Annotated in this window: 53 protein-coding genes and 1 tRNA gene (2 of these 54 cut by a window edge); 23 read left to right on the top strand and 31 right to left on the bottom strand. The window is 64.5% G+C overall.

Going from position 1 to position 55,808, the window contains the following annotated elements; genetic code table 11:
- On the top strand, positions 1-545 hold the 3' portion of the coding sequence (locus tag ACJ70B_RS13350) for a polysaccharide deacetylase family protein (RefSeq protein WP_408957483.1). It extends 661 nt beyond the left edge of the window; only the last 545 of its 1,206 coding nucleotides appear in the window; its start codon lies beyond the left edge, outside the window; the stop codon is at positions 543-545.
- A gap of 56 nt (positions 546-601) precedes the next feature.
- On the opposite strand, the gene ACJ70B_RS13345 is transcribed toward ACJ70B_RS13350, so the two are convergent.
- The 6 genes from ACJ70B_RS13345 to ACJ70B_RS13320 form a co-directional block, all read right to left on the bottom strand.
- A complete protein-coding gene (locus tag ACJ70B_RS13345; RefSeq protein ID WP_408957482.1) occupies positions 602-2,635 on the bottom strand; it encodes a PAS domain S-box protein in 2,034 nt (677 codons plus the stop codon).
- A 133-nt stretch (positions 2,636-2,768) separates the two neighbouring features.
- On the bottom strand, positions 2,769-5,609 hold the full coding sequence (locus ACJ70B_RS13340) for a DEAD/DEAH box helicase (RefSeq protein ID WP_408957481.1): 2,841 nt from the start codon (positions 5,607-5,609) through the stop codon (positions 2,769-2,771).
- A gap of 63 nt (positions 5,610-5,672) precedes the next feature.
- The gene (locus ACJ70B_RS13335) at positions 5,673-6,221 is read right to left on the bottom strand and encodes a hypothetical protein (protein ID WP_408957480.1); all 549 of its coding nucleotides are present in this window, start codon (positions 6,219-6,221) and stop codon (positions 5,673-5,675) included.
- A 79-nt stretch (positions 6,222-6,300) separates the two neighbouring features.
- Complete coding sequence (locus ACJ70B_RS13330) at positions 6,301-7,533, bottom strand: ABC transporter permease (RefSeq protein ID WP_408957479.1); 1,233 nt, start codon at positions 7,531-7,533, stop codon at positions 6,301-6,303.
- Positions 7,530-8,777 carry an ABC transporter permease gene (locus ACJ70B_RS13325; protein WP_408957478.1) on the bottom strand — a complete coding sequence of 416 codons (1,248 nt, stop codon included), beginning with the start codon at positions 8,775-8,777 and terminating at the stop codon, positions 7,530-7,532. The genes ACJ70B_RS13330 and ACJ70B_RS13325 overlap by 4 nt, the downstream gene beginning before the upstream one ends.
- Entirely contained in the window at positions 8,770-9,534 is a 765-nt protein-coding gene (locus ACJ70B_RS13320) for an ABC transporter ATP-binding protein (RefSeq protein WP_408957477.1), read from the bottom strand. Before ACJ70B_RS13320 ends, ACJ70B_RS13325 begins: the two co-directional genes overlap by 8 nt.
- A gap of 694 nt (positions 9,535-10,228) precedes the next feature.
- Between ACJ70B_RS13320 and ACJ70B_RS13315 the strand changes: the two genes are divergently transcribed.
- A complete protein-coding gene (locus tag ACJ70B_RS13315; RefSeq protein ID WP_408957476.1) occupies positions 10,229-11,785 on the top strand; it encodes a sensor histidine kinase in 1,557 nt (518 codons plus the stop codon).
- Between the two features lie 265 nt (positions 11,786-12,050).
- The gene (locus tag ACJ70B_RS13310) at positions 12,051-12,431 is read left to right on the top strand and encodes a hypothetical protein (RefSeq protein WP_408957475.1); all 381 of its coding nucleotides are present in this window, start codon (positions 12,051-12,053) and stop codon (positions 12,429-12,431) included.
- 152 nt (positions 12,432-12,583) lie between these two features.
- On the opposite strand, the gene ACJ70B_RS13305 is transcribed toward ACJ70B_RS13310, so the two are convergent.
- Entirely contained in the window at positions 12,584-12,859 is a 276-nt protein-coding gene (locus ACJ70B_RS13305; RefSeq protein ID WP_408957474.1) for a HalOD1 output domain-containing protein, read from the bottom strand.
- Positions 12,860-13,129: 270 nt separating this feature from the next.
- Between ACJ70B_RS13305 and ACJ70B_RS13300 the strand changes: the two genes are divergently transcribed.
- Positions 13,130-13,654, top strand: a complete 525-nt coding sequence (locus ACJ70B_RS13300) for an SCO family protein (RefSeq protein WP_408957473.1) — start codon at positions 13,130-13,132, stop codon at positions 13,652-13,654.
- Positions 13,655-13,692: 38 nt separating this feature from the next.
- Positions 13,693-13,848, top strand: coding sequence for a hypothetical protein (locus tag ACJ70B_RS13295; RefSeq protein WP_408957472.1), 156 nt, complete (start codon positions 13,693-13,695; stop codon positions 13,846-13,848).
- Positions 13,849-15,448: 1,600 nt separating this feature from the next.
- On the opposite strand, the gene ACJ70B_RS13290 is transcribed toward ACJ70B_RS13295, so the two are convergent.
- Positions 15,449-15,522: transfer RNA gene (locus ACJ70B_RS13290), tRNA-Tyr, on the bottom strand.
- A gap of 125 nt (positions 15,523-15,647) precedes the next feature.
- Here ACJ70B_RS13290 and ACJ70B_RS13285 point away from each other — a divergent pair.
- From ACJ70B_RS13285 to ftsZ, 3 genes are all read left to right on the top strand, one after another.
- A complete protein-coding gene (locus tag ACJ70B_RS13285) occupies positions 15,648-16,301 on the top strand; it encodes a ribbon-helix-helix protein, CopG family (RefSeq protein ID WP_408957471.1) in 654 nt (217 codons plus the stop codon).
- Between the two features lie 196 nt (positions 16,302-16,497).
- The gene (locus ACJ70B_RS13280) at positions 16,498-16,677 is read left to right on the top strand and encodes a ribbon-helix-helix domain-containing protein (RefSeq protein ID WP_408957470.1); all 180 of its coding nucleotides are present in this window, start codon (positions 16,498-16,500) and stop codon (positions 16,675-16,677) included.
- A gap of 2 nt (positions 16,678-16,679) precedes the next feature.
- Entirely contained in the window at positions 16,680-17,864 is a 1,185-nt protein-coding gene (gene ftsZ, locus ACJ70B_RS13275; protein WP_408957469.1) for a cell division protein FtsZ, read from the top strand.
- Positions 17,865-18,204: 340 nt separating this feature from the next.
- Here the strand turns inward: ftsZ and ncsA are convergent, their stop codons facing one another.
- Positions 18,205-19,164, bottom strand: coding sequence for a tRNA 2-thiolation protein NcsA (ncsA, locus tag ACJ70B_RS13270; protein WP_408957468.1), 960 nt, complete (start codon positions 19,162-19,164; stop codon positions 18,205-18,207).
- A 168-nt stretch (positions 19,165-19,332) separates the two neighbouring features.
- Between ncsA and ACJ70B_RS13265 the strand changes: the two genes are divergently transcribed.
- Positions 19,333-20,031 (top strand): hypothetical protein, encoded by a 699-nt coding sequence (locus ACJ70B_RS13265; protein ID WP_408957467.1) that lies wholly within the window; start codon positions 19,333-19,335, stop codon positions 20,029-20,031.
- Between the two features lie 9 nt (positions 20,032-20,040).
- Here the strand turns inward: ACJ70B_RS13265 and ACJ70B_RS13260 are convergent, their stop codons facing one another.
- A complete protein-coding gene (locus tag ACJ70B_RS13260) occupies positions 20,041-20,760 on the bottom strand; it encodes an alpha/beta fold hydrolase (protein ID WP_408957466.1) in 720 nt (239 codons plus the stop codon).
- Between the two features lie 145 nt (positions 20,761-20,905).
- On the opposite strand from ACJ70B_RS13260, the gene ACJ70B_RS13255 reads away from it, so the two are divergent.
- A complete protein-coding gene (locus tag ACJ70B_RS13255; protein WP_408957465.1) occupies positions 20,906-21,583 on the top strand; it encodes a hypothetical protein in 678 nt (225 codons plus the stop codon).
- A 7-nt stretch (positions 21,584-21,590) separates the two neighbouring features.
- Here the strand turns inward: ACJ70B_RS13255 and ACJ70B_RS13250 are convergent, their stop codons facing one another.
- Positions 21,591-21,971, bottom strand: coding sequence for a hypothetical protein (locus ACJ70B_RS13250; protein ID WP_408957464.1), 381 nt, complete (start codon positions 21,969-21,971; stop codon positions 21,591-21,593).
- A 141-nt stretch (positions 21,972-22,112) separates the two neighbouring features.
- Here ACJ70B_RS13250 and ACJ70B_RS13245 point away from each other — a divergent pair, with 141 nt between their 5' ends.
- Complete coding sequence (locus ACJ70B_RS13245; protein WP_408960114.1) at positions 22,113-22,772, top strand: helix-turn-helix domain-containing protein; 660 nt, start codon at positions 22,113-22,115, stop codon at positions 22,770-22,772.
- A gap of 173 nt (positions 22,773-22,945) precedes the next feature.
- Here the strand turns inward: ACJ70B_RS13245 and ACJ70B_RS13240 are convergent, their stop codons facing one another.
- From ACJ70B_RS13240 to ACJ70B_RS13230, 3 genes are all read right to left on the bottom strand, one after another.
- On the bottom strand, positions 22,946-23,557 hold the full coding sequence (locus ACJ70B_RS13240) for a PAS domain-containing sensor histidine kinase (protein WP_408960113.1): 612 nt from the start codon (positions 23,555-23,557) through the stop codon (positions 22,946-22,948).
- Positions 23,558-23,646: 89 nt separating this feature from the next.
- The gene (locus ACJ70B_RS13235; protein ID WP_408960112.1) at positions 23,647-24,432 is read right to left on the bottom strand and encodes an ABC transporter permease subunit; all 786 of its coding nucleotides are present in this window, start codon (positions 24,430-24,432) and stop codon (positions 23,647-23,649) included.
- Positions 24,425-25,411 carry an ABC transporter ATP-binding protein gene (locus tag ACJ70B_RS13230; RefSeq protein WP_408957463.1) on the bottom strand — a complete coding sequence of 329 codons (987 nt, stop codon included), beginning with the start codon at positions 25,409-25,411 and terminating at the stop codon, positions 24,425-24,427. Before ACJ70B_RS13230 ends, ACJ70B_RS13235 begins: the two co-directional genes overlap by 8 nt.
- Before the next feature lie 116 nt (positions 25,412-25,527).
- Here ACJ70B_RS13230 and ACJ70B_RS13225 point away from each other — a divergent pair, with 116 nt between their 5' ends.
- Positions 25,528-25,773, top strand: a complete 246-nt coding sequence (locus ACJ70B_RS13225) for a PRC-barrel domain-containing protein (protein ID WP_408957462.1) — start codon at positions 25,528-25,530, stop codon at positions 25,771-25,773.
- 53 nt (positions 25,774-25,826) lie between these two features.
- Here the strand turns inward: ACJ70B_RS13225 and ACJ70B_RS13220 are convergent, their stop codons facing one another.
- From ACJ70B_RS13220 to ACJ70B_RS13200, 5 genes are all read right to left on the bottom strand, one after another.
- Positions 25,827-26,639, bottom strand: a complete 813-nt coding sequence (locus tag ACJ70B_RS13220) for a class I SAM-dependent methyltransferase (protein WP_408957461.1) — start codon at positions 26,637-26,639, stop codon at positions 25,827-25,829.
- Positions 26,640-26,779: 140 nt separating this feature from the next.
- The gene (locus tag ACJ70B_RS13215; RefSeq protein ID WP_408957460.1) at positions 26,780-27,319 is read right to left on the bottom strand and encodes a twin-arginine translocation signal domain-containing protein; all 540 of its coding nucleotides are present in this window, start codon (positions 27,317-27,319) and stop codon (positions 26,780-26,782) included.
- A gap of 308 nt (positions 27,320-27,627) precedes the next feature.
- On the bottom strand, positions 27,628-28,497 hold the full coding sequence (locus ACJ70B_RS13210; protein WP_408960111.1) for a deoxyribonuclease IV: 870 nt from the start codon (positions 28,495-28,497) through the stop codon (positions 27,628-27,630).
- Positions 28,498-28,612: 115 nt separating this feature from the next.
- Positions 28,613-29,446 carry a biotin/lipoate A/B protein ligase family protein gene (locus tag ACJ70B_RS13205; protein WP_408957459.1) on the bottom strand — a complete coding sequence of 278 codons (834 nt, stop codon included), beginning with the start codon at positions 29,444-29,446 and terminating at the stop codon, positions 28,613-28,615.
- Positions 29,447-29,567: 121 nt separating this feature from the next.
- Positions 29,568-30,275, bottom strand: coding sequence for a hypothetical protein (locus ACJ70B_RS13200; protein WP_408957458.1), 708 nt, complete (start codon positions 30,273-30,275; stop codon positions 29,568-29,570).
- A gap of 312 nt (positions 30,276-30,587) precedes the next feature.
- Between ACJ70B_RS13200 and ACJ70B_RS13195 the strand changes: the two genes are divergently transcribed.
- The 4 genes from ACJ70B_RS13195 to ACJ70B_RS13180 all read left to right on the top strand — a co-directional run bounded on the left by ACJ70B_RS13195 (position 30,588) and on the right by ACJ70B_RS13180 (position 33,794).
- On the top strand, positions 30,588-31,496 hold the full coding sequence (locus tag ACJ70B_RS13195; protein WP_408957457.1) for a serine/threonine-protein kinase RIO2: 909 nt from the start codon (positions 30,588-30,590) through the stop codon (positions 31,494-31,496).
- Positions 31,497-31,868: 372 nt separating this feature from the next.
- On the top strand, positions 31,869-32,402 hold the full coding sequence (locus tag ACJ70B_RS13190) for a hypothetical protein (protein ID WP_408957456.1): 534 nt from the start codon (positions 31,869-31,871) through the stop codon (positions 32,400-32,402).
- A gap of 205 nt (positions 32,403-32,607) precedes the next feature.
- Positions 32,608-33,198 carry a 50S ribosomal protein L15e gene (locus ACJ70B_RS13185; RefSeq protein WP_408957455.1) on the top strand — a complete coding sequence of 197 codons (591 nt, stop codon included), beginning with the start codon at positions 32,608-32,610 and terminating at the stop codon, positions 33,196-33,198.
- A 164-nt stretch (positions 33,199-33,362) separates the two neighbouring features.
- Positions 33,363-33,794: a universal stress protein gene (locus ACJ70B_RS13180; protein ID WP_408957454.1), complete on the top strand. Its 432-nt coding sequence runs from the start codon at positions 33,363-33,365 to the stop codon at positions 33,792-33,794.
- A 160-nt stretch (positions 33,795-33,954) separates the two neighbouring features.
- Here ACJ70B_RS13180 and glmS read toward each other — a convergent pair whose 3' ends face one another.
- The 3 genes from glmS to thrS form a co-directional block, all read right to left on the bottom strand.
- Entirely contained in the window at positions 33,955-34,395 is a 441-nt protein-coding gene (gene glmS, locus ACJ70B_RS13175; protein ID WP_408957453.1) for a methylaspartate mutase subunit S, read from the bottom strand.
- Between the two features lie 188 nt (positions 34,396-34,583).
- The gene (locus tag ACJ70B_RS13170; RefSeq protein ID WP_408957452.1) at positions 34,584-35,324 is read right to left on the bottom strand and encodes a phosphoribosyltransferase family protein; all 741 of its coding nucleotides are present in this window, start codon (positions 35,322-35,324) and stop codon (positions 34,584-34,586) included.
- Positions 35,325-35,482: 158 nt separating this feature from the next.
- A complete protein-coding gene (thrS, locus tag ACJ70B_RS13165; protein WP_408957451.1) occupies positions 35,483-37,423 on the bottom strand; it encodes a threonine--tRNA ligase in 1,941 nt (646 codons plus the stop codon).
- Positions 37,424-37,770: 347 nt separating this feature from the next.
- Between thrS and ACJ70B_RS13160 the strand changes: the two genes are divergently transcribed.
- Positions 37,771-38,808: a sodium:calcium antiporter gene (locus ACJ70B_RS13160; RefSeq protein WP_408957450.1), complete on the top strand. Its 1,038-nt coding sequence runs from the start codon at positions 37,771-37,773 to the stop codon at positions 38,806-38,808.
- Between the two features lie 36 nt (positions 38,809-38,844).
- Here ACJ70B_RS13160 and pyrE read toward each other — a convergent pair whose 3' ends face one another.
- Entirely contained in the window at positions 38,845-39,369 is a 525-nt protein-coding gene (gene pyrE, locus ACJ70B_RS13155) for an orotate phosphoribosyltransferase (protein ID WP_408957449.1), read from the bottom strand.
- Positions 39,370-39,529: 160 nt separating this feature from the next.
- Here pyrE and ACJ70B_RS13150 point away from each other — a divergent pair, with 160 nt between their 5' ends.
- Positions 39,530-40,489 carry an alpha/beta hydrolase gene (locus ACJ70B_RS13150; RefSeq protein WP_408957448.1) on the top strand — a complete coding sequence of 320 codons (960 nt, stop codon included), beginning with the start codon at positions 39,530-39,532 and terminating at the stop codon, positions 40,487-40,489.
- A 30-nt stretch (positions 40,490-40,519) separates the two neighbouring features.
- On the opposite strand, the gene ACJ70B_RS13145 is transcribed toward ACJ70B_RS13150, so the two are convergent.
- Positions 40,520-41,065, bottom strand: coding sequence for a CDP-2,3-bis-(O-geranylgeranyl)-sn-glycerol synthase (locus ACJ70B_RS13145; protein ID WP_408957447.1), 546 nt, complete (start codon positions 41,063-41,065; stop codon positions 40,520-40,522).
- A gap of 155 nt (positions 41,066-41,220) precedes the next feature.
- Here ACJ70B_RS13145 and ACJ70B_RS13140 point away from each other — a divergent pair, with 155 nt between their 5' ends.
- From ACJ70B_RS13140 to ACJ70B_RS13130, 3 genes are all read left to right on the top strand, one after another.
- Positions 41,221-42,402 (top strand): M24 family metallopeptidase, encoded by a 1,182-nt coding sequence (locus tag ACJ70B_RS13140; protein WP_408957446.1) that lies wholly within the window; start codon positions 41,221-41,223, stop codon positions 42,400-42,402.
- Positions 42,403-42,445: 43 nt separating this feature from the next.
- Positions 42,446-43,732: a glutamate dehydrogenase GdhB gene (gene gdhB, locus ACJ70B_RS13135; protein WP_408957445.1), complete on the top strand. Its 1,287-nt coding sequence runs from the start codon at positions 42,446-42,448 to the stop codon at positions 43,730-43,732.
- A gap of 112 nt (positions 43,733-43,844) precedes the next feature.
- A complete protein-coding gene (locus tag ACJ70B_RS13130) occupies positions 43,845-44,507 on the top strand; it encodes a DUF502 domain-containing protein (protein ID WP_408957444.1) in 663 nt (220 codons plus the stop codon).
- Between the two features lie 109 nt (positions 44,508-44,616).
- Here the strand turns inward: ACJ70B_RS13130 and ACJ70B_RS13125 are convergent, their stop codons facing one another.
- Positions 44,617-45,585, bottom strand: coding sequence for a D-2-hydroxyacid dehydrogenase (locus ACJ70B_RS13125; RefSeq protein WP_408957443.1), 969 nt, complete (start codon positions 45,583-45,585; stop codon positions 44,617-44,619).
- 136 nt (positions 45,586-45,721) lie between these two features.
- Between ACJ70B_RS13125 and ACJ70B_RS13120 the strand changes: the two genes are divergently transcribed.
- Both ACJ70B_RS13120 and ilvA read left to right on the top strand, forming a co-directional pair.
- On the top strand, positions 45,722-47,029 hold the full coding sequence (locus ACJ70B_RS13120) for an amidohydrolase (RefSeq protein ID WP_408957442.1): 1,308 nt from the start codon (positions 45,722-45,724) through the stop codon (positions 47,027-47,029).
- Positions 47,026-48,276, top strand: coding sequence for a threonine ammonia-lyase (gene ilvA, locus ACJ70B_RS13115; RefSeq protein WP_408957441.1), 1,251 nt, complete (start codon positions 47,026-47,028; stop codon positions 48,274-48,276). The genes ACJ70B_RS13120 and ilvA overlap by 4 nt, the downstream gene beginning before the upstream one ends.
- Positions 48,277-48,504: 228 nt before the next feature.
- Here the strand turns inward: ilvA and ACJ70B_RS13110 are convergent, their stop codons facing one another.
- The 6 genes from ACJ70B_RS13110 to ACJ70B_RS13085 all read right to left on the bottom strand — a co-directional run.
- Positions 48,505-49,869, bottom strand: coding sequence for an aminotransferase class III-fold pyridoxal phosphate-dependent enzyme (locus tag ACJ70B_RS13110; protein ID WP_408957440.1), 1,365 nt, complete (start codon positions 49,867-49,869; stop codon positions 48,505-48,507).
- Positions 49,870-50,014: 145 nt separating this feature from the next.
- Complete coding sequence (locus ACJ70B_RS13105; protein WP_408957439.1) at positions 50,015-51,676, bottom strand: BCCT family transporter; 1,662 nt, start codon at positions 51,674-51,676, stop codon at positions 50,015-50,017.
- A 485-nt stretch (positions 51,677-52,161) separates the two neighbouring features.
- Complete coding sequence (locus ACJ70B_RS13100) at positions 52,162-52,809, bottom strand: hypothetical protein (protein ID WP_408957438.1); 648 nt, start codon at positions 52,807-52,809, stop codon at positions 52,162-52,164.
- Between the two features lie 87 nt (positions 52,810-52,896).
- Entirely contained in the window at positions 52,897-54,177 is a 1,281-nt protein-coding gene (locus tag ACJ70B_RS13095; RefSeq protein WP_408957437.1) for an amidohydrolase, read from the bottom strand.
- A 206-nt stretch (positions 54,178-54,383) separates the two neighbouring features.
- Positions 54,384-54,773, bottom strand: coding sequence for a Rid family detoxifying hydrolase (locus ACJ70B_RS13090; protein ID WP_408957436.1), 390 nt, complete (start codon positions 54,771-54,773; stop codon positions 54,384-54,386).
- A 38-nt stretch (positions 54,774-54,811) separates the two neighbouring features.
- Positions 54,812-55,808: the 3' portion of an aspartate aminotransferase family protein gene (locus tag ACJ70B_RS13085; protein WP_408957435.1), read on the bottom strand. The gene runs 386 nt beyond the window's last position; only the last 997 of its 1,383 coding nucleotides appear in the window; its start codon lies beyond the right edge, outside the window; the stop codon is at positions 54,812-54,814.

Below are 55,808 nucleotides of genomic sequence, written 5' to 3'. Positions count from 1 at the left end.
CGAGTCGGATCCGCGAGGGCGAACGCGCCGAAGGCGACCACCTCATCCGCGGCCACCTCGACGAACTCGCCGACGCCGGCTGGACGATCGGGAGCTACTCGATGCACGGGCTCGACCTCACCGGTTCGTCGGATCGCAACCCCGAAGCGGAGATCAGCGACGCCAAAGCGTGGCTCGAGGACGAGGGCTTCGAGGAGGGCGCGCGGTACTTCGCCTACCCGCAGGGGCGATACGACGGGGACGTGCTCGAGACCGTCACGACCAACCACGACCTCGCCTTCGCCGGCCGGTATCCGTCGCAGGGAATCGCCACGAACCCACACCTCTGTACGCGGATCACCGGCCCAGACGCCGCCACGGCGCGGTCGGCACTCGAGATCACCACACAGATGGGTGGCATCACGTCGCTGGCGTTTGGCCGGCTCGACGAGGCGTCGCTGTCGGTCCTCGAGGAGACGGTCGGACGCGTCAGCGACCTCGAGTCTGCCGGCGACCTCGAGGTCATCGGTCCGGGGGACGTGGCGGACTCGTTCGTTCAGGATTGATCGGTCGCGGTTCTCGCACAACGGCCACAGAAGCGCACCCCACCCCCTCGACGCCGCTATCGGGGGCCGCTGGCCGGGATCGTGAACGAAAACGTCGACCCCACCTCCGGTTCGGAGTCGACCCAGATGTCGCCGCCGTGGCGTTCGACGATGCGGCGACAGAGCGCGAGGCCGATGCCCGTGCCGTCAGACTCCTCGCGGCTGTGGAGCCGCTGGAAGACCCGAAAGACCCGGTCTCGGTCGCCGGGATCGATCCCGATCCCCTCGTCTTCGACCGAGAGTTGCCAGTGCCGGCCTGCGCGCTCGGCGCTGACGAACACTCGCGGCGGCTCGTCGCCGCTGTACTCGATCGCGTTCGACAACAGGTTCTGGAACACCTGCCGGAGCTGGCTCGCATCACCCAGCACCGTCGGCAGTGTGCCCTCGATCGTGATCTCGGCGTCTCGCCGCTCGATCATCACGTGCAGGTCGGTCAGCACGTCCTCGAGCACGCTCTCGAGGTCGACGGGCTCGAACGGATCACCGCGCGTTTCGACGCGAGAGTACGCGAGGAGGCCGTCGATCATCTCCCGCATGCGGTCGGCCCCGTCGACGGCGAACGCGATGAACTCCCGGCCGTCGGAATCGAGGTCGTCGGCGTACCGGTCTTCGAGCAGCCGGAGGTAACTCGAGACCATCCGCAAGGGCTCCTGGAGGTCGTGCGAGGCCGCGTACGCGAACTGCTCTAACCGCTCGTTCGACGCCTCGAGCTCCGTGACCGTCTCGTTGAGCCGGCGTTCGTACTCCTGGCGCTCGATCGCGGTCGCGATGATCGTCGCGACGCTCTCGAGGAAGTCGACGTCGTGGTCCGCGAACTCCCGCCGGTCGGTATCGTAGACGTCGATGACGCCCCACGGATCGGCCGCCGGCCCGATAGCGACGGTGAGCCCGCTTTCGGCGTCGCGATTCACCAGCGACGGCCCGTCGAATCGATCGTCGGCCGCGACGTCTTCGATCACGACGGGACCGTCGCCCGCCAGCGCGGCCGCAGCGATCGACCCCGTCGCAGACGCGGTCACGTCCTCGCCGGCGTCGAAGCCGGTGGCGGCCCGACACCGCAGTTCCTCGCCGGCGGGTGCCGCCGGGTCGTGTTCGAAGACGGAACAATACGCCGCGTCGAGCGCGGCCGTGACGAGATCCGTCACCTTCCCCAGCAGGTCGTCGATATCGGGGTTCTCGAGGGCGTGGCGGCCGAGAGAGGAGACCGACTCGAGTTGCACGACCTTCTCCGTCAGCGTCCGTTCGGCCGCCTTGCGCGGCGAGATGTCCCGAAAGAGGCCGACGAAGTAGCGATCCCCGTCGTACGTGAAATCGTTCAGTGAGACGCCGAGCGGGACTTCGTGGCCGTCGACGTGTTGTCCCGGGAGCTCGACGTAGGTCCAGTTGATGTGGCGCTCGCCGGTCTCGAGGTAGCGCTGGAGCGCAGAGAGGTGGGTCTGGCGCAGCCGCGGCGGGATGATGGTGACTTGGCTCGAGCCGACGAGGTCGTTCGGCTCGTGTCCGAGGATGCGCTCGACCGCGGGATTGGCGTAACGGATGTCGCTGTTCGTATCGAGAACGATGATCCCGTCGGGGAGCGCGTCCGCCAGCGCCTCGAACGTCCGGCCATACGTGAGACCGGACTCGGACGTCGCCGTCGAGGCCGCGCTCACGTCCCGTCGACGGACGATGCCGGTAAACTCCGCCTCCCCGGTCTCGGCCGGCGGCGCTCGCTCGAGGTGGATCGTACAGGGAACGGCGTCCGTCGTCGTCCGCAGTGAGACCGGCATCGACACCGGCGACGCATCCCGCTCGTCGAGGGCCGCGACGAGCGACGCGAGGCTCGCCTCGTCGGCCAGCAGCGTCTCGAGGTTCCGGCCACGCAGGTCGCCGCGCTCGTGGCCCGTCAGTCGTGTAAACGCGTTATTGACCGCCACGATCGACCCGGACGGCGTCGCTCGGACACACGCGATGTCGGCCGCCTCGAGCAACCCGCCGACCCGGTCGGAGATCGAACCGGTATCGGGCTCGTCCGGAGCGGACGACGAGTCGTTTGGCGGGCCAGATTCCATGTCAGTGTTTCGGCAGTAGCGTAAATAAGGACTGTGGACGGCGTCGTCTCGAATCTCTTCTGTGGTGTGACAAAAACAGAGTGTGGACCAGTTGCTCGGCATCGTCGCGACGGCGACGGACGGTCGGAGATCGTCAGTCCCAGAAGGCCTGGGTCCGCGCGTATTCGCGCTCCTTCGAGAGGATGTCCCGGTAGAACTCGGACTCGTCCTCGCGGAGCTTGTTGATGATCTGGGCGGCGTTGTGTGGGCCGACGCCGCGGGCGGCCATCGCGATCACGGCCTGCTTGCCGTGGCTCTGGACGAGACTCGCCGCCCGAAACGCGCGTTCGGTCATCTCCCGTTGCTCGTCGTCTTTCTCCTCGGCGCGGACTGCCTGCACCACCTCGTCGGCCCACGGGTTCAACGAGGCGATCCGGGTCGAGCCACACTCCGGACACTCGGGCTGGTCCGGCACCCGCTTGACCTTCGTCTTCACCTTCCACTCCTCGCAGTGGGTACACAGCAGGATGACGCGATCATCCTGAATGCGCTCTTTGACCGTCTCGATGACGCTCGCGTCGGCATTTTCCGGTGCGAGCAGTTCCTTCCCGCCCGATGACCGGCCGCCCTGCCCGACCGGCGTCCGGCCGCGGTGGGTCACAAGCTCGAGCTCGCCCGACTGGATCTCCTCGAGGACGGCACTCGCGCGGTCGACGTCGAGATCCTCGTGGAATACCTCTCGGATTGCCTCCTCGTACATCGGCGTGTCCTCGAGCGCCGAGAGCAGGCGGTCGTTCGAGAGACGGCCCGACCCGTTCCCCTGCCAGCGCTTGAGCGCGCCAAACTTCGCCGAGACCTGCGCGAGCCGAAAGGCGAGCGCGTCGGAGTTTTTGAGCCCGAGTTCGACGATGGCCTCGACGTGGTCGGGGTCGGTCTCCTTTAGGACCGCGAGCACGTCGCTGGTCGCGATCGAAGTGGGAACCTCGAGTTCGATCCGATAGGGATCGGTCTCGAGGCCGACCGAGGAGCCCGCGCGTTGGCCCAACAGCGCCGAGAGGATCCGGCCGAGGGTCTCGTTTACCATGTGGCCGAACGGCGCGTTGAGAACGATCGTCCGGCCCTGTCGCTCGAGGACGAGCCGGTCGGCCGTCGGCATCGGCGACTCGCTCTCGACCTGACGCTCGAGTTGCGCGCAGGCCCCGGTCAGCGTGTACTCGTCGGATGGATAGCGGCCGGCAAGTTCGCGGCCGACAGCCGCGGCGTCGGCCCCCGCCTCGAGCTGGGGCTCCGCAACGGCGCGGATCTCGCCCACCTCGCCGGCGACCGCGGCGGGAACGGGGATCTCCTGACCGATCCACGATGGCACCTCGCCGGCGGGGTCCTCGATCGGACTGACCTTCACGGTCCCGTCCTCGTCGTCGATCTCGGCGATCCGCCACATCTCGCCGCGCTGGATGAACACCTCGCCCGGTTGGGCGAAGTTGACGACGAACCGCTCGTCCAAAGTGCCGATCTGGCCCCCGGAGGCGATGTCGTGGACCTCGTAGGTCTCCTCGTCGGGGATCATCGAGAGGTTCGAATAGACGTACTGCCAGGTGCCGCCCGTCGTTTCGATGCGGTCTTCGCCCTCGTCGAACCAGCAGATCCGGTTGCGGTCGAGTTCGGTGACGATCTCGCGAACCGTCTCCTCGGGAACGGTCCGGAACGGGTAGGCCCTCGTGATCGTTTCGACGGCCTCGTCGACGTACGTGTCCCCGCGGCTCTGGACGAGCGCCGGCAACTGGTTCGCGACCACGTCCAGACTGCCCTCGTGGATCGCCGCCGGCTCGACCTCCCCGTCGCAGGCCCGCCGAGCGATCGACAGCGCTTCGAGGGTGTCGTCGGGTCGCGTCGTGACGACCGTCCCGCTCGAGACCGCGTTCTGGCGGTGGCCTGCGCGGCCGATCCGCTGGAGGAGCCGCGTGACCTGCCGCGGGCTCTTGTACTGGATCACGTGGTCGACCTGTCCCACGTCGATCCCGAGTTCCATCGACGAGGTACAGAGCAGCCCATCGATCTTGCCGGCCTTGAACCGGTCCTCGACGTCGATCCGAGCCTCCTTCGAGAGCGAGCCGTGATGGACCCCGATCGGGAGCTCGAGCTCCTTGAACCGCGACCCCAGCGCCTCGGCCGTCTGGCGCGTGTTCACGAATATCAGCGTCGACTCGTTTTCGGCGACCAGATCGCGGATCAGCCGGACGTGGCTTGCCGTGTCGGCCTCGGTCATGAGTTCGCCGGCCAGCCGCTCGTCTTCGTCGGTCACCTCGGGTTCGCGGACCGTCACGTCGACGTTGCTTCCCACGTCGATCTCGCGGATCTCGCAGGGCCGTCCGCCCGTGAGGAACTGCCCCACCTCCCCCGGATCGCCGACGGTCGCCGAGAGACCGATCCGCTGGAACGGCCCCGCAAGGTCCCGCAGGCGCTCGAGGCCGATCGCCAACTGCGCGCCCCGCTTCGAGGCGGCGAGTTCGTGGACCTCGTCGATCACGACGTGGGAGAGATCCGCCAGCGCCTCACGCAGCCGCTCTCCCGTCAACATCGCCTGGACGGTCTCGGGCGTCGTGATGAGCACGTCCGGCGGGTCCTCGGCCTGTTTCCCCCGCTGGTACTGGGTCGTATCGCCGTGGCGGACGTCGACCTCGAGGTCCAAGTACTCGCCCCACCACTCGAGGCGCTCGCGCATGTCGCGGTTGAGCGCCCGCAGCGGCGTGATGTAGAGCGCGCCGAAGCCCTCGGGCGGCCCTTCCTCGGCGACCAGATGGTCGAAGACGGGCAACATCGCCGTCTCGGTCTTGCCGCTCCCGGTGGGTGCGATCACGAGCGTGTTCTCGCCGGCAGATAGCGGCGGGATCGCCAGTCGCTGCGGTGCCGTCGGCGTCGAAAATCCGCGTTCGGAGAGCGCTCCGCGAACCGTCGCTCCGAGGTGCGTAAACGCCGCGACGTCCCCGTCAGTCATCGGAATACGGTAGGGACGAGCGGCGGATAAACACCACGTTTCCGGTGAAATCGAAGCGCGGGATTACTCCTCGGCCGTCTCCTCTCCGTCGTCCGCTTCGTCGCTCTCGTCTGCGTCCTTGGCGTCGATATCGTCGTCGATCAGTTCGTCGGCGACCCCCTCGTCGACTGCCATCTCGCCGGGGTCGGCTGGGTCCGCGCTGACATCTGGCTCCGCGCGCTCGGCGATTTCCTCGTCCGACCGGTCGCCGTCGGTGATGTCGACGTTCGTCTCCGCCTCGTCGATCGCGTCTGCGCCCTCTCCCGCGGCGGACGTCTCGGCCTCGGTCGACTCCTCCTCGTCGCCCGGCTCCCCAATCGGGATCGTCGCGACGGGTTCGGACAACTCGTCCGGAACGGCCGCCGCCGCCCGCTCCTGGAACTCGTCGACCGACCGAATGCCGTCACCGCCCTCGCTCGAGCCGCGGAGCCGGCCGACGACGTAGGCGAGCGCGAGGACGCCGCCGGCGACGAGCGCGTATCTGAGGAGACGGCTACCGGACGAAGAGTCCGCCGTCGGTTGCGTACTGGACGCCGAATCCGCTCGGTCGCTGGCGGGTGTTCGAATTCGCATCACGGACAGTACGTCCTCGGCCGGCAAGTGGGTTCGGGACGGTCGAGTCGGAAGCGGACAGGCCGACGCGCCGCACCGATCACTGCTCGAGGTGCGCGATGCGCGCGTACCGGCCGGCCCGCCAACCGGCGACGAGCGCGACGACCGTGCCGACACAGAGCGCGAGCGCGAAGCCGGCGGCGTAGACCTCGAGCGGCGTCCGAAGGAGGCGCTCGAAGCCGAGCACCGCCGCCGAGAAGCGGTTCAGGCCGAGCACGACCAGCGGCGTCGCCGCGAGACCGACGAGGCCGCCGACCAGGCCGATGAGGAGCCCCTGTGCGCCGATCGTCCCGGCGAGGACCCGTCGGGAGAGCCCGACGGCCCGCAGCGCCGCGAGTTCCTCGCGCTGTTGGTGGGCCACGAGCGCGAACAGGTTCGCCGTCAGGACGACGCCGCCGACGATGGCCAGACCGACCAGCGTCGCGCCGCTTGCGAGGACGACCGAGCGCTCCTCGAGCATCCCCTCGACCTGTTCGCCGCTGGTGCGGACCTCGTACGTGGGATAGACCTCGGCGAGTTCGTCCGCGACGGCGTCGCGGTCGGCGTCGGCCGTCACGTCGGCGGTGACGAACGTCGCTCGATCGGTGCCTGACGTGCCGGCGACGGCCTGTAGATCACCTAGCGGCACCGTCATCGCTGGCGAGCCCAGATACTGCGAGTAGTACGAGGACGTGCCGACGACGGTAAACTCGTATTCGGAGGCCGTCTGCCGGCTCGTCCCGATGTGGACGGTGTCGCCGACGGAGACGTTCAGCGCCGCGGCGGTCCGCGGGTCGAGCACGAGCGTACTGGTCCGTGGCTCGTCCGGCGGTGGGCTGAGAGCGATTTCCCGATCGACTGTGAATCCCCCACCGGACTGGAAGTTGAACCCCTCGTGAGTCTCCTGAACGCCGACCGCGGGCCTGCGTCGCAGGTTGGACTCGTTCGTGCCGACGTACACGTCGTACATCGCGATCGGCGAGGCACCCGCGATATCGTCGCGTGCGGTGAGTTCGGCCGCCATTCCGTGTGCGCCCACGACCGGGTTCTCGGTCCCACTCGCGGCCGGGTCGACGGGATCCCGCGAGATCCAGATATCCCGGTCGGCGCTGTCTAACCCCTGCTCGCCCTTCTCGACGACGCCGACGCCGAGACTCGCCAGCACCGTCACTGAGAGGACGGCCAGCGTGACCGCACAGACGGTGAGGACGGTCCGCCCGGGCGAGCGCCGAAGCTGTGCGAGCGCGAGGCCCGCGACGGCCCGCGTTCGGACGATCGCTCGCGTCGCGTTCATCGGCCGACCTCCTCGAGCACGGACGTCCGCACGGCCACCACCAGCGGATAGGGCACGGCGATCAGCCCGGAGAACAGGGCGACCGCGATCGCGTAGGGGACGAACACCAGGTGGAACTGCGCGACCGCTCCCGGTGCGATCGTCGCGCCGGCAATGGCGTTGACCGCGACGATCCCTGCTGCACCGAGGGCGACGCCGACGAGCGCGCCGACTAGCGTGGTGATACCCGCCGACACCGCGACGATCGCCAACCGACCGCGCGTCGGGACGCCGACTGACTCGAGAACGGCGAGCGTGCGCCGGTCCTCGTCGACGGTCATCCCCATCGCCGTCGCGACGAACGAGGCACAGATCGTCACGCTGACCACGAGCGCGATGACGCCGGTCGCGAAGGCCAGCCCGTCGTCGAACAGCGACGACGGATCGGTGGTTCCGGCGACTTCGATCGCGGCGGCCGGATAGGCGTCCGCCGCGGCCGACTGCGCCGCCGATGACTCGCCCCAGATCAGGAGCCGATCCGCGAGCCCACCGTCGGCGGCCCCCGAGAGCGACTGGAGCCCGCTCACGTGAACGAGCGCAACCGGCGCGGTGGCTCCGCCCGTTCCGTCGTCCGCGACCGCTGTCACCGTCACCGAGGGCCCGCTCGAGCGCCCCGGCCCCATCGAGACGGTCAGTTCGTCGCCCGACGACGCGCCGAGGCGGTCCGCCGCGGTCTCCGAGAGGACGATCTCGCCGGTCCGCGGGCCGTCGTACGACCCGTTCGCGTAATGGGGATCGCCCCGCTCGAGGGCGGCCGTCGACAGGCCCGCGACGGTCCGCGATTCGCCGTCGGGAACGACGCCGACGAGCCGGACGGTTCGCGCGTTGCCGTTCGGTGGCCTCAGTCGGACCGTCTCGACCAGCACCGGCGAGGCGTGATCGATGCCGTCGCGGTCGCGGATCGCCGCGGCCCGCTCGTTGGTCGCGCCGAGGCGCGGCCCCTCGACGCCGTCGACCGACGAGAGCGTGCCGCTTTCCTCGGGCGTGACGGCGACGGCCGCGTCGTTTCGACCCGTCACGCCGCCGTCGGCGAGCGCCAGCGCGACGCCGGTCACGACCAGAAGCAACGCGACCGTCAGCGCGATGACCCCAATCGTCGAGACGGTTCGGCCCGTCGTCGTCCGCGTCGCTCGCCGCCACCACCGGGCGAGTGCTAGGCGAGCGAGCCCCGTCCAGCGCGTTCGCCACCCCCCGCCGTCAGCCATCCCCGACCACCTGCCCGTCGCGGAGGGTGATGACCCAGTCGGCGACGGACAGCGTGGCCTCGTCGTGCGACGCGACCAGTACCGCCCGATCGCGCCCGATATCGGTCAACAACTCGAGGACGTCCGCACCGGTCGCCGAGTCGAGTTCCCCCGTCGGCTCGTCGGCCACGATCACGTCCGGATCGGTCGACAGCGCCCGCGCGATCGCGACCCGCTGGCGCTCCCCGCCGCTGAGTTCGCCGGGCAAGTGGGTCGTGCGGTCGCCGAGACCGACGGCCTCGAGCAGTCGCACCGCCCGCGCTCGCCGGTCACTCCGCGGGACGCCGGCCTGCACGAGCGGGAGCGCGACGTTCGCGCGGGCCGACAGCGACGGCAAGAGATGAAAGCGCTGGAACACGATCCCGATGTGCTGTCGCCGCAGCCGCGTTCGCTCCGCGTCCGACAGCGCCGTGATGTCGGTCCCGTGAAGTTCGACGCCCCCGGCCGTCGGCAGCAATAGCCCGGCGACGGCGTGGAGAATCGTCGACTTGCCGCTTCCGCTTGGCCCCTCGAGCCCGACGATGGTTCCCGACGGAAGCTCGAAGGAGACGTCGCGGAGCGCGGTCACCGTCCGCTCGTCGCTCGAGCGAAGCCGACCGCCAGTCGCGCCGTACCGGTGGCTGACGCCCTCGAGTCGAACGGCCGCCGTCGATTCGCGCTCGTCGCGTTCACCCCTCGTGGCCGACGGCCGCGAATCCAGCACTGATTGCCCGAACATCACAGGTGTCTCACTGCCGGCTAACGGCCCGTCGGCTCATTGTTTCGACCCGATTACCCCTGTCAGACGGCTGCTACCCTCGTTCCGCTGCGAACAACCGTCCCAGTCGCCGACGCAAAATCGCCTCGCAGCGGTCGTCCCCTTCGCCGGTCGACTGCCGACGGCTCCCTCGAGTTCCGAGCGCCGTCTGACCGGTCGCCGCGGCTTCGCGACGCGAATACGGAGTCGATACGACGCGGAAACCCGTCCGTAACGGCCGTCGGAAATACGCTTTCTTCGTCCGGTCCGTCGCGTGAGTTCCACGCAGCTTCCGTTCTCGGATCGAGTGAGCCGAATCGGCCCTCCACGCGGGGCTGACAGCGTCTCACTGCAGGTAACCGGTCGTCTCGACTCAGCGCACGGTCGGCATACAGCGAAAACGAGCGTCTTCTTGATTCACAGATCGCATCGGCGTCTCCGACGAGGGCGAGATATCGCCCCACGCGTACTGTCACGATGGCGTAGTGATAGCCGGGGTGTTTTCACGCCCTGTAGATCGGCCAGTACCGGCTCCGTTCTCCCCGGCTCGAGGACGCTCTCCGATCGCCCGTTGGACTCGCATCGAATTCTCGAGTACACGGAATTCCTGCTCAGAATACGTGCGTAATGCCCATACTTCTCAACGCGGTACGCGTATTTAATGACGGAGTCCGAGATGTCGAGTGATCCCCCCGACCGAAGTTCTCCGGAAGCGGTCGTCGAGCGCGTCACCGATGCCGTCTTCGCGCTCGACGAAGACTGGCGGTTCACGTACTGCAACGACCGAGCCGAAAGCACGTTCGGACGAGACCGAGCGCAACTCCGTGGGAACGTCATCTGGGAGGAGTTTCCCGCGTTGACCGACTCGCCGTTCCAGTGGGAGCACGAACGTGCGATGGAGTCCCAAGAGCCAGTCACGTTCGAGGCACGCTATCCGCCACAGGATAGTTGGTTCGAAACGCGCGTCTATCCCTCTGAAAGTGGCCTTTCGGTGTACGCCCGCGATATCACTGACCCGGACGACCATCACCGGGAACTCGAGGAACGCGAGCGAGCACTCCGGCGTGCCAACGAAGTGATGGCGGCCCCAGACCAGCCGCTCCCCCAACAGATACGTTCGCTCCTCGATATCGTTCGCACGACAGTCGGAACCGAGTTCGCGACGCTCTCGCGAGTCGATGAAAGCGCTGGCGAATACGTATTCGAACACGTGGCCACGCCGGAAGCGGTCGATCTCGAATCGGGCGATACGACGCCGCTCGAGACCCTACCAAACTGCTCACGCGTCGTCGAGACCGCAGAGACACTCGTCCTCCGGGATGTGAAAGCCGAGGCCCCGGAACTGGCTGACCCCGAGTGGGGAATCGCCTGTTATCTCGGGACACCGGTTATCGTCCACGGAGACATCTACGGGACGTTCTGCTTCTACGGGATGGAGGCGCGGACCGAGGCGTTCTCCGACTGGGACGTCTCGTTCGTCCGTCTGCTCAGCAATTGGGTGAGCAACGAACTCGAGCACAGAGTGTATAGACAAGAACTCAGGGAATCCAACGAACGCTTAGAGCAGTTCGCCCACGCCGCCTCCCACGATCTTCAGGAACCCCTGCGGATGGTCTCGAGTTACCTCCAGTTGCTCGAAAACCGGTACGCTGACGACCTCACCGAGGACGGCCGGGAGTTCCTCGAGTTCGCCGTCGACGGGGCCGACCGCATGCGCAGCATGATCGATGGATTACTCGCATATTCGCGGGTCGACACGCGCGGCGCTCCCCTGGAGCCGGTCGAGTTGGAAACCGTACTCGACGACGTTCTCCGGGACTTCCAGTTGAAAATCGAGGAGACGGGCGCGGAAATAGCCACGGAATCCCTCCCTCGCGTCGAAGGCGATGCCGACCAACTCAGGCAGGTGTTTCAAAACCTGGTGGACAACGCCATCGAGTACAGCGGCGAGGAGCCACCACGGGTGCGTGTCTCGGCCGAACGGGCGGGCGACAAGTGGGCGGTCTCGGTTCGCGATGAGGGCGTCGGTATCGACTCCGAAGACGCCGACCGCGTCTTCGACATGTTCCAGAGCTGTCACACGCAAGAGGAGGGCGCGGGGACGGGAATCGGCCTGGCGCTGTGCGATCGCATCGTCACGCGCCACGACGGTGACATCTGGGTCGCGTCCGACCGTAGCGATGGCACAACGGTTCGGTTCACTCTCCCGGTAGTAGACGAGTCGGGTGACTGAGTACGCTGTGCGTACCGCTGTTGCGGGCGTCAAGTAACCCGTCGCACAGTCACCGAATGCGGTGTACCCCTTCCCTCTACGATATCGGGTAACAATCGTAGACCGAGGGGGAGACCAACCTGCTCCCGAATACGCTTTGGAACTGTGAAGTCGCTAAATCATCTCGTATATCTGCCGAACTATTCTGTTAAAGCCCAATATTTATGCTGTACTATCCAGTATCTGGCCAATATAATTATAGTATTTAGGATATACTTCGCACGTAATGCGAATCGAAGCGGATCGGATCTATGAGCAACTCGAGTATCGGTTTGAGGATGATCTGCGAAGCGTTAGTTACTACGACGAAGACGAGAGCGATCACGTGTATATTCGAGATGATGTCAAAACGAAGTACGACAGTTCAGATATCGAGAGCGTGTTCCGAGAAGCGCGTCTAGAAGCGATCGATCAGCAGCATCAGGAGTCGCTCTATAGTCACGGCGACTTACAGTGCGTTCTCCGGTGCTTCGAGAAGGCGATAGAGTTGCATCTTATCAAAACCCAACGGAAAGGAGTAATAGCTGCACTCGAGATCGGGGCGATAGACGATCTCCAAGGAACGATCAACTCCGCAATAGTCGCGCTCGACGAAACCGACTCGTGATCGATTTCAGCATTGCTCTGTAGCCTCTTTCGACGGAGCACGGAGTGGCCGAAGCAGACGTGAACCGATCCGATCTCGAGCGACTGTCTTCAGAGAGTATTGCGGACGCCCGTCGCTCTTCAAAGACGGGGTTGAGGATGCGGCGTTCGAAGCTACGTCGTTACCGACAGCAGTTCTTCGCTCGGAGCGATCTGCAGCCATCGATTCCCGACGATCACGACCGTGTACCCATGATACTGGAAGGTAAGCCGACACGAAGTCGTGCCCTCTTTCGTGTGAGCGACGAACGAATCCAGCGCTTCCGGATCCACGCTGTTTCCCAGCGGTTCGAGTTCAGCCGGCTTCTGACCAGTTAACTCAGCGATGCCCCTGATCACCAGACTGCTCGTCGATTGGTTGGTGGCCTTGTCCAATTCGACTTTGTACACGGGAACTATTTCATCCCATAATTTGTTACTAATCATGGTTTTTCGAAGCCGAAAACTCGTCGCATATACAACGTGCTACGTAATATACGAATGATGAAAGTACTTCTGGCCGTTAGATATAACGCATCCTTACTCTAACTGGTCGTCCTCGCGGATCGGCTTCGCGGACAGACCTGTCGAGACATATCGTTCTAGAAAAAGTACGCTTCAGCGGGGTTCGAGGGCCGGACCAGACGAGTCTTTACCTTGAGACGGTAACGATCACTATCGATGCGTAAACGGACACTACTTGCCTCGCTCGGGTCCGGCGTCACACTCGGGCTAAGCGGTTGCATGGGTACGTTCGGCGATACCAGCGGCGACGGGGCAAGCGGAAACACGTATTTAGACGCGAAAACGTGGAGTGTCGATCCGGCCAATCTGCCGTTCCCGACGCACGGGGACGAACTCCCGTCTGCGACCCTGCCAGCGCCAGTCCGTGACAGAGACAACGTCTCCGTCCCCGGTGACTTCGAGACGGACCTCCTGCTGACGTTCATGTACACGACCTGCAGTACGATGTGTCCGCGGCTGACCGCGATCATGGCACAGGTCCAAGACGACGCACTCGAGGAGGAATATGGCGAGCAGGTGTCGTTCGTCGAGATGACGTTCGACCCCGCCAGAGACGACGCCGACGCTTTCGCCAGTGGGCCGACACACACCACATCGACATGGATGCCGACAACTGGTACTTCCTGCGTCCCAAAAGCGAGACGCGCGCCAAGACGGTTGTTCAGGACAGCTACGGTGTGAATTTCACGAAGACGACTCCGAAGAATATGGACACCTATATGTTCGTGCACACGGGGTTGATCTTGCTCGCCAACAAGAAGGGGTACGTAGAGCGCTCGTACAAACTCCAAAGCGCGCAGACAGACGGTCCGCCGCGAGTGAGCAGACAAGACGTCAGCGATGACCTGAAGACGCTGCGCGAACGGGAGTCCTGAGACGCCGCGATATCGTCGGTTTTCGACCGCGCATCAACTCCGAAACAAGTCGCCGGGACCGCTACTACCACAGGTACTGCACGCAGTTTTCCTTCAAACAGTAGATCTTCGATACCCTCCACATCGTAGACGTATCCCCAGTGTAATTCTCGACGTTTGAATCGTTCTTTCGAAGAATGGACCAGATAATCTACACAGGTGCCGAACGGACGTTCACGACCACACCGACCGCCAGTATCCGGCTAGCGGAGCGCAAACTGCAGACACCGATAACGAGACCCATACCGACGGTAACAGGACTGATGAGGCCGGGTTCGGCCCCGGTAGCGTCGGTATCGTCGGGGCCGGTCTCGCAGCGGCTATCGGTACGCTTCTCTTCCGTACGCGACGCTAATTCGTCGTGTCGGCAGGTCCTTCGCTCCCCCGCTCGAGATCGAATCTCGACGGCCGAATTCGCGGACAGGGCCCACTCGTCTCGCAGATGAGGTACACGCAGGTTCGACGCGAACACGTCGTAGACGCGGATCGACGCGAGAAACGGGGTGACCTAAGTCCTGTCGGGTTACCTCCCTTCCACCGCCTGTGCCGGAGCTTGCCGTAGAGCCAGAGGGGAATCGCGGAGAACGTCCAAAACGGGGGTGCGCGTAACGCTCGGTCCGGGTATCGGCTTTTCACGCAGCATGAGGTGAACATAACGTTAAGTTCCGGTAGAGAATGTCTGACGATGAAGGGGTAGTGGTTTACACCCTGTCACACGCTCCAACTTCCCCTTCAGCGGACAGTTGGCGAATAGCAATAGCGGTTTCCTCACACGGTCGATACGCACGCGGCTACCGATAGCGTTCGGTCCAACGTGACTGAGTCTCGGGCTGCTTGGACAGGAATAGACTCGATCGACGGTGTGCTCACACCGCTGGTCGCACTCGCGATGGGTTCCGTCGCACCAATCGACACGCTCATTCGCAACACCCCGTTCGACGCCGACACCACGGCCGTGTCGTATGCGGCCCGCAGGACTGAGAGCGCCCTCGAGTTCATCGTCTGCCGGTTGCAGCGACCACCGCGGACTTGAAATCCTGAGAGCAGTCCGTTAGCCTCGGCTATCGCCGTTGATTGTTTTAGTTGACATCAATCAGCCAACAAGACTATAGCAACCCAGTTCCGAGGGGCAAGCGGCGGGAAAGATTCGGTCGTTGCCCGACGGAATCGTTCCGACTTCGAGACATACGGAACCCCGCCGCCCTGGGATCGTTCCAACGAGAGCCACTCGCCGTATTGTCACCGATCTCAGACCCAGTCGGTTCACACCACCTACCGAATGGGGCTCCAACGCCGGTCTCTGGCCGGCGCTTCTCGAGACGAGCATTCGATCGGTAGCGACGGCGATCCCGAATTCGACCGCGCCCGTCACTGTTCGCATCGAGAGCGTCTCGACAACTCCCGTCGCTGCTCGAGCATGAACCGTCGCACTTGAACACTGGAAACAAGTTCAACTCCGAATATGGCCTCCGATATCAGAAACACGAACCCGACAGTAACTCTACTCTGAGTGGCGAAAACACCGTTACCCGATTCAACTCCCCTTCGACGAGGAAAGAAGTCCGCCCTCCCCGATTTGAACGGGGGACAAGTCGATCTACAGTCGACTGCTCTACCAGTCTGAGCTAAGGGCGGGCATTCCAACGTAGCCGCCGAGGTACACATAAGGGTTATTATTCTCGATAGCGCAGACGTGCGATCGATCGTGAACAGAAGAATGATTGATATGGGAGGCGTTGCAACACGAGAGTAGTTCGCGCATGAGCAAGATCACGTTCCGGGCCGACGACGACCTCGTGGACCGCCTCGAGGCACTCGACGCGTCCAAGAGCGAAGTGATGCGAGAGGCGCTCCGTGCGTATCTCGAGGGCGGGAAGGCCGACACCGGCGAGGGTGGCGCGGGGTCAGACCGTAATCAGACGGGCGCGATCGACGATCTCGTCCGCGAGCGGGTCGACGAGCGACTCGAGGAGCGCCTCCGGGAGCTCGGACTCGACGGGACGGGCTCGCGGCCACGTGAGGTGACGCCGTCGGCGGGGAACCAGGATCTAAACGTGACACTATCGCTCGAGGGAGCGACGTTCGAGGCGAGCGAACAAGTCGTGTCTGACGAACGAGTCGAAGTTGATCGCGACCGCGCGCGTATGAGCGCGAACGGCGACCGATCGACAGGCCGGACACAGGAACGTGCGGAAACGCAGTCTCGCGACCGCGAAGACGAGCGACGGTGCACCCAATGTGGAGACCACCTCGACGGTGAGCACGTGTACTGCCCCAACTGCGGTGAAAAGGCGTCGCGGCGATTGTTCTGTGATTGCGGCGACGAGATCAGAACCGACTGGTCGTTCTGTCCCGGTTGCGGTCGTCGGACACCAGCAGCGGACGTTCTCGAGTCGAGAAATAACCAATACTGACCGGTGTAAGACACTGAACGTCGCCGTCGCCGGAAGTTTTATTATTCAAGCCAAACATCGCCTTAGTCGCGTAAGACGGACTGTCTTACAGCCGTCGACGAGACGGGAAATCGCCCGATGACGGGCGGTTCGGACGTAAGACACGCCGCGTCTGACAGGGGCGCGCCACCGTCTTACCCCAACGGGGAATACAACCATGGAGCGTGTGACACTGCGAATCCCGAAACAGCAGATCGAAGAGGTCGAACAACTGGTCGACTCGGGCGAGTTCCCGAATCGGAGCGAGGCGATCCGATCGGCCGTCCGTGAGATGATCAATGAACAACAGGACGCGCCCGGCGAACAGTCCCGCAAGCGCAACTGGGCGAAGGTGTAACGATGCAGGACATCGTACAGGACGCCCTCGACAACGCGGAGGAAGAGGCCCGGGACATGGACGTCTCGATGGACGACGACGAGTTCGGGGACCCCCGAATCGTCATCGTCGGTTGCGGCGGTGCCGGTAACAACACAATCAACCGACTGTATAACATCGGCGTCGACGGTGCGGACACCGTGGCGATCAACACGGACAAACAGCACCTGAAGATGATCGAGGCCGACACGAAGATTCTCGTCGGCAAGTCGCTCACGAACGGGCTCGGTGCTGGCGGTGACCCGTCGATGGGCGAGCGGGCGACCGAGATGGCCCAGAGCACGATCAAAGAGGTCCTCGGCGACGCGGATCTCGTGTTCGTAACCGCGGGCATGGGCGGTGGCACCGGCACGGGTGCCGCCCCCGTCGTCTCGGAGATCGCCAAGGATCAGGGCGCAATCGTCGTTGGGATGGTCTCGACGCCCTTTAACGTCGAGCGCGCCCGCACGGTGAAAGCCGAGGAGGGACTCGAGAAACTGCGCGAGCAGGCCGACTCGATCATCGTGCTGGACAATAACCGGCTGCTCGATTACGTCCCGAATCTGCCGATCGGGAAGGCGTTCTCGGTGATGGACCAGATCATCGCCGAGACCGTCAAGGGGATCTCCGAGACGATTACCCAGCCGTCGCTGATCAACCTGGACTACGCGGACATGTCCACAATCATGAATCAGGGCGGCGTCGCCGTCATGCTGGTCGGCGAGACCCAGGACAAGAACAAGACTGACGAAGTGGTCAAGGATGCGATGAATCACCCGCTGCTCGACGTCGACTACCGCGGCGCGTCCGGCGGGCTCGTCCACATCACCGGCGGCCCCGATCTCACGCTGAAAGAGGCCGAGGGCATCGCGGACAATATCACAGAGCGCCTCGAGGCGTCCGCGAACGTCATCTGGGGAGCCCGTATCCAGGAGAACTACAAGGGCAAGGTCCGCGTCATGGCGATCATGACCGGCGTCCAGAGCGCGCAGGTGCTCGGTCCGACGACGCAAAAGCAGGCCGATAAGTCCCGTCAGAGCATCGAAGGCGTTAGCGACGCTAATTTCGATGCGAGCAACAACGTCGAAAGTGGCTCCGAGTTCGGCGCGCAAAGCGACGGCGGCCGCGACGAACTCGAGCGACAGAACGGCGTCGACGTGATCCGGTAAGACGGCGGCGCGACTCGCGACACACCACTTTTCACCGCAGGTCGGTTCTATTTCGCAGGGGTGTCGTCGATACCGACAGTTGTAGTGGCCACTGCAACGAGTGACACACTGATCGCAATGGTGTCCAACGATCAGCTATGCAGTGACGTTCAGTGGCTACTATAGTTACTCGCAAAGCGTCGTCGCGGGCCATCGGACTCGAGACGGCCGCGTCTCGAATACCGAGTCGATCGTCCGTTTACGGCCGTATACGTATCCGAACGGAACGATACCGACGGAGTCTGTTGCGATCGATCGACCGATCGGCCGGCCGGTATCGACCGCGAGAAAACCGGCCAAATCAGGCCAGCGACTCGAGTAGCGAACACTTGCGGCAGACCTCGCGGGTGGTCGTCGAGCCGCACTCGACGCACTCGCGGAGGTCGGCTCCGTCGTCGCCGGCGTATTTCTCGGCGGCGATCTCGGCGAGTTCCTCGTATCCCGAGAGGATCGAATGGCGGGTACCGGGGTGGTTCTCCTCTAAGTCGTATAGCAACTGTTGGATCTCGCCCCGGTAGGCCTCGCTGGCGTGGGGACACTCGGTGATGTGAGCGGGGAGGTCCTCGACGTGGGCGTAGAGGGCGATCTCCTTCTCGGGCACGTCACGCAGTGGCTTTGCACGCGGGACGAACTCGTCTTGTTCCTCGCGCTCTTCCAGCGGCCCGAGGCTGGCGTCGAAGTGTTTCGCCATCTGTTCGACATCGCCCTCGAGGACGTTCATCAGCGCCGTCTGGGCCTCGTCGTCTAAGTTGTGGCCGGTCAGGAGGAGGTCGGCCTCGAGCTTCTCGGCGTACTTCGAGAGGAGATCGCGTCGGAAAACGCCGCAGTAGGCGCAGGCGGCCATGTTTTCGGGGTCGTCCTCGACGACCTCGTCCATCTGAATGCCGAACTCCTCCTCGTAGCTGACGAGTTCGTGGCGGATGCCGAGTTCGTCGCTTAGTTCGACGCAGGCGTCGACCGACTTGTCGCGGTAGCCCTCGATCCCCTCGTGGATCGTCAGTCCGACGAGTTCGATGCGGGGATCCTCGGCGAAGGTGTCGTGGAGGATCCGCGTGAGGACGACGCTGTCTTTCCCGCCGGAGAGGCCGATCACCCAGGTCTGGGGATTCTCCGGCGTCGCATCGTGGGGGACGAGATCGTCCCGTCGGACGCGCCGGCGAACCCGCTTCTCGACCGACTTGCGGAAGTGGTCCGTACAGAGGTGGGCTCCGGAGTAGGCGGCGTGCATGATCGCCTCCTCGTCGCACCGGTTGCAGTCCATCGCGCTCACGTTGCCGTCGGACGCGTATGTCCGTTTCGTCTCCCCCCGTTCGGCTCGAGATTCGAGCCCGTGAGCGCCAGACGAATCCGATCGGCCGAGCCGAACCGAAGCCGACGACGGAGTCGTGTCAAGCGAAACGTATTCCGTCTGTCAGTGCGACGGCGACGCATGGGAAGCTACGACAGAACGCCGTCGACGGGGTTCGAGCGAATCGACACCTTCGACGGCGGGTTCGGCTGGCTCGCCCACCCCGACGAAGCCGGGCAGCGGGCGAGCCACGCCCTGCGCGGCGACGATGGCGGCGTCTGGCTCTTCGATCCGCTCGAGGCACCCGGAATCGACGCGGCGATCGAGGAGCTTGGCGACGTGTCGGGCGTCGTCGTCTGCTCGGCCTATCACACCCGTGACGCCGACCAGTTCGCCCGGCGGTTCGACGTGCCCGTCTACGTCCCGACGTGGCTGAACCGGGTTTCGGAACGGCTCGACGCACCGCTCGAGCGCTTCGACGGCGACCTCGAGCGGTCGGGCGTTGCGGTCCGCGAGGCGAGTCTGCTGCCGGGCTGGTCAGAAGCGATCGCCTATCGGCGGTCGGACGGGACGCTGTACGTGCCGGACATCCTCGGGACTGCACCGTCGTATCTCGCAGGTGACGAACGGCTCGCGGTCTATCTGCTCCTCCGGCCGGTCGTTCCGACGAGCGCGTTCGAGGGGATCGCACCGAAACGGATCCTCGTCGGCCACGGGACCGGCGTCTTCGTCGACGCCGCGAGCCACCTCGCCGAGGCGCTCGCGACCGCTCGTCGGCGGTTTCCGCGCGCTTTGCTCAAGGGGAGATCGCAACTCCGTGCGCTGGTCGATGCGCTCTGACCGTCAGCGTCAGGCCGGCACCGTCGGCCGTTCCTCGACGGCGTCGGATCCCTCCTCGAGGGCGGATAGCAGGAGGTCGACGTAGCGGTCACGCGGAGCGGAAGAGAACAGTTCGTGGCCGCCGTCGTAGAGGACGACGTGCTCTGCGGGGACCCGTTCGCCGATCGGTTGGAGGTCGACGACGGGATCGCGAAGCGAGCAGAAGACGACGGCGTCGTGGTCGATCGCCAGCAGCTCTTGCTGGGCGCGACGTGTCTCCCGGACGAACGCCGGGGAGACCCAGGAGGGCGTCGTCGCGAGCTGATGGTCGGTCGCCCGTTCGCCCAGCGCTTCCCGGTCGAAGTCGCCGATCGGCAAACACGGGAACGTCGTCGGCACCGCCGACACCGCCTCGAGGAGCGGTTCGGGAACGCCCGCACCGTAGCCCCACCACGGGCTCAGGTAGACGTGGTTGTCCGCCCCGTCTAAGGCCTGTGCGATCAGCGCACCGGCGCTGTGGCCCAGCAGCTGATAGCCGTCGAGGTTGCGGACGTACTCGGCGATGGGCTCGAGCCAGTCGGCTTTGAAGTCGTCGATGTTGGTCGGGAGTTCGAACGCGTGTACCCGGTAGCCGGCCTCGGTCAGCGTCCCGAGGAGCCAGCTGACGTTCTCGTGGGTCCAGCGGTTCCCCCAGCCCATAACGAAGACAAGGTCTTCGTCGCCGTCGTCGTTGAAGATCCGGTGTCGCATGGAATTTCGTTTGTCAGGGAACGATAAAAAACTGCGTTCATGTTGCGGGGGAGCGTCCCGACGGCCGCAGGCGGTTCGGGGCCGCCAAGAGGCGTGCAGTGCGGACGGACAACCGTTTTGCAACTCGAGCCCGCAAAGGGAGCTAATGAGCGACTTCGACCGAGCCGCGGCGGTCGACCGGCTCGAGCGCCTCGTCGACACCGTCGCGGACGAGCGGATGCCGGTGCCCGTCCGCGAGGTGTGGGCGTTCGGCGACGTCGCGCTCGGCCTCGATCCGGTCGAGCGGCTGGACGTCTACGTGACCAAGGACATCCTGCTGCGCGACGACAGCGAGTCCGACGCGAGCGCGGACGACGACGCGACCGAACAGTTCCGCGACTCCCACGGCGTCGAGGGCGTCGGCAAGTCGGTCCGGGCCGACTGGGCCCGCGAACACCCCGACTTCCTCCGGGCGAACGCGAACGGCCACGCCGCTCCTGAACAGTGTCTCGCGGCTCACCTCCTCGAGAACGACGAGCCCGTTCATCTCGAGGTCTGTAACGCGTCGTTCGAAGACAACGTCACCCAGCGACTGCGCGGCGCGCGCCTGCGCGAAGACTACACGCAACTGCTCGATCCGCGCGGCGTCTGTCTCTGGGCGGAGGGGACTAAAAGCGATGAGGCGTTCCGGAAGCTCCGCGCGGGCGAACTCGCCTTACCGACGCTGTCGGCAGCCCTCGAGATGCTCGGGCTGGACGACGACGAGGCCGAGACCGCGGCGCAGGAACTCCACGCCTGGCGCGAGCGCCAGGACGGCGTGACGGTCCGCGGTGACGTGGTCTGATGCCGTATCACTCGTCTTCTCGATCGGTCCCTGCCGCCTGCAGGTCGTCGACCGTCTCTGAAACCCACTTGAGTTGATCCGCCAGCGCCGCGCGGTCGACGCGGACGGCCTCGTTTCGCGGATCGTACTCGATGATGTCGATGGCCTCCAGCTTCGGCAGATGCGTGTGCCGAAGTTCTAGTCCGACGGTCCGCCTTTCTACGTCCTCGGACGCGGTCTCCGGACCACCCTCGAGGACATGGTCAACAAGCTCCTCGTAGGTGACGAGGTCGCCGTCCATTTGCATCACGTATCGACAGAGCGACCGGCGATACGCGTTGTTCAGCACGTCGAAGAACGCATCGATCGAATCGCTCCCTACTCTCTCGTCGATGTTTCGGTCAGCCATCGTTCAGTAATGAGTTAGCCCACCGAATATGTCTACGGCGTAAATATTCACGTCATTCATTACCATTGTGCTAATTGATCGTGATAGATAGAGGGCCAAAACGGGGAAGGGAACGTGAGGCGTAATAGGAAAGTGTCCGAGATGCTACTCGCGACGTTCTGGGTTGACTATCCCATCTTGCGCGAGGCGCTATCGAACGCACCGAACGTGACGATCACATGGGAACAGTCAGATCTCATAGAGGGCGAGGCTCATCAGATGCATATTTGGACCGAGGGCGGCGACTTCGAGTCGTTCGATGCCGGGCTCAAGACGGATCCCACCATCAATCCGCCCTCGCAGGTGGCGACGTTCGGCGAGCGACGGCTCTATCAGGTCAAGCTAACGAGCAGGGGACGACAGACCAGTATTTACCCGGCGATAATCGAGGAAAGGAGCGTTATGCGGGAAGTGACGGCGACCGCCGATGGCTGGAATTTCAGCGTGGCGTTTCCCGACACCGAGGCGCTCGAGCGCTATCACGGCTTCTTTCTCGAACGCAACATCGACATCGAGATCCGAGAACTGTACGAGGACGACGAGCCCTTCGATAACGTACAGTTCCAGTACGGGTTAACGGAGCTACAACGCGAAACACTTGTCGCCGCCGTCGAGGCAGGCTACCTCGACATTCCACGGTCCTGTTCTCTCGCCGAACTCGGCGAGCGATTCGATATCTCGCCGAACGCAGCCTCCGAACGGTTCCGCCGCGGCGTCAAGGCCCTCGTCGAGAACACGGTGTACGACGACCGGGCGTCGTAACTCGGCGAGAACCGACCGCTAAGAAGTGGGCGGTGTGCCGATCGAAGAGCGTTCGGATCGATTGAGACGACTCGCCGACCGAGAGCCGCGCGGGCGCGTGTCTACTCAGCGAATTTGACGCCGGTGATCTCGAACCGCGCGCCGCCGTCGGTCCCGTCGGTGACGGCGATCGACTAGCCATGTGCGTCGACGACGCTCTCGACGATCCTGAGACCGTATCCCGTCCCCTCGCTCGCGATCGAGTAACCGAGCTTAAACTCGCTGTCGCGTCGCTCCGCCGGAATACCGGTCCCGTCGTCCTCGACGAAAACGCCGTTCTCCAGGTCTCCGACGGTGACGGTCACGTCGAACCCGCCGTGTTCGACCGTGTTTCGGACGCGGTTCTCGACCAGCTGCTGGACCCGCGAGCCGTCGGCAACGATGGTCCGATCGGTATCGACGACCAACGTCGCGGCCTCGGTGTCGACGCCGTAGCCGTCCGGCTCTCGGTGCGGCCGCGGTTCGCCCACCATCTCCAGCCGAACCCAAGAGCCGTCGGCGCACCGAAACCGGTAGTCGTCCGCGGCGTCGTCCGACTGTCGGTCTAGATCACGAAGCAGCAACTCGAGTCGCCCCCGATCGTCCGGATGAACGTACTTATGGACGGAGTCGCCGGAGAACGCGGCCGGTGCGTAACCACACGTGGGTTCGATCGCACCGTTACAGTACAGAACGGTTCCGTCTTCCGCTAAGACGGTGTGGAGATCCGATGGTGCTTGACGAACGCTTCGAAGTCGGGCATCGATAAGTTCGTCTGCGTTTCCACACGGTCCGTTATCAGTCGTCCGGCCGTCTCGTCACCGACGGCATCGCCACGATTGGCCAGCGGACGGAGTCAGAGATCGCTCCGGCCGAACCAGATTCGGCTGGCGACGAGGAACGCGACGGTCATCGCGATCAAGATGCCCGCACCGGCGAAATCGTAGCTCCCCTCGAGCAGGATCGCGTTTGGATCGTAGTAGCGCATAGGAGCGATCGCTCCGACGATCTCGGCGTCGGTTCCGGTCAGCAGTGACTCCGAGAGGAACAGCGCGAACGTGACGCCGAGGGCGACCCGCTGGGCGACCGCCGCCCGGTCGACGGCGACCGACGCGAGCAGGCCGATGCCGGCGCAGGCAAACAGGTAGGGAATCGACAGCAGGTGGACCGCGAGCACGTCCGCGACGGCCAGTTGTTCGTCGATCAGTTCGGCACCGACGAGCACGACGATCGGCGGGAGGAGGTTCGCGACGACGATCGGAACGGCCATCGCGGCGAAGCGCTCGCTTACCAGCCGTCCGCGAGAGATCGGCATCGCGAGCAGGACGTCCATTCGACCGCGGTCGACATCGTCGGCGATCACTCCCGCCGTGCTGTAGGCCAGATACAATCCGAGCAGGATCACCCAGCCAAACGTGTAGAGTTCGAACGAGAGGAAGCCGCCGAGGCTCGCCATCGTCTGAATGCCCATGATCTGCAGGATCGGCTCCGGATAGGCGGCGAGCAGCTGGTCCAGATCGACCTCGGCCGCGAACGACGGGTAGACCCAGACGACCATCGCGGCGAGCAAGGAGAGGCCGACCGAGAGGGAGACGCTGCCGCGAATCCGCCGCCGGCCGTCGTATCGGGTCAGTTCAAACATCGTCATCACCCCTGACAGCGTCGTTCGTTGCGTCGACGCTCGCGGCCACGCGGTCGTCTCGCGTTCCTCGATCAGGTGTGTCCTCACCGCCATAAAAGCGCATGAAGACCTCCTCGAGCGGCGCTTCCTCGATCGAAAGGTCGATCAGTTCGTACGTCCGGAGCACCTCGAGCAAGTCGTTGACGTCGCCGGTGAACGTAAACGCGTACTCGTCGGCCGCACTCGGCCCGGCGTCGGCCGCGGCCGCGAGCCCGTGGACGCCGTCGATCTCGAGGTCGTCGATCGGGATCGACTCCGCGGCCTGCAGGCGGACGAACTTGCCGCTCCGGGTCAGCAGCGATTCGACGGGCTCGACCGTCACCAGCCGGCCGTTCCGGATGATGCCGACCCGATCGCACAGCTTCCGCACCTCGCGCAGGATGTGCGAGGAGAAAAACACCGTCAGGCCGCGCTCCCGTTCGGCCCGGACGAACTCGGTGAATCGCTGCTGGAGCAACGGGTCCAGCCCGCTGGTCGGCTCGTCCAAGATCACCAGCTCCGGATCGTGCATGAACGTCGTCACGAGCCCCAGCTTCTGGACGTTCCCCCGCGAGTAGTCTCTGATCTCCCGGTCCAGCGGCGGCTCGAATACGTCGAGCAACTCCTCGCCGCGCTCGTCGCCCTTGATCGAGCCGTGTAGATCGAGAACGTCTCGGCCGGTCGCCGTCCCGTCGAATGCCGGGCTGTCCGGGAGGTAGCCCAGTTCGCGTTTGGCCTTGAGCAGTTCTCCCTCGTCGGTCACGTCGTGGCCGAGTAGCTTGGCCGTTCCGGCGGTCGGTGAGAGAAAGCCAAGCAGCGTCCGAATCGTCGTCGTCTTCCCCGCGCCGTTCGGCCCGAGATAGCCGAAGATTTCGCCGCGCTCGACGTCGAACGTGACGCCATCGTTGGCGAGTACGTCCCCGTAATCCTTCGTCAGCCCCTCGAGTTCGATCGCGGCCATGACTGGACGTTAGTGCTGTGTTCACATGTAACCCTTCTCCGGACGCGATCCGATCCGGAGTGCGTCGAGTGAGAAGAGGCGGAAGTCATTTCCGATGGGATGTGGCCCGGGCACGTATGAGCGAGATGCTCGCAGGTGATTTAGGCGGAAAACGCGTCGTCGGAACGGACGGGACAGTCGTCGGGCGGCTCCACACCGTGACTATGGACCTAGAATCCGGGGTGATCCACGACCTCGTCATCGAACCCGGTGATGGGTCCCCCGCGACGGCGTCCGGACGGTCCGATGACGATCGGCTGTGTGTTCCCTTCGATCGCGTCGAGACGGTGGACGATCAGATCGTCGTTCGATCAGACCGCTGAGCCGGGCGCGGACGCGACGGTCGCGAACGGGCATCGAGCGGCACCCGAGGCCGTCAAGCGATCCGGCCGACCGTGACGAAAAACGGCACCGATTCCTCGCGGTGATACTCTCGCGCTTCCATCTGCTCGATCACGTCCCGCCCCATCTCACGCCACGCACCACGGAGCTCGTCGTACTCCGCTTCGGTCAGCGTCCCGGAGAGCATCGTCTCTCGGTCGTCGGCCAGCCCCGCGCCGGTCGCCTTCCGCCGGGCCGCAAGCAGCGCCGTCTCGCCGTAGGGCGGTTCGACCGTCCGGACGTGATCGTACCGTCGCGTCTCGTCCACCTCGAGGCCGGCCTCCTCGAACGCCGCACGAGCGTCGGCACCGAGCGCGACGTCCGTCGCGACGCCGTCGAGGTAGGCCGTGCGAGCCCGGCGCTCGAGGCGGCCCTCGCGGTCGACGCTCGAGTCGATCTCGACGGTGGCGTTGTTCGGTTCGACGGCCGCGACGAGGTCCGTCGAGACGCGGGCGAACTCCGCGACGGCGGCCGCGGGATCGGGCAGGTTGATCAGCAAGGCCTGACAGACCACGAGATCGAAGCTGTCGTCTGCAAACGGGAGACACAGGGCGTCGCCGGCGACGGCGGGGACGGGATCGTCGTGGTCGGCCGCGATCTCGAGCAACTCGCGATCGGCGTCGCAGCCGACGACGGTGGCGTCGTCGGGTGCCTCCTCGCGCAGGACGCGGCTCAACTCGCCGGTCCCGCAACCGACGTCCAAAATACGGTCGCGGGACTCGAGGGAAAGCGGCTCGAGGGCCGCGCGGGAGTCGTCCCACATTCCCTCGCGGGTCCGGCGCAGGTAGTCCTCGGAGAACTCGCGCACGGACGGTTCTATAGTGGTCTCGAGTAAAAACGGGTCGGTCTCAGATTTCGCTCCTACTTATCAGTTGGTGAGACGATTTCGTTATTTGGCCTCGATCGTGAATCTCAGCCGATCGATTCGTTACTGGTGGTGAACCCTTGCTACTCCTGCCACCAGTTGTCTGATTCGAGAATTTGGTTTTCGGCCTCTTCGTCGGTGGGACTGAAGTTAATCGTCGCTAGGTTCGGATCGTCTTCAAATAGCGACCACTCCGGGCTAAGTTCGTATACTTGCGGCTGGTTTTGGTCTTGATCGTCCGGGACAAAGCCAAGGTTCGAGTCGTACTGTCCGAGCTGGGCGTCGTTCGCGATAAATATTTGGTTGTGTTCGCCGGTGTTGAGCCATCGGATCATGCGCGTGTTATAACCGCTAAACCAACTGTCGTCAATACCACCATAGTTAGGACTCCACTCAAGAACGTCGGAGATGATTGTGAATCGAGCCTCGGGATAGAGGCTATGTTGGAACATTAACGCCTTCCAAGGACCCTGATTGCTGCCTCCCCCGTCGTTCTGTGCGTTTGCGACACCCGACGCAGCGACGCTCGCTCCGACAGTTGTGACGGCGCTTTTCTTGAGAAACGATCGACGCGATTCGGCGTCCGTGATCCGGTGGAGTAGATTCTTATCGCTCTTGGTCATGGTTTTCTCGCCCTCTTCGGGCAGTTTCTCATCGAGAGAATCTAATAAAGAGAGGGTCCGTTCCAGTGGTCAACTGCTGAGTTCGTCAGTGTCTGGACGCATTTCAGCCGACATGGTTGTTTATACCAGTATTACGACAGAGAAGCGTAAATCACCGATGGGAAACACGAATATATGAGTCTATACTAGTATACGAAATAATTTCGCGATTTTGAGTAGGGCTGCACCAACTAAAACTGCATTACTCCTGATCACATCTGACACTCTACGGCCGTTTGGTTTATTATTCGATTTGATGGAGAGGAACGTTACTCGTCTCGCAGCTCTTTTACCTTCTCGATGTTCCACGCGAAGCCCCGTCCGTCCTCGGTCGGCGTCTCGAGCGCGAACGGCAGGTCCCGCAGGTCGGGGTGGTTCACGATCGCGCGCATTCCGTCCTCGCCGATGTAGCCCTCGCCGATGAGCGCGTGTTCGTCCTTGTGCGTGCCCACGTCGTGTTTGGAGTCGTTGAGGTGGATGTACTCGAGGTGCTCTAAGCCGACTACGTCGTCGAACCGGCCGACGGTCTCGTCGACGGCCTCGGGGGTCGTCAGGTCATTGCCTGCGACGAGCGTGTGGGCGGTGTCGATGCAGATGCCGATCTCGGTCTCGGTGCGGTCGATGATTCCTGCGAGATGTTCGAACTCGCCGCCCAGTTTCGTCCCGCTGCCCGCGTCGGACTCAATGAGGATCTGGACATCGTCGGGCACCTCGAGATCGTCGATGACGCCTGCGGCGTTGTCGAGTCCACCCTCGACGCCCGCCCCGGTGTGCGCGCCGAGGTGGACATTGACGTACGGGACGCCGAGCCGTTCGGCCGCGTCGAGTTCCGCCTGCATGCTCTCCGTGGATTTCCGCCGGAGGTCGTCTTTCGGCGTACAGAGGTTCACGAGATACGCCGAATGGATCACCCACGGCCCCTCGAGTTTCTCGTCGGTCTGTTCCCGAAAGCCATCGGCGGCCTCGTCGCCGATCTCGGGTTGGGCCCAGACCTGCGGCGAGGTGGTGAAGATCTGCCCGCAGTTACCGCCGAAGGCGAGCTGGCGGTGGACCGCGTTGCGGACGTCGTCGTACGGCGGCGTCTCGTCGTCGGAGGAGACGCGCGAACCGGAGATCGAAACGTGTGCGCCGACCTTCATCGTCATGGATTCTCGTCAGTACCCGGTCGTGATAGGTATGTCGGAGCGACGCGATTCTCGTTTCGAACGTTGCGACGGGGAGACGATCAGATGGGCAGCGTCTGGCGACTGACCGTCACTGCTCGGCCTCGAGCACCTCGCGCTCCCGAATCCACGCGTCCGATCCGTACTTTCGGTCGGCGAGGTCGCGGGCGGCCTCAAGTTCGTCCTCTCGCCAGTCCGATTCGTCGGCGTCACACCAGTCGCGAAGTGCCCCTGCAATCGCGTCGACGGCCGCCTCGCGGTCGATCCCTGCCTCCTCACGGACGCTGGTCACGCGCTCGGTGAAAGTCGACTCCTCGAGAGCGGCGTCGAACACGCCCACGTGGGTCCGAGGCTCGAGCGCGTAACTGATCGACCCGTGCTGGATGACTACGTCGCGCTGGCGGTACTGGGCGTTGCCGCTGATCTTCTTCGCCCGCGCGCCCGCGTCTGCGGGTGCGACGATGTCGTGTGCCGGATTGATATCCCGCAGATAGCAGGAGGGCCGATAGATGGCGTCCTGCTCGGCCGACGCGAACGCGGCGTCGACGCCCATCCGATCGAACGCCTCGAGGATCGGCTCGCAGAACAGTTCGTAACAGTCCATCAGATCGCCGGGTACCTCGTCGGCCGGGGCGACGATGGTATAGGAGAGATCGGCATAGCAGTCGTGGTAGATCCCGCCGCCGCCGGTCTGGCGGCGCGTCACGTCGACCTCCTCGCGATCGCAGACCTCCCAGTCGACCGTGTCGGCCTCTTGTCGATACCCCAGCGAGAGCGTACTCGGCTGCCAGGCGTAGGTCCTGACGGTTCGCACGTCGTCCTCGAGGGCCGTTCGCGCGGCGATCTCCTCGAGGGCCATCTGGGTCGCCCCGGCGCGGGGCTCGTCCCGGATCAGCCGCCAATCTCGGTCAGCGAGGACGGTCATACACGGGGCAATGCGGACGAGGTGGAAAGCGATTCCGACGCATACCGGACGGGTCCACGAGATCCAGCCTATTTCATTAGAGGTTCTACAGTGAGGGAGAGGGACCAGTGACCGTGGTCGGCTACCGTTCCCCGAACAAGTGGTCAAATCCTTGCGTGTATCGGCATCCATCGACTGACGGGCGTTGTTTCACCCGAAGAAGAAGGCTTCCCGTCTCCAGTTCGGACACGTCGTACACTGGGGTTTTTACAACGTGTTCACGGCCACCACAGTAGTCGATCCAGGGCTCACTTAGCAATAGTAAAAACGGTAGTGCTTCCAGTCCGTGCCGAGAAGGTTCGTGTGAGTCGAGCATGGCATCACCAGTGCCATGATCGTTGAACAGCGTGAGAAACGCGACGTCCGGATCAATCGCGGTAGCTACGTATCTGAACATCTCAACGAGTGCGTCTATTCGAGAGTCCACAGCAGCAACTCCCACCTCATCGGGGTCAAACTGCCACCCGTTCAACCCGCCGAAACCGACGGGCATTGAGAGGTCGCCAATATCAGGACCGGTTCGGTAAGTGACGTCGATTTTGTCTGACTCGCGTCTGTAGAAGATTTCGTTCTCACCGATTTCGTTCAGTTCTCGAGTGAACTCATCGAGAGGGACATGCTTGGTTGCATCAGAATATTTTCCGGGTTTCTGACATTCCACGACATCTGTGGCTTTCTCAGGAGCCGATTTGAACTGTGATTTCTGGATCGCTTGGTGACTATCTGCTACCGTTGACTCCGACCAGTCTGATTTAAGAAAACAACCGATGAGTAATACAGCTATGCCCATATGATATATAATACTATCTGCTATGCTAAGAATATATCTACGTATTGATATTCCGTATTCATCCGGCAGAGACTCTCTTTGAACCGATCTTTCGTGACACTAGCGATATCCAGCACACCGATTTTTGTATAGCAGATATTAGTTTATGCTTGCTGGGCGCTGGTTCGAACCGCTGTGATAACGTCGATCCGAGTTGACTCGCTCGAGTCCGAGCAATCGTCTCGGTTCAGCGTCGTTAGCCCCGAGCCACGCCGACGGCGACGCCGGAGTCGCGTCACGCCGTTTTTACGTACACGCCGGCTATCGACTCCCATGGTGCGCAACGTCGCCGGGCTGCTCCCGGAGCTCGAGGCGGAGGACTTCTATCTCCTCTCGGGGGTCGAACAGGGGATGCGCTTCTCCGAGTGGGTACAACACGAGAAGCTCCCGAAGTTCGCCGACCTCTCTGAAGCAGAAGTCGACTACCGACTCGAGCGCTGTCTCAAGCGCGGGCTGATTGAGAAGAAGACGATCCAGTACGAGGGCTACACCCTCCAGTTCGAGGGCTACGACACGCTGGCGCTGCGGGCGCTCGTCGAGCAAGACACCATCTCGGAGTTCGGCTCGCCACTCGGTGTCGGCAAGGAAAGCGACGTCTACGAGGTCAAATCCTACAAACCGCTGGCGCTGAAATACCACCGCGAAGGGTATACGAACTTTCGGGAGGTTCACAAGGAACGTGATTACACGTCGGACAACGACCACGTCTCCTGGATGTACACCGCCCGGAAGGCCGCCGAACGCGAACACGGGATCCTTGAGGACCTCTATCCCGACGTCTCGGTCCCCCAGCCGATCGGACAGAACCGCCACGCCATCGTCATGGAGAAGATGGACGGCGTCGAACTCTCGCGGACGCGACTCGAAGACGAGCAGGTACTCGGCGTTCTCGACCTGCTCATTTCGGAACTCTCCCTCGCGTACGCGCGTGGATATGTCCATGCGGACATGAGCGAGTACAACGTCTTCGTCAACGAGGAGGGGGTGAAAATTTTCGACTGGCCCCAGGCCGTCCCGACGGACCACGAGAACGCCGACGAGTTCCTCCGGCGGGATTTAGAGAACATCGTGGGGTACTTCCGGCGGAAATACCCCCAGCACGTCCCCGACGACCTCGCGAGCGACGAACTGGCCGACTCAATCACCGCAGATTCGTTCGAAACCGTCGCGGACTTCGTCTGAAGAATTCGCTCTTTCGCCGTGCCCGACGCGGAGTCGAGTTCGGCCTGCCGATAACCTCTCTCGCACTGAACCCTCGAGAGGCGATACGCACCGAGCTATTCCTGCAGAGCGTTCGAGCGATGCTGCTCGGCCACTTCGTGACGAAATACGACGGACCACGCCCGAGAATAAATTCTATATTGCTATACGAAATGGCGCGCAGCGATGGCGATTCGGTCGGGCGATTAGACGGGAACGGCGCGGTGTCGAGATGTGAATCCGAGCTGATGAGTAGCGCGGAACTAAACTAGTCGGTGACACTATCGGCGGGACGACTCTCATGTCGTCCGACAGATGGTGACATTAATTTGACTCCTGCCCGTACCCCAAGGTATGAGCGTGAATACCACACATAGTCTCGACGGTGTCGGAATCTGGGGCGGCGGCCTCACGGGCGGGCTGGTCGGCGGTATCGCCATGGGGCTGGTCCTCCACCTCGGCGGAAACCAGATCGAGTTACTGGGCGGCCTCGCGTCAGAGCCCGAAATGGCGATCGGCGTCGGGTGGACCATTCACCTGATGTTGAGCATCGCGTTCGGACTGATGTTCGCCGCCGTCGTCTCGCGGCGAGCGATCCAAGACCAGATCACCGGGTTCAGTGACTACATCATCGCCGGGCTCGCCTTCGGTGCGGTCATCGGACTCTTCGCCGGCGGCGTCGTGTTTCCCCTCGCGATGAACCGGGCCGGTGTAGCGGCGCTACCGCTGCCCTATCTCCCGATCTCGGGGCCAGTGGCGGAGTTGTTTAGCGCGCTCCTGTTCGGCCTCGGTCATCTCGTCTACGGACTGCTCTTAGGAGCCGTCTTCGCGACGGTCAACGGCGTCACCCCGAGCGGCGTGCGAGAGCGCGTCCCGCTCGTGCGGTGAGCCGGTCGCGAAACGACACCGCCGCCGCCGACCGAGTTCACGGAGTTCGAAGCCCTTATACTCGAGAGCCGGGAAGAGCGGGTAGACTCGCTGGTTCGCGGGCGTCAGCGGGCACCTGTACGACACCATGTCACAGGTCGGGATGTGATCCGCGGGGCTCGGCCCCGGTCGGGATTGAACCAGGAAACGCCCGCGGGTAAACACGATGGCACGAAGCTTCTATTCCCACATCAAGGACGCATGGAAAGACCCCGACGACGGTAAGCTCGGGGAACTGCAGTGGCAGCGAAAGCAAGAGTGGCGCGACCAGGGCGCGATCGAACGAATCGAGCGTCCCACGCGACTCGACAAAGCGCGCGAACTCGGCTACAAGGCCAAACAGGGCATCGTCATGACCCGGGTCTCGGTCCGCAAGGGGACCGCCCGAAAGGAACGGTTCACGGCCGGTCGGCGCTCGAAGCGCCAGGGTGTCAACCGCATCGGGCGGCGCAAGAACATCCAGCGCATCGGCGAAGAGCGCGTCTCCCGCAAGTACCCCAACCTGCGCGTACTCAACAGCTACTGGGTCGGTGAAGACGGCTCGCAAAAGTGGTTCGAAGCGATCCTCGTCGATCCGAACCACCCCGCGATCGAGAACGACGACGACCTAAACTGGATCTGCGACGACGACCACACGAACCGCGCGTTCCGCGGACTCACGAACGCCGGCAAGGCCAACCGCGGGCTCAACAGCCGCGGGAAGGGTGCCGAAAAGGTCCGACCGTCGAACACCGGCGGCCAGGGCCGCGCGAAGTAACGCCCTCGTCGTCGAACCGAACGTCGATTTTTCTGCGACCACCGAAGAGCGAGCGCCAGCGCTGACCGTCTCGAAGCGTCGAACGGCGACCGAGATACACAGCATCGTTCCCGCCGGTCTGGTCCGGGAGTGGACTTATTCCGCAGGCCGACGTATCGCCGCGTATGACACGGCACGTTCTCGTGGCGGTCGACGATTCGACACAGTCGACGTCGGCGCTCGAGTTCGCCTGTACGGAGTATCCGGACGCGACGATCACCGCGCTGTATGTCCTCGATCCCAGCGATATCTACGCCGTCGGCGGCGTCGAAGGAACGGCGATCAACTACGACGAGGTGCAAGCCCACCACGAAGACCGCGCCGAGGAGATCCTCGCAGAGGCACGAGAACAGGCCGCCGAATACGACCTCGAGATCGAAACGGATCACGTCATCGGCGGCGTCTCGCGGTCGATCGTCGACTACGCGGACGAACAGGAGGTTGATCACATCGTCATCGGGAGCCACGGCCGGACGGGCGCGAGCAGGATCCTCCTCGGTAGCGTCGCCGAAACGGTCGCCCGCCGATCGCCGGTGCCGGTGACGATCGTCCGCTAACGAGACCGGACTACTGCAGTCGGGCTCCGACGGATCGGACGAGATCGCTCCTCGAGCGGGAACGGCGGCTACCGATCGCCCGCGGGGACCGGTCGGGGGACCCGAGTATGCCGAAACCGTCTGGCTTCGCGGTTCGAGACCGCCGAAAAGAGCGAATCGGTTATGCCGAAACTGTCTGGCTTTCCTGTTCGGTCGAGCGCATGTCCAAATCGGCCTTCAGGGCCTGGATAGCCTCCTCGGGATCGGTTTCGGAGTCGAAGACTCGGTCGAACCCCAGCTCGCGGAAGAACGACCGCGTCTCCTCGAAGTCGTCCTGCCCGACGGCGAGGTTGCCGCCGATGTAGGTCGTGACGTCGAGGTCGGCCTCCGCGATCCGCCGGTGAAAGCCCTCGCAGTCTTGCTTGGCGTGGCCGTAGAGCGACGAGACGAGTACAGCCTCGGCGTCGTTGGCGGACGCGGCCTCGACGAACTCCTCCTGGGAGCTCTGGACTCCCAGGTTGACGACGTCGAATCCGGCTGCCTCGAGCGCCTGTTCCAGGATGGTGATCCCGACGACGTGAGCGTCCGACCCGATCACGCCGAGGATGACTGTCTCCGTCATGTGCGTACCACCACTAACTGCCGGGCCCACCATAAACCTAATGATTAATAATGTGGTAACCGTTCGCACGGTTCTCCGCTGGCGATCGCAAACGCGTCGGCGAACGTCGGATCGAAACCGACGGTTCGCGTTCTCAATACGGATCACTGAGCGTTCGTTACGCCGATGGCAGAAGGCAGGGGACGCGGTTAGTCGCTCGTCACTCGGTCCGTCGCCGGTCCGACGCTCGTGAGCGCGCCGACCGGCGCGTCGGTTCGATCGCGAGCGCGGTCGATACCGTCCGCTCCGGCCGCGATGAGAGCGAAGACGCCGGCGACGTCGGCCTCGGCGGTGTGAACGATGTCTAACAGCAGTTCCTGTGTCTCGCCCGATCGAATGAGATCGTCGACGACGAGGACGGACTCGCCCGGCTCGATGGCCGACGCGGGAAGGTAGTATGTGAGTTCGATTCCGGACTGAAGCCGCTGGCGCGCCTCAATGAACTCCTCGACGGCGGTCTCTTTGCGTTTTTTCGCATACGCACACCGGACGCCGTAGTAGCTCGCGAGCGCGGCCGCGAGCGTGATCCCGTCGGTCGCGGCCGTGAGGACGACATCAGGACGGTCGAAATCGAAGCCGTTGGCCACGACCGGTGCGGCCAGATCGAGAAACGGCTGATCGAAGACGGTCGCGCTGTTGTCGACGTATCCCTCGTCGTCGACGCTGATCCGCGCGTCGAGTTCTCCGGCCAGCGCCTCCCGGCCGAGATCCTCGACGACCTCGCGCGCGCGGTCAGTTCCCGGGAGGACGTGTCCGTTGACGTACCGGTTGAGATCCCCCGCCGGCAGTCCCGTCGTCTCCGCGAGTTCGTCGTAGGTCCGCGTCTCCTTTAACATCCGCAACACATCGACAGCCCGCAGCTGAAGGGCTGCTTTCTCGGCTCTGTTCATACAGATATGCACGATCCCGCAAGTATGTGTATTGCGATCGGCTCAAGCAGAAGAATTAGCACGAACGTGAGACAGGTCGAGACGGTTCCAACGACCCTCGAGCAAAACGGACGCTGGATCTAGACGGCTAGAAGCGGAAAACGAGAGGGTCAGAAACGCTACTGTAGGAAGTCCGGCTCCGTCCGCTGCTCGTCGCGCTCGGCCTCGAGATGGCTGCGGAACTCCTCGATCTCGACGTCGTACTCCTGGTCCTCGAAGCGGTCGCGGACCGAGATGTTGCCGTCCTCCTCCTCGTTGTCGCCGACGATGATCTGGTAGGGGACCCGATCGTCGTGGGCCGCGCGGATCTTTCGCTCTAAGGTGCTGTCGCGGTCGTCGACCTCGACGCGGAAGTCGTCGAACTCGTTTGCGACGCGGTGGGCGTAGCCGAGGTTATCGTCGGAGATCGGCAGCACGCGGACCTGTTCGGGCGCGAGCCAGAGCGGGAACCGGCCCTCGTAGTGCTCGATGAGCATCATGAAGAACCGCTCGTAGCTGCCGTACAGCGCGCGGTGAATCATGACGGGACGGTGTTCCTCGTTGTCCTCGCCGACGTAGTTCAGATCGAACCGCTTGGGCATGTTGAAGTCCAGTTGCACGGTGGGGCCGTCCCACGAGCGACCGATGGCGTCCTCGAACGCGAAGTCGATTTTCGGCCCATAGAACGCGCCGTCGCCCTCTTCTACCTCGTACTCGTGACCGTGGGCCTCGAGCACGTTCTCGAGTTGCGACTCGGCTTTCTCCCAAATTTCGTCGGAGCCGACCGACTTCTCGGGTCGCGTCGCCAGGGCCATCTCGTACTCCAAGTCGAACGTCTCGAGGACGTCGGTGATCATGTCCATGATCTCCTCGACCTCCTGTCTGATCTGGTCAGGGCGGATGAAGAGGTGGCCGTCGTCGATGGTAAAGGCCCAGACCCGCGAGAGGCCAGAGAGTTCGCCGCGCTGTTCTTTGCGATACACTTTGCCGTTCTCGGCGTAGCGGATCGGCAGGTCGCGGTAGCTCCAGGAGTGGTCCTGGAAGATGGCGGCGTGGCCGGGACAGTTCATCGGCTTCAGGCCGAACTCGTCGTCGCCGACATCGAAGATGAACATGTCGTCCTGGTAGTTCTCGTAGTGGCCCGACCGGTGCCAGAGGTCCGTCTTGAACACGTGGGGCGTCTCGACGTAGTCGTAGCCCGCCTCCTCGTTGAGGTCGCGGACGAACCCCTCGAGTTCCGAGAGGACCGTCTTCCCGGCGGGGTGATACAGCGGCAGGCCCGGCCCCGTCACGTCCTGAATCGAAAAGAGGTCCATCTCGTTGCCGATCCGGCGGTGGTCGCGCTTTTCGGCCTCGCGCTTGCGCTCTAAGAAGTCCTCGAGATCGCTCTCGTCTTCGAACGCCGTGCCGTAGACGCGCGTCTGCATCGTGTTCTCCTCGTTGCCGCGCCAGTAGGCCCCGGCGATCTCGAGGAGTTTCACCGCGCCGATCTCGCCCGTCGAGTCGACGTGCGGGCCGGCACAGAGGTCCTCCCACTCGCCCTGACTGTAGAAGGTGACCGTGTCGTTTTCTTCGGCGAACTCGGAGAGTAGTTCGAGTTTGTAGGGCTCGCCGTCGAGGCGCTCCTCGGCCTCCTCAATCGAGACCTCCTCGCGCTCGATCTCGTAGTCCGCGTCGATGATCTCTTCCATCTCGGCCTCGAGTTCCGCGAGGTCCTCCTCGTCGATATCGAGGTTGTCAAAGTCGTAGTAAAAGCCCTCGTCCGTCGGCGGGCCGATCGCGAGGTCGACGTCGTCGTAGTGTCGCTCGACGGCCTGGGCCAGACAGTGGGCCGCCGAGTGGCGCATGACCTCGAGGGACTCCTCGGAGCCGTCGGTGATGATCTCGAGTTCAGCGCCGTCGTAGACCGGCTGTTCCTTGGCGACGAGGTCGCCGTCGAGTTTGCCGGCGACCGTGTCGCTGCCGAGGCCGGGGCCGATCTCGTAGGCGCAGTCCTCGACCGTCGCGTCCGCGTCGACTGCGAGTTCCGAGCCGTCGGGCAGTACGACCGCTATCCGTTCCTGGGAATTTGGTTCTGACATGGCTGTGGATGTGGTGAAAATCCCGGTGGCGTGTCCGCGCGTCCCGCACACTGGTCGACCGTGGCCGACACAATACGCGGTAGGTGGGAGTTAAAAGCGGGCAACCGCCCCTGTAAAACGGACACCTACCATCGTGGCTACGCGTAGTCTCGAGCGGGATAAAAGCATTGTGATGGTGAGCGACGCCGTCCTCGCTTCCCTCGAGCAGGCGGTCGAAGGCGGCTACGACGACTGGAGTCGACGCCCGGCGTTGCGGTCTGATTATCATCTCGCCTCTCGAAGCGTCCAACGACGCAGCCTGTTATATATAGAATCGTTCATGTGTCATGAACGGCCATTTACGGGCAATGATCCCTGGTGGTTTCCTTCCAGACAGCCCCGTCGTCAACGTCCTCATTATCGTCATCGCGACCGGCTTCATCTGGTTCGGCAGCGGCTGGCTCGAGGAGTCGGCGGAACACCTCTCGGCGTACTACGGGCTGCCGGCGGTCGTGCAGGGGTCGATCGTCGTCGCCGTCGGCTCGAGTTTCCCGGAGCTTTCGAGCGTCGTGTTCACGGCAATCGAAGGAACGTTCGACATGGGCGTCGGTGCGATCGTCGGCTCCGCGATTTTCAACATCCTGGTAATCCCGGCGCTGTCCGGGCTGGTTACGGACGGCGATCTGGACACGAACCGCACCATCGTCTACAAGGAAGCGCAGTTCTATATGATCGCCGTCGCCGCGCTGGTCGTCACGCTCTCACTGGCCGTCATCTACGTCCCCGTTCCCGACGGCCCCGAACTCGCGGGCAACCTGACACGTCCTCTGGCTGCGCTCCCGCTGCTCCTCTACGGTCTGTACCTCTTCATTCAGTGGCAAGACGTCAGTGACCACGACGCCGGGGGCGTCACCGACGGGACCGATATCGGCCGCGAGTGGGGAAAGCTCGCGGTCGGCCTCGTCGTGATCCTCGTGGCCGTCGAACGGCTGGTTGGCAGCGTCGAATCGCTCAGTCACACGTTCGGCATCCCCGCGTTCCTTGCCGGCGTCACCATCATCGCGGCGGCGACGAGCCTGCCGGACACACTCGTGAGCGTGCGTTCGGCCCAAACCGGTAACGGAATCACGAGTATCGGAAACGTCCTCGGCTCGAACACGTTCGATCTTCTGGTCGCAATTCCGATCGGCGTCCTCATCGTCGGGAGTGTCTCCGTGGATTTCGCCGTCGCCGTCCCGATGCTCGGCGTGTTGACGCTTGCGACCGTGCTCCTGTTCTCGTTTCTGCGCACCGACCTTTCGGTCACGACCTTCGAGTCCTATGCGTTGCTCTTTGCGTACGGGCTGTTCGTCGCGTGGATCGTCGCCGAAACCGCCGGCGTGACTCACCTCATTAAGGGTGCCTGAATTCGCGCCGCGACCGACGGTCCGACCGCCGACGGCCTACTGACTTTCGAGCAACTCGCTTGCGGTCACCAGTGCCTCCATCTCGAGGCCCGCGTCCTCGACGGTCTCGCGGCCGCCCTCCTCGCGGTCGACGACGACGAGCGCGCGCTCGACGGTCGCGCCGGCTTCCCGGAGCGCCTCGACGGCCTCGACGAGGCTCGTCCCCGTCGTCACGATGTCCTCGAGGACGACGACCTCTTCGCCCTCGGCGAGTCGGCCCTCGACGAGGTTAGCCGTTCCGTAGTCCTTGCGCTGTTTGCGCGCGATGACGTAGGGGACGCCGGCCGCGACGCTCGTCGCGGCCGCGAGCGGAACCCCGCCCAGCGCGACGCCGGCGAGTTTGTCGTCGGGCGTGAGCCGGTCGGCGAAGGCCGCGGCGATCGACTCGAGGCAGTCGGGATCGGTTTCGAAGAGGTACTTGTCGACGTAGTACTCGCTGGTGCCGCCGTGAGAGAGTTCGAATTCGCCGAACTGGACGGCATCGGCCGCGCGCAGAGCGTCGATGAGCTTCTGGTTGGGCATGCTCGAGAGGGCGCGCCGGACCGAAATAAGCGGTGTGAAACGGGACGCCGAACTTCGCGGCAAACGGGGGCGATCGAATCGCCCCGTTCAGGATAAACCGATCGCGTACGGAATGCCGTTGCAGATACCTTTTTGCCGACGCCCGAGTCTGTGCCAGACGATGACACCATCCAGTGCAGACGAGCCACATCCGGACGTACAGGCGTTTCTCGAGCTCTACGAGTCCCTCGACGCGCCGGAGTTCAGCGAGATCACACCCGAAGAGGCACGGCGGAACTTTGAGGAGCTGCGAGTCACCGACGAGCCCGACATCGAACTCGCGTCCGTCGAAGACCACACGATCGACGGCCCACACGGCGATCTCGCGGTCCGGAGCTACGATCCCGGCACCGAGGGGGACGACCGGCCGCTCCTGCTGTATTTCCACGGTGGTGGGTGGGTAATCGGGAGCATCGACACCCACGACGGCGTCTGCAGGAAACTTGCCGACGACACCGGCTATCCCGTCGTCAGCGTCGACTACGGACTCGCGCCGGAGCACCCTTTCCCCGAGGGCTTGCAGGACTGTTATGCCGCCCTCGAGTGGGCGGCCGAGCAAGCCGACGAACTGCACGCCGACCCGGAGAAGATCGTCGTGGGCGGCGACAGCGCCGGCGGTGGCCTCGCGGCGGGACTATCGCTGCTCGTCCGGGATCAGGGCGGCCCCGAGATCGCCCACCAATTGCTGATCTACCCCAGCGTCGGCGACGCGGCCGCGACAGAGGCCTACGAGGCGAACAAGGAGGGGTACTTCCTCACCGAAAGCGATATGGAGTGGTTCCGGGGCCACTACTTCGAGACCGAGATCGATATGGGGAACGTCTATGCCTTCCCTCTGTTTGCGAACGACCTCTCGGACCTCCCGCCGGCGACGATCATCACCGCCGGCTTCGACCCGCTGCGCGACGTCGGCGCGAACTACGCCGACCGACTCGCGGACGCCGGCGTTTCCGTCGAGTACCACAACTACGACGACATGATCCACGGCTTCTTCAGCATGATCTCGGACCCGATCGATCTGGATCCCGCCCACGAGGCCCACGACGCCGCCGTCGCGAACATGGACGCGACGCTCGAGTAACAGAGTTGTAGCCGTCCGGCCTCGAGCCCATTACCACGGCTCGTTCTTCAGCCCCAGTTTGTACGCGATCACGTTCGTCGTCACGTGGAGAATCGGCGTGAGCACGACGACGACGAAGAGGACCTCGAGCGTGAACCACTCGCGGAACCAGTCGAAGTCGAGCAGGGCGACCAGCGGGAGGGAGACGACGACGAAATCCAACTGGTCGAGGCCGGGGAACATCGCGCCGCGTTGGCGGCCGGTTCGGCGTTTGAGAAACGAGGCGAGGATATCGCCGAGCATCGCGCCGGCGGCGAGGCCGAGCGCCGCGAACGGCGTGAATGCGGGGAGCGGGAAGCCGAGCGCGTCGCTGACACTCGGCTCGATGACGGTGAGCACGGCGGCAAGTGCGAGGCCCGCGACGATCCCCATCGCCGTCCCGCGCCACGTTTTCCCGTCGCCGAGCACCCGCCTGTCGCCCCAGGTCCGCCCGCCGTCGATAGGCCGACCGCCGCCGGCCAACACCGCGGCGTTGTTGGGGACGTAGGCGGGCAACATCGCCCAAAACGCGATCGCGATAGTCTCGAGTACTGCCATGTCCGCCGGGACGAACCGGCGTGTCTTAACCGCCGGTGGTTCGTCGCCGGCAGACACCATCTCCTGCTCGCCGGTTCGTACACACGATCTGTTTTCGTAATGTACGAAAATACTTTATCGTCCCTAATGGACGAACTACTAGAGGCCCTGGTACCATGCCACGAGAGCGTATTTTCGACGAGGCCGAGTACGATCGGCGAGTCGACCGGACGAAAGAGCGACTGCGAGCGGACGACCTCGACGCCATCGTCGTCGCCGATCCGGCGAACATGAACTACCTGACGGGGTACGACGGGTGGTCGTTCTACGTCCATCAAGCCGTCGTGGTCACGCCCGACCGTGACGACCCCGTCTGGATCGGCCGCGGGATGGACGCCAACGGCGCGCGGGCAACGACCCATCTCGGCGAGGACAGCATCCGCGCGTACAGCGACGACCACGTCCACTCGCCGCACGACCTCCACCCGATGGACTACGTCGCGGGCGTACTCGAGGAACTCGAGGTCGCGGACGGCCGGATCGGCCTCGAGATGGACGCCTCTTATTTCACCGCCAAATCGTACACGCGACTGCAGCAAAACCTCCCCGACGCCGAGTTCGAGGACGCGACGCTGCTGGTCGGCTGGGTCCGCATCAAGAAATCCGACCGGGAGCTCGAGTACATGCGCGAGGCGGCCCAGATCTCCGAGAACGCGATGCAAGCGGGGCTGGACGTGATCGAAGAGGGTGTGCCGGAGTACGAGGCCGCGGCCGCGATCTACGAGCACCTCATCACGGGCACCGAGGAGTACGGCGGCGACTACCCCTCGATCGTCCCGTTGATGCCCTCGGGCGATCACACCGGGACGCCCCACCTCACTTGGACCGACCGGCCGTTCGCGGACGGCGACCCGGTCATCATCGAACTCTCCGGCTGTCGTCACCGGTATCACTCCCCGCTGGCTCGCACGACGTTCGTCGGCGATCCGCCCGCGGAGCTCGAGGAAACCGCCGACATCGTCGTCGAGGGGATCGAAGCCGCACTCGAGACGGTCGAACCCGGCGTCACCTGTGAAGCAGTCGAAACGGCCTGGCGCGAGACCATCGCGCAGTACGGCCTCGAGAAGGAGGATCGCATCGGCTACTCGATGGGGCTTGGCTACCCGCCGGACTGGGGCGAACACACCGCGAGCCTACGGCCGGGCGACGAGACGGTCCTCGAGGAGGACATGACGTTCCATATGATTCCGGGCATCTGGACCGACGAGATCGGCATGGAGATCAGCGAGACGTTCCGCGTTACCGGGAGCGGCGCGGAGACGCTGGCCGACTTCCCGCGGCGGCTGTTCACTGCCTGACGTTGCCGGCACCGACGACTATGTGCCGATCTCTCTACCATCCATGGGCATGACATCGTCTGCGACGGAGACCGAACCGGACGCCGAACCGGATTCGGCGCTGGTCACCGCGCGCCGCCAACTCGAGCGCGCGGCGACCCACGTCGACGTCGAGCCCGGCGTTATCGAGCGGTTGAAACACCCGACACGGGTCCAGCAGGTATCGGTGCCCCTCGAGCGCGACGACGGCTCCGTCGAGGTCTTCACCGGCTACCGCGCCCAGCACGACGACGTCCGCGGCCCGTATAAAGGCGGGCTGCGCTACCACCCCGAGGTCAGCGCCGAGGAGTGTACCGGCCTCTCGATGTGGATGACCTGGAAGTGCGCCGTGATGGACCTCCCCTTCGGCGGCGGCAAGGGCGGGATCGCCGTCGATCCGAAGGCGTTGACCGGCGAGGAGACCGAACGACTGACCCGTCGGTTCGCCGAGGAGTTGCGCGACGTCGTCGGGCCGACGACGGACGTTCCCGCGCCCGACATGGGGACCGACGCCCAGACGATGGCCTGGTTCATGGACGCCTACTCGATGCAACAGGGCGAGACGATCCCCGGCGTCGTCACCGGCAAGCCGCCGGTTATCGGCGGCTCCTACGGCCGCGAAGAGGCCCCCGGCCGCTCGGCCGCCATCGCCGCCCGCGAGGCCGTCCGCTACCACGATCGCGAGCTTGCCGAGACCACAGTCGCCGTGCAGGGCTTTGGCAGCGTCGGTGCGAACGCGGCCCGCCTGCTCGAGGACTGGGGCGCGACCGTCGTCGCCGTTTCGGACATCAACGGCGCGATCTATGATCCCGACGGGCTCGAAACGCACGCGATCCCGACCCACGACGAGGAGCCCGAGGCGGTCCTCGAACAGGCGGCCCCGGAGACGCTGTCCAACGGGGAGCTCCTCACACTCGACGTCGACGTGCTGCTCCCGGCGGCCGTCGGCAACGTCATCACCGCTAACAACGCCGACGACATTCGAGCGGACATCGTCGTCGAGGGCGCGAACGGCCCAACGACGTTCGCCGCCGACGCGATCTTAGAGGAGCGCGAGATCCCGGTGATTCCGGACATCCTCGCGAACGCGGGCGGGGTCACCGTCTCCTACTTCGAGTGGCTCCAGGACATCAACCGCCGGCAGTGGTCCCTCGAGCGCGTCAACGAGGAACTCGAAGAGCACGTGCTCGAGGCCTGGCACGACGTCCGCGCCGAGGTCGACGATCGGGGGCTGACGTGGCGCGACGCCGCCTACGTGGTCGCGCTCTCCCGGATTGCCGAGGCGAAGGCGACGCGGGGGCTCTGGCCGTAGGACGTCCACCTCGCCGGCGGGCGTCACGGCCGGGCGTCCGACGGGACCGCGACCGGCCCGTGAGGCCGAGCGAAGGAAAGCGCTCATGTCCCAGTAGCTACACTCCCCGGATATGGCGTCGTGGAAACGGGAGTTCGCGAGCGGACTGATCGTCGTCGGACCGATCCTCGTCACGCTGTACGTGATCTACCGGCTCTACGCGATCGTCACCGGTCTCACGCCGGTGTCCGTGGTCGACGAAACGGCGCTGCGCGGCGTGATCGACCACGGGCCGACCCGCGTGCTCGTCGCCCGTGTCCTCCATATGGCCGTCTCGCTGTCGTTCTTCGCAGTGGTGACGATCACCGTCGGCTCGTTGACCCGAACGACGATCGGTGACCTCTTTTCCGACGGTATCGACGGCATCGCCAACCGCCTCCCGGGACTGCGCGTCGTCTATAACGCGTCGAAAGTCGCCGCCGAGACGACACTCGGCGAGGAGCAGGCGCTTCAGGAGCCGGTCAAAGTTACGAGCTGGGATAACAAGCAGATGACCGCGTTCAAGACCGGCCATCTCACACCCGACGGAAAGGAGGTGCTGTTCATTCCGACAGCACCGAACGTCACCTCGGGGTTCGTCGTCGAGGCCGATCCGGAGCGCGTCACCGAAACCGACGAACCAATCGAAGAGGCGCTGGCGAGAGTGCTGAGCGGCGGGTTCGGCGACACCGACACGGGACCGGGCACGACGGTGCCGTTCAACACGTCCGAGACGCGATCGGCCGACGACGAGTGAAAAGCGCCCGGGCGTCGACAGCGTCTCTCGAGCGCGCTGTAGCGAACGTCGCGTCGAGCTCGCGGCCCGATCGCCGTGCTCGTAGAGCGTGCGGGTCGTCGGTCGCCGGTCAGCGCTCAGGGCGGGAGACGGCGTTTTCGATCTCACCGCCGGTCTCGAGGGCCGCGACGTTTTCCGCGACGATGTCGGATAGCCGGTCCCAGTGGTTCGGCGTGTGACCGCCCGTGTGGGGTGTGATGAGGCAGTTTTCGAGGTCCCAGAGCGGGTGGTCGGCCGGCAGCGGCTCGGGGTCGGTGACGTCGAGTGCGGCACCGCGAATTCCTTCAGACTGGAGCGCGGCGACCAGCGCGTCGGTGTCGATAAGACCGCCGCGAGCCGCGTTAACGATCACCGCGTTCGGCGGCAGGGTCGCCAGTTCGGCCTCGCCGACCAGTCCTCGAGTCAGACCGGTGAGCGGACACGCGAGAACAACGTAGTCGCTCCGAGAGAAGGCCTCGTGGACGTCGTCCTCCTCGAAGCCGAGCACCTCGTCGGTCGGCCCGCCCTTCGAGGGCGTGTACCGGATGCCGATCGTCTCGACCTCAAAGCCCGCGAGGCGCTGGGTGATCTCCTGACCGATCGAGCCGAGACCGACGATCGTGACCGTGCTGCCGGTGAATTCGTCCGACTGGAAATGACGCCACTCGTCGTTCGCCTTTCGCCGCCAGCCCTCGTGGAGCCGGCGCGCGAAGACGAGCATGTTGCCGATAGACTGCTCAGCGATGCCGGGAGCGTGAATTCCGCCGGCGTTCGTCACGGCGACGCCGCGATCGGCCAGCGCGTCCACCGGGACGTGGTCGGTACCGGCGAAGGTGCACGCGAACAGCTCGAGCCGGTCGGCGCGCTCGAGCAGGTCTTCGTCGATCGAAATCCCCGTCACGACCCGCGCCTGGGGGACGAGTTCGCGTTCCTCCTTCGGGGTCCGCGCGAGCGCGACGGTGTGCTCTGGCAGCCGCTCGCGCAGCGCTTCGGCGTACGATGCCATCGACAGCCCTTCCGTTCCCTCTCGCAGAACGACGATGTCCGGGTTCGTGCTCATAGTGGGTGAGGTCGCGTCGCGGTGACGCGGCTTGCGGTCTACCGTCCGATCGTCGGCGCGCTTCTTATTCCTTTGTGTATCTGCCGTTAACGGCAATCGTGTACAACTAAGTCAGTGGGGAACGTTACCTTCTCGCATGTCCGAGCCGATACAGGACCGACTCGCGACGGTTCGTCGCAGCTTTCACCGCCACCCCGAGCCCGCGTGGCGAGAGTTCGTCACCACGGCCCAACTCGTCGCGGAGATTCGGGAGATCGGCGTCGACGACCTCGTCGTCGGCCCGGACGCCTACGATCCCGCCGATCGAATGGCCGTCCCCGACGCGGACCTCGAGCCGTGGCGCGAGCGCGCCCGCGAGCGCGGCGCGGACGAGGATCTGCTGGCGACACTCGAGGGCGGTACCACCGGCGCGGTCGCCGTCCTCGAGCGCGGCGAGGGGCCGGCGATCGGCCTGCGCGTCGATATCGACGGCCTGTTCATCGAGGAATCGACCGACGGAGAGCACGTCCCCGCCGCGGAGGGCTTTCGCTCGGAGATCGACGGCACGATGCACGCCTGCGGCCACGACGTCCACATGACCTGGGGGCTAGCCGCGCTCGAGGCGATCGCCGAGAGCGACTTTTCCGGGCGGCTGGTCGTCTGCTTCCAGCCCGCCGAGGAGACGGGCGGCGGCGGCTGTCCGATGGCGAAAAGCGAGTACGCCGAGGGGCTGGACTACCTGCTGGCGATCCACGTCGGGCTGGATCACCCGACCGGCGAGGTCGTGGCGGGGATCGAGAAACCGCTGGCGATGGCCCACATCGACGCGACGATCGAGGGCACCTCCGCCCATGCGGGCAAGGCCCCCGAGGAGGGCGACAACGCCATGCACGCGATGGGGGCCGCGATCGAGAACGCCTACGGCATCCCCCGCCACAGCGACGGGATGACCCGCGTGAACATCGGGAAGGCCGAGGCGGGCACCGCAAGCAACGTCATCGCCGAGGCGGCCCACATGGAGTGCGAAGCCCGCGGCGAGACCACCGCACTGATGGAGTACATGAAACGCCGGCTCGAGCGCACCGTGCAATCGGCGGCCGAAATGCACGGCTGCGAGGCCGAGGTCGACGTAGTCAGCGAGTCACCCCGAGCCGACAGCGACCCGGAGATGCAAGAGCTCGTGAGCGAGGTCGCCGGCGGTGTTACCGGGATTGAGCGCGTGCTGCCGGCCGCGGACTTCGGCGCAAGCGAGGACGCGACGTTCCTGATGGAGCGCGTTCAGGAAGACGGCGGATTGGCGACCTACATGATCGTCGGCACGGACCACCCGACGAGCCACCACACGCCCACCTTCGATGTCGACGAGCGCAGCCTCGAGCACGGGGTCGACGTGCTCGTCGAGACGATTCATGAACTCGAGCGCCGGCACCCGCTCTCTCGCGCAGGCGGTGAGGGTGACGAATGAGCGGAAACCGGTCCGCGAGCGAGCCGCCGGTCACCCTCGAGGACGTCGAGGACGCGCGGGAGCGCATCGCCGACGTGGTCCACCGGACGCCGCTCGATACCTCCCGGACCTTCGCTGGGATGAGCGGCGCGGCCTCGGTCGGGCTCAAACTCGAGACCCTCCAGCGGACGGGGTCGTTCAAGATCCGCGGCGCATACAACAAAATGAGCCAGCTCTCGGACGCCGAGCGCGAGGCGGGCGTCATCGCCTCGAGCGCGGGCAACCACGCGCAAGGCGTCGCGCTGGCAGGTGATCTGCTCGATATCGACACGACGATCGTGGTGCCGGAGGTGACGCCGGCCGCGAAGAGAGAAGCCACCCGCGGCTACGGGGCCGAGGTCGTCGTCGAGGGCGACATCTACGAGCGGTCCTACGAATACGCCCTCGAGCGGGCCGACGACGGTGGCGAGACGTTCGTCCACCCCTTCGACGACGAGGCCATCATCGCCGGCCAGGGAACGGTCGGCCTCGAGGTGCTCGAGCAGTACCCCGAGATCGATGCCGTCCTCGTTTCGATCGGCGGCGGCGGGCTCATTTCGGGCATCGGAACGGTGCTGAAGGCACGCGATCCCGATATCCGCGTGGTCGGCGTCCAGCCGGAGGGAGCCGCCCACGCGAAGCCGTCGCTCGAGGCCGGCGAGATCCGCGAACTCACCGACATCGACACCGTCGCGGAGGGGATCGCGGACACCCGGATGCTCGAGACGACCTTCGCGATCGCCCGTGAGGTCGTCGACACCGTGGTCGGCGTCAGCGACCGGGAGATCGCTTCTGCAGTTACGCTGTTGGCCGAGCGCGCGAAGATCGTCGCCGAGAGCGCCGGAGCCGCGCCGCTGGCCGCGGCGCTGTCGGACGACCTCGACCTCGCGGGCGAACACGTCGGCGTCGTGATCTCGGGGGGCAACGTCAACCTCACCGAGCACGCCGAACTGACGCGGACGGGACTGCACGAACTCGAGCGCTACGCGGAGGCCAGACTCGCGCTCGACGGCTGGCCGACGGCTGTCGGCGACGTGGTCGAGATCGTTGAATCGGAGGGTTCTGAGTTGGACGTCCTCGAGCGCGTGCGACGGGGTTCCGTCGACGAGCCAAATCGAGTCCCGGTCACCGTCGGCCTCGAGGGAAGCGGCCCCGACCATCTCGATGGGGTGCTCGAGGCGCTGGCGGGACTCGAGGGCGTCTCGATCGTGGAGTGCTCGCTCGAGTGACCGCTTTGAGCACACCGTCGGCGCGCTGAACCGCGACGGAGTCGCGGTTCGACTATCGCGAGGGACGAGCGAGCGAACGCAGTGAGGGAGTGAGTCGGGTGGGGAGGATGTGGAAATCCCGCTACCGGTACGCGAGATCGGTTCTCTCCGTCGTCCGCCGAACGAACTCGAGTCGACGCGACAACGAAAATCGAAGTGGACGGAGAACTGCGACTCGAGGATTCGGTCTCAGTCGGCCACTTTCGCGCTCGGGCCGACGGCCTCGACCGCCTCGAGGAAGATGCCGATCCCCAGTTCGATCTCGCGTGCGGTCGAGTCCAGCGGCGGGAGCAGCCGGATCGTCTTCTTCCCACAGCCAAGCGTCAGCAGGCCGCGCTCGAGGGCCGCCTGCACGACGTTCGTCCGACGCTCGGGGGTGTCGAACTCGACGGCGAGCAACAGCCCCTTGCCGCGCACGTCCTCGACGGAGTCGGGCGCGTCGTCGCGCAGGAGCTCTTTGGCCTGCTCGCCGCGTCTGGTGGCGTTGTCGAGGAGGTCGTGCTCCTCGATCGCCTCGAGGGTGAACGCGCCCATCATCGAGCCCAGCAGGTCACCGCCGCCGAAGGTCGAACCCAGACGGTTCTGCTGGTCGGGGAAGATTTCGGATCGGGAGATGGTCGCACCGACGCGTAGGGCCTTCGCGCTGGCGATCACGTCCGGTTCGATCGGGTAGTGATCGGAGGCCCAGATCTCGCCGGTGCGGCCGATCCCGGTTTGGATCTCGTCGACGACCAGCGGGATGTCGTACTCGTCGGTGACGTCGGCCACTTCCCGCATGAACGCCTCGCTGGGGAAGCGGTAGCCGCCGACGCCCTGCATCGGCTCGAGTGCGAGAAAGGTGATCTCGTCGGGATCAACGTGGCCGCCCTCGGGCGCGAGCATGTCTCGAAGCCGCGAGCCGCCGCCGGCGAAGAAACCGCAGTCGCAACGCTCGGCGTCACAGCCGCGGTCATCACAGAAGGGGATCGTTTCGATCCCGCTGATCTCGGGGTAGTGGCGCGTGTAGACCTCTTTGGACTTCGTGATCGACAGCGTTCCGAGGGTGCGACCGTGGAAGCTCCCCGAGAATGAAATGCCGTATTTCGACGGTGCCCGATGGTCGTTCGTGATCTTCATCGCGTTCTCCATCGCCTCCGCGCCGGAGTTCGAGAGGAAGACGGTGTCCATCCCGTACTGGCTCGAGACCTCGGTCAGTTTCTCCATGAGGTGGCTCGAGCCGGGGAAGTCGGCTTCCTCGGGACTGGGGCCAGAGCCGAAGTACATGTCCTGGCCGGCGATCTTCATCGGCTCGACGAGGTCGAACTCCCGGCTCTTCTGGAGGACCTTCTCGTTGTTGTAGCCAAGCGGTGCCGCGCCGATGTGACAGGTGAAATCGAGCAGGACGTTGCCGTCGACGTCCGTGACGAACGGGCCGTCGGCCTCGCGAGTCACGTCCCAGACGAACTCGTGGGTGTGCTCGCTGGGCGCGGCGTACTCCTGGTGAAAGTCGACCCACTGCTTGCCGTTTGGACCCGGAAGCGCGACCGCGTCGGGCTCCGCCGTGTCCCTGTCCATACACAGATTATGTGTACTATGTACATTAAAACTTGTTATGGATTGGCGGAAGTGTGAGGGGGATGCGACGTCCACGCGAAAAACGAACGCGTGACGACCGCGCCGCGCGTCGGGAAGCGAGAAAGAAAGAGAGGCCGCGGGCAGGTCAGTCGTCGTCCGATTCGACAGGACCGCCGCGACCGGGCGACTCGGTTTCGGTCGTCCGACTCGAGCCGACGAGGACGGTCTCGTCTTGCAAGAGCACGCGGCCGTAGCTCGAGCCGAAGTCCCTGATTAGCGAGAGCATCGCGAGGAAGCAGACGAAGGCGAAGGGCGTGCCGGTGATGATCGCCGCCTGCTGGAGCGTGTTCGCGCTACCGGTCCCGCCGAGGATCATCAGGATGGCCGCGGTCATGCCGAGGACGACGCCCCAGAAGATTCGGTTGATGCTCGAGGGGCGCGCCTTGCCGCCGGTGGTCATCATCGAGACGGCCAGCGTCGAGGAGTCCGCGGACGTGACGAAGAACGTCGTCACGAGGATCATGAAGGCCAGCATGAAGATAGATCCCATGGGGAACGCCTCGAAGAGGATGAAGCCGGAGACCTCCGCGCCGGCCTCGCCGGCGATCACCGCGCCGAAATCGGCGACGCCGTTGTGGTGGGCCCAGACGGAGGTGCCGCCGACGAACGTAAACCACGGGATGGTAGCCGCCGAGGTCGCGACGATCCCGGTGAACGCGACTTCGCGGACGGTGCGGCCCTTGGCGATGCGAGCGATGAACAGGCCCGCGAAGGGAGACCACGAGAGCGCCCACGCCCAGTAGAAGACGGTCCAGGTGTTCATCCAGTTCGTGGCTTCGGCATTGCCCGCACCGAAGGCGCCGGCCCCGGTAAAGAGGCTCATCGATATGAAATCGGAGAACATCCCGCCGAGGGCCTGCGTCCCCACGAGCAGCAGGAACATCGTCGGGCCGACGATAAACGTCGCGACCATGAGGATGACAAAGAGGATCATGTTGAAGTTCGACAGCCGACGGATCCCCCTGTTGACCCCCAGCACCATCGAGGTCGTAAACAGCAGCGTCATGAACGTCACCACGAGGAGGATACCGACGTTCCCCATGCTGATCCCCCACTGGTAGTTCAGCCCGGTGACGAACTGGCTACCGATGAAGCCAAGCGAGGTGGCCACGCCGCCGATCGTCGCGAAGACAGCGAGGATGTCAACGATTTTCGCGACCGGCCCATCCAGGTTGTCCGCGCCGATGATCGGCGTCAGCGCCGAGGACACTCGCAGCGGGACGTTGTCATAGTTGTATGCGAAGTAGCCGATCGCGATCCCCATGATCGTAAACACCGCCAGCTGGGGCAGCGCCCAGTGGAACAGCGTCTGCTGGATCGCGATCGTCATCGCTTCCGAGGTGCCGCCCGAGACCCCCTCGAACAGCGGCGAGGGGTTCGCGTAGTAAAACAGCGCCTCGGTCGGGCCCCAGAACACGACGCCGGCCGCGAATCCGGCCGAGTACAGCATCGCGAAGAACGACAGAAAGCTGTACTCCGGGGACTCGTCGCCCAGCTTGATTGAACCCCATGGACCGATGATCAGGAACAACAGGAAGACGACGATCAGAAACACGATCAGCAGCAGTGCCCAGTTGAACGCGCCAAGCAGCGAATCGTTTAGCGACGAGATCCCGCTCTCGACCGTACTCGGGCTGATGAAAAACGCCGCGATCACCCCGACGGTCAATAGCGCGCCAAACAGGAAGACCGTCGTGTCGATCTCTGCGACGAACTCGTCGACCATCCCCTTCTCGGCATCGCTCATCGTCTCACCCCCCAAACCGAGTTCCGGATCGATGGTTGCCCGAATCTCCACCTACCGTTCACCATGCTGTGCGATGGCATACCATCTCAATCAACGCTATACACAATAAACGTTTCTCAGGTGCCCATTTTGTCGACAGATTGTGTTTATTGTACGTTCGGCCGAACGCGACGAGGTGGGGGGAATAATTTACGTATTTGTTCCAAGGGTGCATAAATGCCCATGTTCGTCCATCGAAGTTGTCCCAAGAACGCGTTCCGTAACCGTATGGTTCACTGGCCACGACTCTCTGGAGCGAGGCGCGTATCGTAAAGCGACATGAGCCGCACGCAGAGTCACAAACCGGTGTGTCGCTGCTAACGTCCGAGATCGCCGTCTGCCGACGAGCGGGCGGACAGTTCGGGCGATAAGACGTCGGCATCCGAACTCGAGCATCGGCGGAGTCGAAAACGAAAACGGGCAGGTCGGCGGCGACTGCGCGGTCGTCAGTTCGTCAGTTCCTCGAGCGTGCGCTCCCGGTCGTCGGCACTTTCGGTCACGCGCTCGGAGAACTCGTCGACGCGGTCTTTGATCTCTTCGCGGGCCTCTTCCGGCGAGAAGCCGTCGGACATCGTCAGCAGACGGACGAACGCACGGAGTTCCTCGTCGGTGAGCTGGGCAAACTCCCCGTTCTCGAGTTTCTCGACGACCTCGTCGACGTCGATCTGGCCGACCGGTTCGACGTTAAACTCGACGTTGACCATCCGGTAGTTCGAGCCGGCCAGGCGCTGTTCGGCCTTGCCGACGCCCTCCGAAAGCATGTCTTTGAACGGGGTGTGATAGCCCATCGTTCCGAGATGCAGGAAGGCGAGCATGTCGGTGATTCCCTGCGTGTAGGCGTCGCGGTCCTCGGCGTCCGGATCGAAGACCGTCTCGCGGTCGCGTTCCTCCATGTACTCAAAGAGGATGCTGAAATCGAGGATCGCGTTGCGGACCCGACGCCGGATCCGATTTCGCTTCTGTTTTTTCGAGTGGTCGGTGTAGTCGGTCTTCCGGCCGAGCAGGAAATCGCGGTCGGAGGGCGTAAGAATCCCGCGCGGGCGATCAGCGTCCGCCGCCGTCTGGAGCGACTCCGGCACGTCGTCCTGACTCATACAGAGTACACGAACAGCGTTCGAATTAACGTTTCTGATCCGGCGAACGTGATTTCGCGCGAACAGTTCGACGGACGCGTACCGAGTCTACGGCCGCCGGCGCGAGAGTTCGACGGCTGTCTCGGACAGCAGCGCCACGCCGATCCCGAGGCTCTCCTCGTCGACGTCGAACGTGGGCGTGTGGTGACTCGTCGGATGGTCGGTTCCGATGAGAACGTAGGAGGCGAGGCCGCCGTTTTCCTGTACCCGCTGCATGAGGTAGGTGACGTCTTCGCTCACGCCGAACGCCTCGCTTTGAATCACGCGATCGACGTCCTCGAGTTCCCACGCGACGTTGCCGACGAGGTCCCGTAACGCGGGATGGCTGTCGACGCGGGGCGACTCGCTGATCACCCGCGGCGTCACGTCGCAGTCGTGCATTTCCGCGGCGGCATAGCACACCCGCTCGAGTTCGGTGCGCATGTACTCCATCAGCGCGGTGGTCTCGCCGCGGACCTCGGCCTCGATCGTGACTTCCTCGGCGATGACGTTGCTCGCGGTGCCGCCCTCGATACAGCCGACGTTGACCCGGGTCATCCCGTCGCTGTGGCGCGGGATCGCGTAGGCGTTCTGAATCGCGGTGGCCGCCGCTTGCATCGCGTTGGCTCCCTCGTTGGGTGCCTTCCCCGCGTGGGCGCTTGCCCCCTCGAATGTCGCGGTGAGGTGTGCCATCGCTAGCGGTTTCTCGATCCCCGCGACGACCTCGCCAGTCGGGTGATCCAGCCCGATGTGAAGCGCGAGCAGGTAATCCACGTCGTCGAGGTAGCCGCTCTCGGCCATCGCTTTCCCGCCGCCGGAGATCTCCTCGGCGGGTTGAAAGAACACCTTCAGCGTCCCGGCAAAGTCGCTTTGCTTGACCGTCTCGAGCGTGCCAAGCGCCATCGCGAGGTGGGCGTCGTGCCCGCAGGCGTGCATGTAGCCGTCGTGTTCGGAGCGAAAGCCCTCGGCGGCCGGCCGGTGATCGGCCTCGGTCGACTCGCGCATTGAGATCGCGTCGAGGTCGACGCGCAGGCCGAGGCAGGGACCCTCGCCCTGTTCGAGGACTGCAATCACGCCCGTGTGTCCGTCGGCGGTCCGTTCGAGGATGTCGGCGCGGACGCCGGCCTCGCGAGCCCGCTCGCGCCACGGCTCGAGGTCCGCGTCGGGCGGGACAGCCATGCGCTCGTCGGTCGCCAGCGCCTCGCGGCCGACGGCGATCTCGTCGACGCCGATCCGCTCGAGTTCCTCGACGACGCGGGCCGTCGTCTGAAACTCCCGCCAGCCGGGTTCGGGACGGCGGTGAAACGCGCGCCGGAGATCGCTGAGTCTGTGTCGCACCTCGTTTGACATCCGTGTGAGTTCTACACGTGGAGGATACTTAATCGTAGTCGATAATCGTATACTTGCTATCCATCACTAGTGTAGTGTGTCACTGATCAGAGGAGGTTCGGCCGGAATTGGATGGCGGCCGGCAGCGACGGTCCGGTCGGCTCTCGGGCGGAGACGAGCGTACCGAAGACCGGCCACCTCGTCGTCGCGCCTCGGCCGAAAATCGGTTACTCGAGGGACGCGATCGCGTCCATTTCCACGCGGACGTCCTCGGGCAGCCGGGAGACTTCGACGCAGACCCGCGCCGGCGGCACCTCGCCGAACCGGGAGCCGTAGGCTTCGTTGATCCGCTCGTAGTCCTCGAGGTCGGTCAGGTAGACGGTGACCTTGACGACGTCCGCGAGGCCGTCGCCGCCGGCTTCGTCAACGACGGCGGCGATGTTCTCGAGCACGCGACCGGTCTGGGCTTCGATATCGCCGTCGATGGCCTCGCCGGTGGCCGGATCGACGGGGCCGTAGCCGGAGACGTACAGCGTGTCGCCGGCGCGGACGCCCTGCGAGTAGGGGTTGTCGGTGCGCGGTGCGCCGTCGGTTTCGATGGGGTCGGTATCGGTCATGGAGTGGGTGTCGGACGTGGGATCTTCGGTCGCTCGAGTCAGGCCGTCTGAGCCGCTTCGGCGGTCACGTCCCCGATCGCCTCGACGACGATGTCGAGGGCGGTCTCGGCCAGTTCGTGGGTGAGCACGAGCGGCGGGAGGAACCGGAGCACGTTGCCGTGGCGGCCGGCCGTCCAGACGAGGACGCCGCGCTCGAAACAGAGCTGTTGGATCGCGTCGACGAGGTCACCGTCGGGAGTTCCGTCTTCGTCGACGAACTCCGCGCCGATGAACAGGCCCTTGCCGCGGATGTCGGCGAGCCGGTCGGTCTCGGCGGCGGCCTCGCGAAGGCGACCCTGAATGTACTCGCCGAGGTCGCGGGCGTGGGCCAGCAGGTCGTGGTCCTGAACGTACTCGATGGCGCGGGTGCCGGCGCGCATGCCGACGACGTGGCCGCGGTAGGTGCCGGCGTGGTCGCCCGCGCTCCAGGTATCGAGGTCCTCGTGGTAGATCGTCGCAGAGAGCGGGAAGCCGACGCCGCCGAGCGCCTTCGCGGACGTCATCACGTCGGGCGCGACGCCCTCCCAGTCACTGGCCCACCACCGGCCCGACCGGCCGAGGCCGCTCTGAATCTCGTCGAAGACGAGTGTCACGTCGTTGTCGTCAGCGATGTCGCGCAGCCCCTGGAGGAACCCCTCCGGCGGCGTGACGATTCCGCCCTCGCCCTGGATCGGCTCAACGATGATGCCGGCCGGGTTGGCGAGGCCGCCGTAGGGGTCCTCGACGATGGCCTGGACCTCTTCGAGCGCGTGATCGACCGCCTCCGCGGGCGATTTGTCCTGTCGGAACGGGTCGGGATAGGGTGCGTGGACGACGTCGGGGAGCAGCGGCGTGTAGTGGCCCTTGAACGTCTTGTTCGACGTGACGCTCATCGCGCCGGTCGTCGCGCCGTGGTAGGCCCCGCGGAACGCGATGAGGCCGTCACCGCCGGTGTTGTACTTGGAGAGCTTGATCGACGCCTCGATGGCGTCGCTGCCGGTCGGCCCGCCGAAGACG

Origin of the sequence: Natrinema sp. 74, assembly GCF_046097095.1 — an archaeon.
GTDB lineage: Archaea > Halobacteriota > Halobacteria > Halobacteriales > Natrialbaceae > Natrinema.
The sequence above is the reverse complement of the archived record's forward strand: the minus strand, read 5'-3'. Positions and strand labels throughout refer to the sequence as shown.

What these genes read in the sequence shown, in the direction of transcription:
- ACJ70B_RS13145 (WP_408957447.1), bottom strand. Translation starts at nt 41,065, where the DNA reads ATGGCAGTACTCGAGACTATCGCGATCGCGTTTTGGGCGATGTTGCCC.
- ACJ70B_RS13330 (WP_408957479.1), bottom strand. Translation starts at nt 7,533, where the DNA reads ATGAACGCGACGCGAGCGATCGTCCGAACGCGGGCCGTCGCGGGCCTC.
- ACJ70B_RS13205 (WP_408957459.1), bottom strand. Translation starts at nt 29,446, where the DNA reads ATGACCGTCCTCGCTGACCGAGATTGGCGGCTGATCCGGGACGAGCCC.
- ACJ70B_RS13210 (WP_408960111.1), bottom strand. Translation starts at nt 28,497, where the DNA reads ATGAAGGTCGGCGCACACGTTTCGATCTCCGGTTCGCGCGTCTCCTCC.
- ACJ70B_RS13245 (WP_408960114.1), top strand. Translation starts at nt 22,113, where the DNA reads ATGCTACTCGCGACGTTCTGGGTTGACTATCCCATCTTGCGCGAGGCG.
- ACJ70B_RS13185 (WP_408957455.1), top strand. Translation starts at nt 32,608, where the DNA reads ATGGCACGAAGCTTCTATTCCCACATCAAGGACGCATGGAAAGACCCC.
- ACJ70B_RS13195 (WP_408957457.1), top strand. Translation starts at nt 30,588, where the DNA reads ATGGTGCGCAACGTCGCCGGGCTGCTCCCGGAGCTCGAGGCGGAGGAC.
- ACJ70B_RS13250 (WP_408957464.1), bottom strand. Translation starts at nt 21,971, where the DNA reads ATGGCTGACCGAAACATCGACGAGAGAGTAGGGAGCGATTCGATCGAT.
- ACJ70B_RS13325 (WP_408957478.1), bottom strand. Translation starts at nt 8,777, where the DNA reads ATGGCTGACGGCGGGGGGTGGCGAACGCGCTGGACGGGGCTCGCTCGC.
- ACJ70B_RS13100 (WP_408957438.1), bottom strand. Translation starts at nt 52,809, where the DNA reads ATGAGTCAGGACGACGTGCCGGAGTCGCTCCAGACGGCGGCGGACGCT.
- thrS (WP_408957451.1), bottom strand. Translation starts at nt 37,423, where the DNA reads ATGTCAGAACCAAATTCCCAGGAACGGATAGCGGTCGTACTGCCCGAC.
- ftsZ (WP_408957469.1), top strand. Translation starts at nt 16,680, where the DNA reads ATGCAGGACATCGTACAGGACGCCCTCGACAACGCGGAGGAAGAGGCC.
- ACJ70B_RS13160 (WP_408957450.1), top strand. Translation starts at nt 37,771, where the DNA reads ATGATCCCTGGTGGTTTCCTTCCAGACAGCCCCGTCGTCAACGTCCTC.
- ACJ70B_RS13110 (WP_408957440.1), bottom strand. Translation starts at nt 49,869, where the DNA reads ATGGACAGGGACACGGCGGAGCCCGACGCGGTCGCGCTTCCGGGTCCA.
- ACJ70B_RS13315 (WP_408957476.1), top strand. Translation starts at nt 10,229, where the DNA reads ATGTCGAGTGATCCCCCCGACCGAAGTTCTCCGGAAGCGGTCGTCGAG.
- ncsA (WP_408957468.1), bottom strand. Translation starts at nt 19,164, where the DNA reads ATGGACTGCAACCGGTGCGACGAGGAGGCGATCATGCACGCCGCCTAC.
- gdhB (WP_408957445.1), top strand. Translation starts at nt 42,446, where the DNA reads ATGGGCATGACATCGTCTGCGACGGAGACCGAACCGGACGCCGAACCG.
- ACJ70B_RS13265 (WP_408957467.1), top strand. Translation starts at nt 19,333, where the DNA reads ATGGGAAGCTACGACAGAACGCCGTCGACGGGGTTCGAGCGAATCGAC.
- ACJ70B_RS13285 (WP_408957471.1), top strand. Translation starts at nt 15,648, where the DNA reads ATGAGCAAGATCACGTTCCGGGCCGACGACGACCTCGTGGACCGCCTC.
- ACJ70B_RS13320 (WP_408957477.1), bottom strand. Translation starts at nt 9,534, where the DNA reads ATGTTCGGGCAATCAGTGCTGGATTCGCGGCCGTCGGCCACGAGGGGT.
- ACJ70B_RS13090 (WP_408957436.1), bottom strand. Translation starts at nt 54,773, where the DNA reads ATGACCGATACCGACCCCATCGAAACCGACGGCGCACCGCGCACCGAC.
- ACJ70B_RS13300 (WP_408957473.1), top strand. Translation starts at nt 13,130, where the DNA reads ATGCGTAAACGGACACTACTTGCCTCGCTCGGGTCCGGCGTCACACTC.
- ACJ70B_RS13235 (WP_408960112.1), bottom strand. Translation starts at nt 24,432, where the DNA reads ATGTTTGAACTGACCCGATACGACGGCCGGCGGCGGATTCGCGGCAGC.
- ACJ70B_RS13260 (WP_408957466.1), bottom strand. Translation starts at nt 20,760, where the DNA reads ATGCGACACCGGATCTTCAACGACGACGGCGACGAAGACCTTGTCTTC.
- ACJ70B_RS13095 (WP_408957437.1), bottom strand. Translation starts at nt 54,177, where the DNA reads ATGTCAAACGAGGTGCGACACAGACTCAGCGATCTCCGGCGCGCGTTT.
- ACJ70B_RS13200 (WP_408957458.1), bottom strand. Translation starts at nt 30,275, where the DNA reads ATGGGCATAGCTGTATTACTCATCGGTTGTTTTCTTAAATCAGACTGG.
- ACJ70B_RS13170 (WP_408957452.1), bottom strand. Translation starts at nt 35,324, where the DNA reads ATGAACAGAGCCGAGAAAGCAGCCCTTCAGCTGCGGGCTGTCGATGTG.
- ACJ70B_RS13130 (WP_408957444.1), top strand. Translation starts at nt 43,845, where the DNA reads ATGGCGTCGTGGAAACGGGAGTTCGCGAGCGGACTGATCGTCGTCGGA.
- ACJ70B_RS13310 (WP_408957475.1), top strand. Translation starts at nt 12,051, where the DNA reads ATGCGAATCGAAGCGGATCGGATCTATGAGCAACTCGAGTATCGGTTT.
- ACJ70B_RS13180 (WP_408957454.1), top strand. Translation starts at nt 33,363, where the DNA reads ATGACACGGCACGTTCTCGTGGCGGTCGACGATTCGACACAGTCGACG.
- ACJ70B_RS13230 (WP_408957463.1), bottom strand. Translation starts at nt 25,411, where the DNA reads ATGGCCGCGATCGAACTCGAGGGGCTGACGAAGGATTACGGGGACGTA.
- ACJ70B_RS13140 (WP_408957446.1), top strand. Translation starts at nt 41,221, where the DNA reads ATGCCACGAGAGCGTATTTTCGACGAGGCCGAGTACGATCGGCGAGTC.
- ACJ70B_RS13125 (WP_408957443.1), bottom strand. Translation starts at nt 45,585, where the DNA reads ATGAGCACGAACCCGGACATCGTCGTTCTGCGAGAGGGAACGGAAGGG.
- ACJ70B_RS13295 (WP_408957472.1), top strand. Translation starts at nt 13,693, where the DNA reads ATGTTCGTGCACACGGGGTTGATCTTGCTCGCCAACAAGAAGGGGTAC.
- ACJ70B_RS13280 (WP_408957470.1), top strand. Translation starts at nt 16,498, where the DNA reads ATGGAGCGTGTGACACTGCGAATCCCGAAACAGCAGATCGAAGAGGTC.
- ACJ70B_RS13105 (WP_408957439.1), bottom strand. Translation starts at nt 51,676, where the DNA reads ATGAGCGATGCCGAGAAGGGGATGGTCGACGAGTTCGTCGCAGAGATC.
- ACJ70B_RS13340 (WP_408957481.1), bottom strand. Translation starts at nt 5,609, where the DNA reads ATGACTGACGGGGACGTCGCGGCGTTTACGCACCTCGGAGCGACGGTT.
- ACJ70B_RS13345 (WP_408957482.1), bottom strand. Translation starts at nt 2,635, where the DNA reads ATGGAATCTGGCCCGCCAAACGACTCGTCGTCCGCTCCGGACGAGCCC.
- ACJ70B_RS13190 (WP_408957456.1), top strand. Translation starts at nt 31,869, where the DNA reads ATGAGCGTGAATACCACACATAGTCTCGACGGTGTCGGAATCTGGGGC.
- ilvA (WP_408957441.1), top strand. Translation starts at nt 47,026, where the DNA reads ATGAGCGGAAACCGGTCCGCGAGCGAGCCGCCGGTCACCCTCGAGGAC.
- ACJ70B_RS13255 (WP_408957465.1), top strand. Translation starts at nt 20,906, where the DNA reads ATGAGCGACTTCGACCGAGCCGCGGCGGTCGACCGGCTCGAGCGCCTC.
- ACJ70B_RS13150 (WP_408957448.1), top strand. Translation starts at nt 39,530, where the DNA reads ATGACACCATCCAGTGCAGACGAGCCACATCCGGACGTACAGGCGTTT.
- pyrE (WP_408957449.1), bottom strand. Translation starts at nt 39,369, where the DNA reads ATGCCCAACCAGAAGCTCATCGACGCTCTGCGCGCGGCCGATGCCGTC.
- ACJ70B_RS13120 (WP_408957442.1), top strand. Translation starts at nt 45,722, where the DNA reads ATGTCCGAGCCGATACAGGACCGACTCGCGACGGTTCGTCGCAGCTTT.
- glmS (WP_408957453.1), bottom strand. Translation starts at nt 34,395, where the DNA reads ATGACGGAGACAGTCATCCTCGGCGTGATCGGGTCGGACGCTCACGTC.
- ACJ70B_RS13335 (WP_408957480.1), bottom strand. Translation starts at nt 6,221, where the DNA reads ATGCGAATTCGAACACCCGCCAGCGACCGAGCGGATTCGGCGTCCAGT.
- ACJ70B_RS13215 (WP_408957460.1), bottom strand. Translation starts at nt 27,319, where the DNA reads ATGACCAAGAGCGATAAGAATCTACTCCACCGGATCACGGACGCCGAA.
- ACJ70B_RS13225 (WP_408957462.1), top strand. Translation starts at nt 25,528, where the DNA reads ATGAGCGAGATGCTCGCAGGTGATTTAGGCGGAAAACGCGTCGTCGGA.